Here is a 54,650-nt window from a genome sequence, read left to right as displayed (position 1 = left end):
TGCAGACGCTGTCGCGTCAGGTGATGCAGCTGAAGTTCCGCGACGCCGACGTGAGCGGGTGGCAGGTGGCGTACGCCTGGGACGTGCCCACGCTCGGCGGCGCCGCGGCGACCGCGGACGACTCCGCCAACCGCAAGGGCTTCCTCGCCTCGGCCTCGGCGCTGCGGCAGGAGCTCGCGGCGGTCGACACCGGCGCGCTGACCGGGGCCGAGCAGCAGCTGTTCGCCACGATCAAGACCAGCTTCGCGTCGTTCCTCGCCTACGACCAGCAGGTCGTGACGCTCTACCGCACCGGCACGGCGGCGTCGGTCACCCAGGCCAACGCGCTGATCGTCGGGGCGGGCTACGACGAGTACTACAAGATCCTGGAGAACACCGGCAAGCTCGTGGACTCGGTGACCGCCCGCGCCGAGGCCGCCGCCGCGCACAGCACCCAGGTCGCCCGCGACTCCCGCCGCACCATGGCGATCGCGATCTCCGTCGCCGTCACCCTCTGCGTCGCCGTCGCGGTGCTGCTCGCCCTCGTCATCACCGCGAGCGTGGTGCGCCCGGCCGACCGGGTCATCGGCGGCCTGCGCGAGCTCGCCGCGCGCAACCTCACCGTCGAGCTGCCCGAGGACGGCCGCGACGAGGCCGCCGACATGGCCCGCGAGTTCAACGCCGCCGTCGCCGGGGTCCGCGAGGCCGTCCGGCAGGTGGGCGAGCGGGCCGGCGCGCTCACCGCCGCCGGGCAGGAGCTCACGGCGCTGTCCGGGCGCCTCGACGGGCAGGCGTCGACCACCAGCGGGCAGACCGAGCAGGTGGCCCGGGCCGCCGGGGGCATCTCGGGACACGTCTCGACGCTCGCCTCGGCCGCGGAGCAGATGAACGCGGCCATCGACGCGATCGCCCGCAGCACCGGCGAGGCGGCGACCGTGGCGGGGGAGGCGGTCGCGGACGCCGCGGCGACCTCGGCGACGGTGGCGCAGCTGTCCGAGGCCGGGGCCGAGATCGGCGCGATCGTGCAGACCATCGCCGCCATCGCCGCGCAGACCAACCTGCTCGCGCTCAACGCGACGATCGAGGCGGCCCGCGCCGGGGAGTCCGGCAAGGGCTTCGCGGTCGTGGCGAGCGAGGTGAAGGACCTGGCCCGGGAGACCGCCGTGGCCTCGGAGGAAATCACCACGAAGATCGCCGCGATCATGCGGGAGTCCACCCGGGCCGCGGCCGCCATCGAGGGCATCTCCGCCGTGGTCACCCGCGTGGCCCAGGCGCAGACGACGATCGCGGCGGCGATGCAGGAGCAGTCCGTCACCACCGCCGCGATCAGCCGCAGCGTCGGCGACGTCGCCGACGGCTCGCAGGACATCGCGCACACGATCGCGGCGGCGTCGCAGAACGCGAGCGCCACCACGGTCGAGGCGGCCGCGGCGCAGCGGGCCGCGGCCGGCCTCGCCGAGATGGCCCGGGAGCTCAGCGGGATCGCGGGCTCGTTCCAGTACCGATGAGAAGCACCGATGAGACCGGCACACAGCGGGCTCTCAGTTTTCCGACGCACCCTTGCAGCACGCACCCATTCCGCTACGGAGGTCAACAGTGGGTCTCGTCCTCGGCATCGTGAGCCTGGCGCTGCTGGTGTTCCAGCTGCTGCTCATCGCCCGCGCCGTCCTCGACTGGAGCGTGGTGCTGGCCGGACCGTCGGCGCCGGGCGGTGTGCGCTCGAAGCTGATCGCCGCCGTCTGGCGCGTCACCGAGCCGGTGCTCGCCCCGGTCCGCCGCGCCCTGCCCCCGCTGCGCTTCGGCGGCGTGGGCATCGACCTCGCGTTCATCGTGGTCTTCCTCGGCGTCATCCTGCTCCGGGCGATCCTCGGCTGGCTCTCCTGAGGGTGATGCTGAGCGAGGTGCGTTCGGGTGGGGTGACCCGCCGCGGACCTGGCAGCGACGGCGCGCGGCGCCGAGCGGTTCGCCCCGGTCTCACGCCGGCTCGGGCACGCCTCCGTCCGGGGGCGGGTCGCCGTCGCCGGGCATCGGCTCGGCGGGCGCGGGCGGCAGCGTGTCCGGCGTGTCCGGCAGCAGCTCACCCGGGTCGTCGGGGACCGGCTCGCGCGGGTCGATCGGCGGGTACTGCTCGGGGTCGAGCTCCAGTTCCGTCATGAGCCCGAGTATGCCGCCCCGGGCGGTCCCCCGCCCGGTACGACACAACGGCCCGGGACCTCACGGTCCCGGGCCGCCGTCGTCGCGCCGCCGTCAGCAGGCGCCGTTGTCCGTCCAGACACCCTGGCCGTTGTTGCCGGGGATGTCGCCCTGGGTCCACCACTTGGCGGTCCACTTGTGGCCGTTGTAGGACACGACCGCGCCGCCGTTGTAGGCGGTGGCCGAGCTCCACGCCGCGACGCCGGTGCAGCCGGTGCCGCCGGTGGGCGTCGGCGAGGTCGTCGTGCCGCCGCAGGCGCCGTTGTCCGTCCACACGTCCTGGCTGTTGTTGCCGGGGATGTCGCCCTGGGTCCACCACTTGGCGGTCCAGGTGTGGCCGTTGTAGGACACGACCGCGCCGCCGGTGTAGGCGGTGGCCGAGTTCCACGCCGCGGCCGAGCATGTGCCGGTGGTCGGGCTCGGCGACGGGCTCTTCGACGGCGAGGCCGAGGCCGACGGGCTGGCCGAGGTGCTCTTCGACACCGACGGCGACGCCGTCGGGGACGAGGTCGAGCAGCCCGCGGTGGCCCCGTTGGTCGAGTTGACGACCGCGTTGAACAGGGTGGCGGCCGGGTCGAGGGCCTCCAGCGAGTACATCATCGCGCCGGCGAGCCCGTTGCAGTGCTGGTAGTCGGCGCGCAGCTGGATCGACGCCGGTGAGTCACCGGCCCAGAACGTGGTGCCGTCGTAGAAGTACGCGCCCTTGGTGACGGGGTCGAGATAGGTGTACGACGGGTTGTTCACGAAGCCCGTGAGCTCCTTGTAGAACGACACGCCCGCGACGTTGCCCGACAGGGCGTGGCCGGTCGCCGGGCCCGAGGCGGTCTGGTAGAGCCCGTGGTTCGAGCCGGCCGGGACGCCGGTCCAGCCGCGGTAGTAGAACGGATAGCCCAGCGTCAGCTTGCTCGCCGGGAATCCGCCGGGGATGCCGTAGGCCGAGTCGCCCGTCGTGTACGCCTTGACGGCGGCGTCGATCGAGTACTTCCCGTTGCCCGGCGGGACCGGGGTGCTCGGGTCGCTGGGCGAGCCGTAGAGCGGGTCCTGCAGGTTCGTCGGGCCCGTCGATTCCCAGCCGCCGTGCATGTCGTAGGTCATGGCGTTGGCGTAGTCGAGGTACTGCCCGACCTTGTTCGTCTCGATCTGCGCGATCTTGTCCTGGCCGGCCGGCACCGCGGCGGTGAGCCACTTCTTGCCGCCGCCGAGCGCGTCGAGCTGGGCCCGGAACTCGGCCATCAGCAGCGTGTAGTTCTGCTTGTCGGCCGCCTTGAAGTGGTTGCCGGTGTGCCCGGCCGCCCCCGGGTACTCCCAGTCGATGTCGATGCCGTCGAAGACCCCGGCCGCCGAGCCCGGGCCGCCGAAGCCGTTGCGGACCGGCAGGTTGCCCTTGATGAACATGTCGATGCAGGAGCTCACGAGCTGTTTGCGCGACGCGTCGCTCGAGGCGGCGTCGGAGAAGTACTTCGAGTAGGTCCACCCGCCGATCGAGACCAGGATCTTCAGGTTCGGGTACTTCGCCTTGAGCTTCTTGAGCTGGTTGAAGTTGCCGACGAGGGGCTGGTTCCAGGTGTCGGCGACCCCGTCGACGCTGATGTCGGCGCCGTAGGACTTGCCGTAGTCGGCGAACGAGTCGCCCGCGTTGTCCCCGGCGTTGGGGTTGTTCTCGTCGGGCGAGGCGGCGGAGTCGTTCTCGAAGCAGCTCAGCGTGGTGGGGTTGATGTTCTCGAACGCGTACACGAGGAAGTCGAGCTTGCCCGCCATGCCACTGGTGTCGAGGTTCTTGGGGTAGAAGCCGTTGGCGTAGATGCCCCACTGGGTGAAGTAGGCGAACTTGACGCCGCCACTGGTCGTGGCGGCCTGCGCCGTGGTGTTCAGCGTCGCGGTGGTCCACGCGGCGGCGGCCGTGAGCACGGTGGCTGCGATGGCGGCGATGAGCCGGCCGGGTCTGCGCATCTCGCTCCTCCTGTACCGAGAGCACTCCCAGATAAACAGTTAAGGTTGTTAACTGTTTTCCGGAATTTTATAGCGGTCGATGCCCGGGTACAAGGGCGTGATTGAACCGCCGCGCTGCGGGGCATCCAGTTCGTGACGGATCGAGTGACTACGGATCGAGTGACTACGGAGGAGCGATGGCCGAGAACACCAAGCAGACCAGTGAGCAGGCGGCCCACGCGGCCAGCGAGGTGCTGCGCGACCCGACGGCGACGAGCGCGGACAAGAAGGCCGCGGGCAGCGCGCTGTCGCAGAAGCCGTCGAAGCCGAAGTCCGGCAGCTGACCCGTCAGACGCGAAAGGCCCGGCGCTCGTCGCGCCGGGCCTTCGCCGGTTGATCAGCCCAGGTCCTGCACCGACCGGGACAGGATGCAGAACTCGTTGCCCTCCGGGTCCTCCAGCACCACCCAGGACACGTCCGGGCCCTGGCCGACGTCGGCGCGCCGGGCGCCGAGCGCGAGCACCCGCTCGACCTCCTGGGCCTGGGTGCTGCCGTCGGCGCGCAGGTCGAGGTGCAGACGGTTCTTGACGCTCTTGCGCTCGGGCACGCGGACCACGTCGATGCCGGGCATGGCCCCGGCCGCGGGCGCCAGGCTGATGATGTCCGGCTCCTGCTCGACGATCCGCCATCCGAGCACGGCACACCAGAAGTCGGCGACGGGGCGGGGCTCGATGGCGTCGATGACGATGACGGCGAGTCGGCTGGTCATGATCTACACCGTACGTGTGGGTCGCAGGCCGTCCAACATGATGTTGAGCAGGCGGCTTGCCCTGGCGCTGTGCTCGGGCGGGCGGGCCACGGTGAAGATGCCGATGAGGCCGGCGGCGATGTCCTCGGCGGTGACGTCGGCGCGCAGTTCGCCCGTCGCGCGGCCGGCATCGAGGATCTCGTCGATGGCCGCGAGCAGCTCGGTCTGGGTCTGGGCATGGGCGATCTCGCCGGATTCGATCATCGCGAGCAGCGTGTCGAGCATGCCGTTCTTCGTGGCGATCCAGCTGCCGAACAGCTCCGTCCAGCGCCGGAGCGCCGCGGGCGGGGGCAGCTCGGCGAGGAGCTCGCGGGCGCCCTCGGTGAGCCGCATGACCTGATCCCGGTACACCGCGTCGACGAGCGACTCGCGGGTGGGAAAGTGCCGGTAGAGCGTGGCGATGCCGACTCCGGCCTCGCGTGCGATCGCGCGCATCGACGGTTCGCTGTCGGCGGACTCGAACACGCGGGTCGCGACCTCGAGCAGCTGGTTGCGGTTGCGCGCCGCATCCGCCCGCGGCGCGCGGGGTTCGGCGTCGGTCAAAACGGATCACGCTCCGGTTGTGGTACGGTGCCTGTTGTAAACGGAGCATAGTCCGTTTCTCGTCGCCGTCGTGCGCCGCCCAGGGAGACACGTGAACATGCAGCAACCGAGCGCCAATACGCCGGAGACCATGAGCCGGGCGGTCCTGCTCGAGTCGTTCGGCGGCCCCGAGGTCCTGAACGTGCGCGCGGTGCCCGCACCGCAGGCCGGTCCGGGGCAGATCCGCGTGCGGGTCACCGCGGCCGGACTGAACCCGATGGACTGGTTCATGACCTCCGACCCGGAGACCGCCGCCCGATTCGGCTTGAGCCTGCCGTCCGGGTTCGGAACCGACTACGCCGGGTTCGTGGACCAGGTCGGTGACGGCGTGACCGGGTTCGCGGCCGGCGACCGGGTGTTCGGCGGTGTCCTCTCGCGCGCGGTCGCCGACCACGTGGTGATCGACGCGGCGGGGACCATCGCGGTGGGCGGCGACGCGCACCACACCCCCGACGGTGTCGACGACCGCACGGCCGCCGTCCTCGCCATTGGAGGGTGCACGGCCGCCGCCGCGCTCGCCGTCGTCAAGCTCGGCCCGGGCGACACTGTGCTCATCGGCGGCGCGGGAGGCGGGGTCGGCGTGTTCGCCGTGCAACTCGCCCGCCTCGCGGGCGCGCGGGTGATCGGGACGGGCTCGCCGACGTCGGCCGATGCCCTGCGCGCCCTCGGGGCCGAGCCGGTCGCCTATGGCGACGGTCTCGCCGACCGGGTCCGCGCCCTGGCTCCCGACGGCGTCACCGCGGCCGTCGACCTGTACGGGACGGACACGGCGCAGGCGGCACGGGCACTTGGCGTCCCGGACGAGCGCATCACCACCATCGCCGCACAGATCGACGGCATCACGCCCGCCAACGGCGCCAACGCCGCCCCCGGCGCCATCGAGGAGATTGCTCGCCTGATCGCGGCGGGCCGGCTCCGTGTGCCCATCGCGGCGGGCTTCCCGGTCGAGCGGATCCGCGCCGCGGTGGAGCTCCAGGCCGGCCGGCACGTGCACGGCAAGGTCGTCATCGACCTCTAGCCGCCCACGGGATGTCAGCTCGGCCGCAGGATCGGCAGCTTCTCCTGCGGTCCCGAGAAGTTGAACACCACGTTGGGACCGGCGATCAGAGGCGCCACCGCGGCGGCGGTCAGCGTCCGGACGGAGACGCCGTCGTCGAACCCGTTGTGGTCGCATCCGTCGTACCGCAGCAGGATCTCGGTCGGGCCGGCGGCGGACCGGACGAGCAGGACGATGGCCTCGTCGCCGTAGGAGACCTCCGGCAAGCAGGTCTGCGGGGCGTTGGGACCCGCGCCGACCGGCGCCTTCGCGATCTCGCGGACCGCCCCGGCAGCCGCGGAGCCGTCCAGTCGCAGCGAAGAGACCAGGCGCGGGCTCGAACTGCCGGATCCCCCGGCGACCTCGTACTTGCAGGCCGATACGCTCGCCACGTCCCGCAGCGACGCCACGTCCACCGGCTTGCGCGGCCGCTGCTGCGGGTGGAGGCCGATCGGGTGCTCGACCGGGCAGCCGTAGCTGTCGACGTCCACCCGGCGGATCGTGCCGACGATGCGTTGCCGCACCTCCTGGGGCGCGTTGACGGTGATCATGACACCGTCGCGGAGTACGACCGTCTGGTCGCCCTCCTGCCGCATGCCGGGCGGCTCGGTCGTGCGGTCGAAGGTCACCAGCTGACCCGTCTTGCGGACCAGCGTGATGGGGTCGGGTGAGCCCCCGACCCAGCAGCCGACCGTGGCCACCGCACCGGGGCGCCCGACCACCGGCCGCGCGAGCTCGTCCGCTCGTGTGATGCACCACGCGTGCAGTCGCTGGCTGCCGTTGGCCCAGCCCCAGCTCCCAGGCACGGCGATCTCGATCCCGCCGTAGGACTCCCATCGCCAGCCCTCCGGCGCCGCGGAGGCGCCCACCTCCGGCCCGGCGGAGGCGCTCACCTCCGGCCCGGCGGAGGCGCTCACCTCCCGCGGCGCCTGGTTGCGCGCCGCACAGGCGGACATCGTCAGGACCAGCAGCGTGAACGCGGCCGCGGCCGAGCGTCGCATGACTCCCCCATCTCCGGATGACTCGCCCGGTAGGACGCGGCCGGCGCCCCCGACGGTTCCCCGGCCGTCTATCTTCGTACGCGGCGGGCAGTTTGGAGCATCGGCCTCAGGCGTCAGGCTTCGTCGTTGCTGATTTCGCGGAGCGAGCCGTCGGGCATGTAGCGATAGCGGCGCGGTGGTCGCGTCATCTGGAGTAACCGTCGCATCCGCGCCTCGCGTTCGGCCTGTTCTCGACCGGTTGGGTCGGCGACCCGGAAGGCGTGCAGGTGCACGTCGAACGGGTCGATGTCGTCCGGGTCGGGGCGGCCCTCGAGGATGAAACCGAACAACGCGCGGAGGGCGTCTTCCCCCAGCTCCAGCGGGTGGAAGGGCAGCGGGTACGGGCCACTGCCGGGAAACGTCGGCTCGACCGGATGCGCACCCGCCCAGTAGGGCAGCTCAAACTCGAATGGCTCGCCGATGTTCTCCCCGATGCCGCCGTCCGGTGAGACGCTCAGCGAGCGGACGAGGTCGCCGTTGTCCCACACGGCGAAGCACAGCCAGTCGGAGGCTGAGTGCATCCCGTGCATGATGATCCGCCGGCCGGCACCGGCTTCGAGCAGGCGGTCCGGCACCTGCGACGGGCGGTCGCAGATGAGTCGCCGGTCGCAGAACAGCTCGGCGCCGGCCAGGACGGTCGCGTAACTCGCATCGTCTGGCGGATAGGCAAAGTCGCCGAGCGAGCCGTCGCCGATCGCCGTCACCTCGTAGCCGGGGTGCAGCCCGCGCACGAGGTCGATGACCTGCGCCGGGTCCGAGCAGACCGCGCCTCGCAGGGCGGGGCGAAGGTCACCATCGGTGAAAGCAAGCAGTGCTGTCTTCGCGCCCATCGAACCCTCGCCTCCCGCCGGGATGATCTCCACAGGCTACGGCCGGTCGCCGACGCCTCGACAAGGGGCGGCTACGCGCTACCAGCTCGACGCGCTCGCGGCCGTTCGCAAACGATTCGGCGCGGGCGTACACCGGTACCTCGGTGCGCGCCAGCCGGCTGACGTCGGGCGGCACCTCGATCGCGGCGCGGAAGCGTCGTCGGCGGACGCTTCCGCACGCTCGTTTCGGCGGCGACGATCTGTAGGTCGCGGAATGCCGGGGAGCGGAGGAGCGAGTGGTGGAACTCCGTTTCGCCTCCGCAGCCCAGCACGCCGAAATCGCCGCCGCGGACCTCGGCGCGGACACTGGTCAGCTCCGGAAACATCGTGACGCGGTGTAGTACGGCATCATCCGGCTCCAACGCAACTGCGCGGTCGCCGACCCGATCGCTGCTCGATCCAGACCCACAGTCGCGTGTCGCCGCGGTGCGCTACATGTGGGACACAGTGACGCGCTCCAACAGCGTCTGGCCGGCTGGAGTCGGCGCAGGCGGTGCTTGCCACGCGGCCGGAGTTCTACCACACCGTGGCGCTGCTGCTCGGCGACCCTGACGACGAGGTGCGAACGGCCGCGATCACGGCGTCGCCGAACTGCTGGACGCACCCGCAAGGGCGGGTTCGGGTGATTGCCGCGCGGAGCCGACAACGGGCGCACGACCCTTGAGCCGATCCACCAACCAGATGGCCGCCGCCGGGGCGACGAACACGGTGGTAAACACGGCGACCGACGCCGCGGCTAGGCCGATCCAGGCCATGGCGGAGATCCCCTCCACGTCGCCGATCTCTTCGGAGGAGACGCCGATGGCGGGCACCATCAGCAACGCCGCCCCGGCCACCGCGGCGAGCCACCGCCACCGCCCCGTTGTGAACGCGGCCGTCAGCGCCGCCGGCGCCACAGCGACGACATAGATGAGCACAATGAAGAACGTCCCTGACCAGCTGAACCCGGGCGCGCCGCCGGCCGCGAGCGTCAAGAGTCGCATGAACACCCGCGACAACGCACCCAGGACGGCACCGGCGACGACCGCACCGGCAACCGCGGTGGTCAGAACCTTCACTGCACGCATGAGCACGGAGCTTAGGCAGACGAACGAACTGGAGCCGCGGCTCGGTCGCCTTTTTGACCGGCGACCCGTTGCGGTACCAAGGCTGCGACCGCACTCGTCACGGACCTGCCGACCCGCGCCGGCCGAGGGTCGGCGGCCATGAGCGTGCGCCGTGCTCGGTTTGGCCCTGCCCGTGGCGAAGCACCATGGTGAACGGTCTCGCTGTGATGTGCGCCAGCTCTCCGAGCAGACCGAGCCGGCGCGCCGCGGGCGTTCGGTGTCCGACGCCGGAGCGGCGGTTGCGCTGCCGGAGCGGCGGGCCCGATGTGTTGCACGGTAGTCGGCGGATCGCGGTTCAATCTGGTCACTGCGACGACTTCCGCATGCGCTGGCACCACGAGTATCCATCGGCGTAGCCTTCCTCGCCTGTCCGCATCTGATTCCGGCTATGCCGGCGGGCCCGACGGCGTAGCGTCTGGAGGAGTACGTGTCGGCGCACCTTTGGTGCGGTGGTGACCGGCCCGCGGTCCGGCTCTGTGTATCTGGCGTTTCGGAGCCGGTCGGCGGCCCGGCACAGATGCCAGGAAGGTAGCCGCCACATGAGCACGCCGGAGTCCGGCACGGTAGCGGACCCACTGCGACACGCGAAGCCGGCACGCCGCCGGCGGCGATGGCCGTTGCGGTCCTATCTGATCGGGTTGCTGGTGCTGTTCGTCGTGACTGCCGGGGCAGGCATCTCCGCCGGCTGGGTGCAGGCCCGGCACGACGCCGTGTCCGCTGCCCGGGCGGACGCTTCGATGGCGGCCGGCCTGGCGGCGCGGCAGATCGACGAGAGCCTCGCGACCGTACGCAGCAGCGTCGATTCCGTCGCGTCCAGCCCGGGCGTAGCGCAGGTATTCGCCGACCCAGGCGACTGCCGGCTGGCGTTCTCCCTCGGCGGCGCCGATGACGGGCACCTGGACGTCCTACGCCCCGACGGGACCGTCGTGTGCTCGTCCACGCCACTCTCCGCCGGCAAACCGGCCAACGCCTACGCCGGGTCTTCATGGCTGTCCAATGCGGTGCGTACACCACAGGTCCTCGCCCCGGTCCGCGACGATCGCACCGGACGTCCCGCCTTTCTGATCACCGCCGTAATCCCCGCACTCGGACTGGTGGCGGCATTCGTCGACCTGCCCGCACTCGGCGCGGCGGCGGGCAGACTGTTCGGCGGAGCCCGCCACCTCGAGTTGCTGATCACCGCCGAGGGCCGCACCGCCGTGCTGACGCGCTGGCCCGACGGACTCCGGTGGGCCGGCACTCAGGTGCGCCACGCCCGGCTCACGACGACCGGCGCCGGCGTCGACGTGACGGGGCTGCCCCGGTTGTATGGGCAGGCGGCCGTCGAGGGCACCGGCTGGCAGGTCTTCGCCGGCGCAGACCGGTCCGCTGCGCTGGCGGACGCCGATCGGCTGGCACGGCGCCAAGCCTTGATCGTGGCGCTCGGCCTGTTCGCGGGGCTCCTGGCCACGATGGTCGTGCAGCGACGCGTCACCGCCCCGATCGCCAACCTCCGCAGCTCGGTGCGCACCGCCACCTCCGGCAACCTGGACACGACCGTCGCGGTCACCGGCCCACGGGAGGTCGCCGAACTCGGCGAAGAGTTCACCGCGCTGCTGGCCACTGTCGACCGGGAACTGCACGAACGCCGCCGCGCAGAGGACACCGCCCGGGAACACGAACGCAACTACCGGCAGATGTTCGACGCCAGCCCGAACCCGATCGTGCTGTTCGACGTCGACACCCTCGACATCGTCGCCGCGAACGCGGCCGCCCTGGCCTACTACGGCCGGTCCGGCGACGCCCTCCTCACGATGGCCTACACCGATCTGCTCGCACCGGACGATCTCGACGAGGCAAGCGCCGACGGGGCGGCAGCCGAGCCGGTCGAACGCGACCGTCCGCAACGCCACATCAAGCACGACGGCACGATCGCCGAGGTAAGCGTCACCACCTACCTGACGTCGTTCGCCGGGCGGAAGGTCCGCTGTGCCGTCATGACCGACGTCACCGAACGCGAGCACCTGCAACGGCGGCTGCGCCAGTCCGACCGGTTGGAGAGCCTCGGCCAGCTCGCCGCCGGTGTCGCGCACGACTTCAACAACCTCCTCGGCATCATCAACGGCTACGCCGGCATGGCCGCCGCGGACCTGGAACCGGTGGCCGCAGCAGACCCCGCCTGGCGCACGCTGCACGCCGACCTCACCGAGATCGTCGCCGCAGGCGACCGCGCGACTGCCCTCACCCGCCAACTGCTGGCCTTCGCGCGCGCCGACCCCGCGCCCGAGGCCCGCACCTTGGATCTCAACACCGTCGTCATCGACCTCGACACCCTGCTGCGCCGCGCCCTCGGCGAGGACATCACCCTCACCACGCACCTCACCGCGCAACCGTGGCCGATCAGAGCCGACCCTGGTCGCCTCGAGCAGGTCCTGGTCAACCTCGCGGTCAACGCCCGCGACGCCATGCCCGGCGGCGGCACCCTCAGCATCGAGACCGCACCGGTCACCGTCGACGAGCATTACGCCGCCCAGCACCCCGGCGTGCGAACCGGGCGGTACATGCAGCTGCGGGTGAGCGACACCGGTACCGGTATGAACAAAGCCACCCTGGAGCGGGCTTTCGAACCCTTCTTCACCACGAAACCCAAAGGCCACGGCACCGGTCTCGGCCTAGCCACCATCTACGGCATCATTACCCAGGCCGGTGGGCACGCCCAGATCTACTCCGAACCCGGCCGGGGCACCACCATCACAGCGCTGCTCCCCGCCACCGACGACCTCGCCGAACCGGACACCACACCCGCGGAACATCCGCGGTCAGGCGCCGGTGAAACGATCCTGCTCGTCGAGGACGACGACAGCCTCCGTGCGATCACCGAACGCATCCTGAACCAGGCCGGTTACACCGTCCTGTCTGCCGCCACGGGTACCGATGCCCAGCGCACGGCCGCGACACACCCCGGGATCGCGCTGCTGCTCACCGACGTGATCCTGCCCGACATGCACGGACCCGCCCTCGCCGCCGCCCTGCACAGCACGCATCCGGGATTGCCCGTCGTCTACCTGTCCGGATACACCGAGACGATCCTCGCCACCCGCAGCACCATCCCCACCGGCGCGACCCTGCTCACCAAACCGGTCAGCGCCCAGCAGCTCCTGCATACCGTCGCCCGCGTTCTGGACCACGCGGTCGCGGTAGGCGGATCGGCTCAGGGGGATGCGTGACCGGCGATTGTTTCCGGGTCCGCGCCGATCCTGCGGAGCAGGCCGGCGGCCGGGTCGTCGCCGTCGCGAAGCATGGTCGCCAAGAGGTGTGTTGTGCCGGCGAAGGGATCACCCGCCTGCCGAGCCCCCGTGCTGGCCGAGCGCAGCGCGCGCAATGCGCCCGCGTCCAGCGGCGGCGTGGGGCGGCGAGTCCTCCGCTCCCGCGGCCAGCCTTTTGCGGGTACCGCTGCCGGGTCGGGCACAGGTTGGGGTACGGGCGCCGACTGGGCCGCGGCCATGGTGGCGGCGAGCAGGGTGACGCCGTGCTCGCGCAGGATCTGACCGGCGGTGTTGTGGCGGGCGACCGGTTCCGGCAGCACCGCGCCCGCGGCGTGCAGCTGCTCGTGCAGGTCCAGCATGCTCAGGAGCAGGTCGACGGTCCCGGTGTGGGCGTGTCCGAGGCGGATGGCCTGTCTGCCGGCGTCGCGTTCAATGAGTTCCAGGATGGGGTGGCCGTAGCGGGCTCCGTGCCGAAGAAAGGGTCGCCGTAGCCTGACGTACAGGCCGGCCGCTACGGCGGCTCTCCAGGGCGGTTGCAGCGTGCGGGGCGCGTTCGACGGCAGGACGTGCAGCGCCTTGAGCGCCTGTGGTGCCCACTCCGGTGGGTCGTCGCCGGCGCGGTACCTGGCTGCCTGCCGGTCCAGAGCGAGGCGGTCGTGACCGACCACCCACATCTGCCCGGCGAGTTGGGCGGCGGCGTTGCCCGGCTCGGCGAAGATCGCGGCAAGCAGGTGACGTGCGCCGGCGGGCACGCCGTCACGGCGGCTCGCCTCGTGGACGGCCTCGTAGACCGCGTGACGGACCAGTGGGGAGAACACGGCGACGCCGGGACCGCCGAGGTGGGCCGCCTCTCGCAGCGCCCCGTCGGCGAACACGGCCACCTGCTGGTCGAAGGCGGGAAACAGTCGGGACCGCTGCCAAGGCCGGTCGTCGTCGATCAAATCCCGGCCCTGCCGCCAGTCGCGAGACCGCAGTGGCGGGAACCGGCCCAGTTCCGGCACCCGCGGCGCACCGTGCCGCAGCACTTCCGCCGAGCTGACCACGGCCTGCCCGTGACGGACCGCCTGCCGGTACGCACCCTCCAGTGTCCCGACAAGACCACGACCCGGCCGTACCCCCACGACGTCCATATCGTCGATTGTCGCTGCCGCGATCAACCGTGTCAGGAAGCGGTGAGCATGCCCTCTGCGGTGGCGTCGATCCGGACGTCGAATCGGGCGCTGACCACGTTGAGGACGGCCCGGAGATACTCGGTGTCCTCGGCGCAGGCGCGTTGCAGCCGCAGACGCCTGGCTTGCATCGGCGCCATGCGCAGGCCCAGGAGCGCGCCCGTGGGCGCGATGGACGCCAGGTACAGCAGCCGCAGGTCGTCGCGGTACCGCTCGTAGCCGCCGATGCCCTCGTAGTCGTTGATGAAGTCACCGCAGCCGTACAGGATGAGCCGGTCGCGGTACACCTCCATCGGCCGGGGATGGTGCGAGGAGTGCCCGTGCACGACGTCCGCGCCGTTGTCGATGAGCGCGTGGGCGAAGCGGATCTGCTCCGCCGGGATCTCGTACCCCCAGTTGGACCCCCAGTGGATGGAGACGACCGCGACGTCGCCGGGCCGCTTGTGTCGCCGGATGCGCTCGGCGAGCCGTTCGGCGCCGTCCACGGAGATCTCCGGCACGACGTCGAGACCGGCTCGATCCTCGGTCGCGGCCCAGTCCAGCGGAATGCCGCTGGACGTCGCCCCGCACGCGAACACCAGGACGCGGGCGTGGTCGACGCGCACCGTCGCGGGTCGCCGCGCCTGATGCGCATCCAGGCCGCCGCCGGCCACCTGGAGGCCCGCGCTGCTCAACGCGGCGAGCGTTTGTTCGAAGCCGCCGAGCCCGAAGTCCAGGGCGTGGTTGTTGGCCAGGACGCACACGTCCGGACGCGCCGCCGCGAGGCAGGGAAGGTTGGCGGGATTCATGCGGTAGTGCACCGCCTTGCCCGCCGCGAACCGGTCGGTGCCGGTGACGCTGGTCTCCAGGTTCACGATCCGGGCGTCCGGCGCGGCACCGGCCAGGACGTCCAGTGCGTCGCCCCACGGCCAGGAGAAGTCCACGGGCCGGGGGACGGGGCCGTTCGCCGCCTCCGCCAGCGCGACGTAGTCGCCCGCGCCGTGCACGTACCGTTCGCGCAGCGTCGGGTCGAGGGGATGCGGCAGGATCTGGTCGATGCCGCGGCCCAGCATCACGTCGCCGCACAGGAACAGCGTCAACGGACCGGCCGGCCTGCCGTTCACGGCCGCGCCGCCGCCGTTCGCTTGGCGTCGATGTAGGCGCGGAGGCGTTCGATCGGCCAGGTGTTGACCACGTCGTCGGCGGTGAGCCAGCCGCGCTGGGCGGTGCCGATGCCGTACCGCAGGTGGTCCAGGTGCACCGGTGCGTGCGCATCGGTGTCGACGGCGAAGCGGACACCGTGGCGCTTCGCGCGCAGGATGAGTTCGTCGGGCAGGTCCAGCCGGTCGGGAAAGCTGTTGACCTCCAGGATGGTGCCGGTGCGCGCGGCGGCCGCGAACACGGCGTCGAAGTCCGCGTCCAGCGGTGGCCGTTTGCCGATCAGGCGGGTGGTCGGGTGGCCCAGGACGGTGACGTAGGGGTTCTCGCACGCGCGCACCAGCCGCTGGGTCAGCTGGGCGGCCGGTTGGTTGAAGTGGGAATGCACCGACGCGACGCACAGGTCGAACCCGGACAGGAACGCTCCCGGCCAGTCCAGCTCGCCGTCCGGGCCGATGTTGAGCTCCGTGCCGTGCAGCAGCACCGGGCCGCCGCCGGTCTCCAGCTCCCGCAACGTGCGGCGCTGGGCGAGCATCTTGTCGTCGGTCATGCGCTGCATGGGCATGTTCTTGGCGTGGTCGGTGATCGCGTAGTACTCGTAGCCGCGGGCCCGGGCCGCGGCCACCATGTCGGCCGGCGGTGCCACGCCATCGGTGAGGTCGGTGTGGGTGTGCAGGTCGCCGCGGATGTCCGCCTCCGTCACCAGCGCCGGCAGCGCCCGGTCCCGGGCCGCCTCGACCTCGCCCCGGTCCTCGCGCAGCGGGGGCGGGACCCACTGCAGGCCGAGCCGCTCGTACACGGCCTCCTCGGTCTCGGACACCACGAGGCTGCCGTCGTTGACGCGGAACAGCCCGTACTCGGAGAGCTTGAACCCGGCTCGGACGGCGATCTCACGTACCCGCACGTTGTGCGGCTTGGAGCCGGTGAAGTACTGCAGCCCGGCGCCCCATGCCGCGGGCGGGATCACCCGCAGGTCCACCTGCAGGTCGCCGTGCAGCCGTACCGAGGACTTCGTCGCGCCCTTGGCCAGCACGTCGGCGACCATGGGCAGCCGCGTGAAGGCGTCCATCAGCGGACCCGGCCCGGTCGCCGCGGCGAGGATGTCGACGTCGCCGACGGTCTCGCGGAACCGGCGCAGGGAGCCGGCCCAGGTACACCGGATGCACCCCGGCACGCCGCGTAGCGCCTCCACGACCTGCTCCGCCGCCGCGGTGGCCACCGACAGCAGCACCCGGCCGTGGCTGCGCTGCAGCACCTCGATGCCGTGCAGGATGTTCCCGGCCGTCTTCGCGCCGAATCCCCGGTGGCCCGCCAGCTTGCCGGCGGCGATCGCGTCCCGCAGTTCGTCGATCGAGGCCACGCCGAGCTCGTCGTGCAGTTGCACGGCCCGCTTCGGCCCCAGGGTGGGAATCCGGATGAGGTCCAGCACGCCGCCGGGCACCCGCAGCCGCAGGTCGTCCACCACGGCCACCCGACCGGTGTGCAGGTACTCGACGATCTTCTCGGCGATCGAGGTGCCGACGCCCGGGATCTGCCGCAGGCCGCCGTCGTCCATGGTCGCGACGTCCAGCGGGTGACCGGCGACCGCGCGGGCCGCCTTCTCGTACACCCGGCTCTTGAACGGTGCTCCACCGGTGACGATCAGCAGGTCGGCGTATTCCTGCAGCAGCGCCGCGACGGCGTCGTTCGCCCGCGCCATACCGCCAAGTCTAGGCCGGCTGCCGGCGGCGGACACGGCGCCGGCCGGCCGCCCCGACGGGCCGTGGCAGACGGATCGGTGGCCGGGGGCGGCACCTACGGCCCGGCGATGACGTGCCGCCGCCCGGGCCATCGAACTTGACGCATCCCCGTATGGTGGCGTTGCCGCATCGCGGTTGCGTCGGCCCGCCCAGGGAAATCGCCCGGCCTACGGAGGTGCTGTGGTGTTCGACGACGTGTTCTGGTACATCGTCATATTCCTGTTGCTCTTCGGCGGCAGCACCGCCGGGTTCGTCCAGCACCTGCAGTCCCGCCGGCACCGGTTCAAACTGGCGATGGCCCAGGAGAAGGTCAAGCTGGAGCAGGCGAAGGCGAAGCTGGCTGAGGAGCAGAACCGGCAGACCGCGCTGGAGGTGCGCAAGGCCGAGCTGGAGATCGAACGCTACGACCGGCGGATTCCGGGTCTGCTGTCGGCTCCGCTCACCGACGGCGCAACCGGCGACGCCGTGGAAGAGGCGCCGTAGCCGATTTCCTGCCGCGGCGGGGACATGCCGCGAGCGCGGCACGGAGCTCGCCCTCGCCGCGCTCGCATCCGCCGTTGCGGCAGGATGGACCGATGACGGACGATGTACTGGCCGAGCAGGTGGGGTACTACCGCAGCCGCGCCGGGGAGTACGACGCCACGGCCTACGGTGACGTGGACACCGCCCGGGCCCGGATCGCGCGGCTCGTGCGCGCGATGGCGCCGCGCGGGCGGGTGCTCGAGCTCGCCTGCGGCACCGGGATGTGGACAGAGGCGCTCGCGCGGGAGGCCGGCTCGGTGCACGCCGTGGACGCCGCGCCCGAGACGATCGCCATCGCCCGGGGCCGCGTCCGGGAGGGCGCGGTCTCCTTCGAGGTCGCGGACGTCTTCGCGTGGCGGGCCACGGGGGCGTACGACGTCGTGTTCTTCTCGGCCTGGCTCTCCCACGTGCCGCAGGCGCGGTTCGACGAGTTCTGGGGCCTCGTCCGCGACCGGCTCGCCCCCGGCGGCCGCGTCCTGTTCGTCGACGAGCACGTGGACGAACAGGCCAAGGAGGCCTTCGTCGGCGACGAGGTGGTCGAGCGGCGGCTCGCCGACGGGCGCACGTTCCGCATCGTCAAGCACTTCGTCGACCCGGCGGCGCTGCGGGACCGGCTGGACGGGCTCGGGTGGGAGTGCCGCATCGAGCGGGACGGCGACGACTGGATCCTCGGCGAGGCGCGCATCGGCGACGGGCGCCTCGACTGACCGCGGCGGCCGTCCGGAAACGACGACGCACGGCGGCCGTGCCCGCGCCGCGCGGTGAGCTGATGTTGGCGCCTGATGCGCCCCAGATGCGCAAGCGGTTGCGTCAGGCGTCCACGCCGACGCGTTCGCGCAGGTCCTCGGCCCACAGGTCCGCGGTGTAGACCGGGGTGCCCGGCTGGTGTTTGCGACCGCCGTCGGCCAGGCCGCCCGCGTCGACCGGTTCGAAGCCGAGCTGCTCCACCAGGTCGAACACCTTCCACTTGGCTTCGGCGTCGTCCGCCGACACGGGGATGCCGTAGCGGCGGTTGGCGCCCGCCGAGTGGCCGTAAGAGCGCAGGTGGTCCCACCGCATCGCGTTGAAGGCCTTCACCACGTGCGCGCCCGGCAGTTCCCGCTGCACCAGCTCGCTGCTGGTCACGTGGCCGTCCTCGAGCTCGGCGAACCGGCCGTCGCGCTGCGGATAATAGTTGCTCGCGTCGATCACGGTCTTGCCGTTCAGCTCGGCGGCCGGCAAATCTCGGTACTGCCCGAACGGCACCGCGAGCACGACGATCTCGCCGAATCGGGCGGCCTCGCCGGGTGTCGCGGCGTGCACCCGGCGGCCGAGGCCGACTTCGAGCTCGTGCAGCGTGTCCGGGCCGTGGCGGTTGGCTATTGCCACGTCGTCGCCGGCCTCGGCACACAGGTACGCGAGCGTCGAGCCGATGTGGCCCGCCCCGATCAGTCCGATTCTCATGCGCCCCGGCTACCCCGGCCGGACCCCTTCACCCAACAACCGGCCCGTGCCGGACGCGTTCACCCGCGGGTAAGGGGAGTGGTCCGCGGTGGGCCTTTCATGGGCAACGTTCCAGGCGCTAGGCTCTCACCGTGCGTAACCTCGCCCCCGACCAGCACATCTGCTGGACGTATGACGACCCGGGGCAACTGTACGACTACGCACGGTCATACCTCGATGCCGGGCTCCAGGCCGGGGAGCGGGCCTGGTTCGCCGGCCTCGCCGACCCGGGCTGGCTGCCCGAGGGCGCCGAGTTCGTCTCGATCGAGTCCACCTACGCGGCCGGTGCCGCCGTCGACCCGAAGGCCCAGGTCGCCGCGTACGCCGTCGCCACCGAAGCGGCGCTCGCCGCCGGGCACACCGGGCTACGGGTGTTCGCCGACTGCGCCGCGCTCCTGCGCACCGACGCCGAGCTGGACGCCTTCGCGCGATACGAGGCCCTGGTCGATCGCTTCATCGCCGTCGCCCCGATGCAGGCCGTGTGCGCGCTGCACCGGGCCGAGGCCGGCGAGCGGGCCGTCGGCGAGCTCGCCTGCCTCCACCCGCGCACCAACGCCACCGAGGCCCGGTTCACGCTGCGCGGCGACCCCTACGCGCCCGGCACGGCGCTGCTCAGCGGCGAGCTGGACAGCGGCGCCGACCGGCTGTTTCCCGTCGCACTCGAGCGGGTAGCACCACATCCTGAGCACGGGGAGATCGTCTTCGACGCGCACGGCCTGCACTTCGTCGACCACCGGGCGCTGCTGCACCTGGAGCGCTACGCGGAGCGGCGGGACGTCACCGCGGTGCTGCGCACCTCGCTGACGACCGCGGCGCACCTGGTCGAGCTGCTTCGGCTGACGCGGATTCGGATAGAGGCGGCGGGATGAGGACGGGGGCCGGGGCCGGGCACACCGGCTACCTGCACGAGGCGGTGTGTTACGACTCCGACGAGCACCTGCTCGCCGTGGTCGTGCCCTTCCTGCTGGGCGGGGCCGAAGCCGGCGAGCCCACGCTGGTCTCGTTCGGGGCGCGCAACGCGGCCCTGGTCCGCGACGCCCTGCCGGCCGGCTGCCCGGTGACGTTCCTCCCCGGCGGCGACGTCTACGCGCGCCCGGCCGGGGCCATCCGCTCCTACCGCCACCTGCTCGCCGAGCAGGTGGCCGCCGGCGCCGGGCAGATCCGCATCGTCGGCGAGCTCGGCCGCGAGACGTTCGGCGACACCTGGGACTGGTGGGCCCGCTACGAGTCGGCGATCAACCACGCGTACGACGACTTCCCGCTGTGGAGCATGTGCGCGTACGACACCCGCAGCACCCCCGCCCACGTGCTCGCCGACGTGCTGCGCACCCACCCCCGCACCGCCGGGCCCGGCGGGCGGCACACGGCCAACGACGAGTACACCGACCCCGAGACGTTCCTGCTGGAGAACCGGCCCGAGGTCGCCGACCCGCTGCAGTGGCAGCCCCCGGCCGCCGACGTGCTCGACGCGCCGGCCGAGGAGGCCCGCCGGATCGTGCGCGCGGCCGGGGAGGGCCGGGTCGGCGGGGCGCGGCTGGACGACCTCACGCTCGCGGTGAGCGAGATCGTGGCGAACGCCGTCCGGTACGGCCGGCCGTCGACCCGCCTGCGCGTGTGGGCCGGGGACGGGCGCGTGGTCGTGTCCGTCACCGACGCCGGCACCGGTCCGAAGGACCCGTTCGCGGGGCTGCTGCCCGCGGCCAGCGAGCACTCCGCCGGCTTCGGGCTGTGGATCACCCACCAGGTCTGCGACCACGTCACCCTGCAGCGCGCACCCGAGGGGTTCACCGTCCGGATGACCGTGAGGGACTAGACCGGACGACCGGCGGGAGCTACACGGGCTGGGCCGCCGGCTCGAGCCGGGCCTCGAGCTCCTCCGGGGCGAGCGGGCGGGCGTAGAGGTACCCCTGCCCGAGCTCGTACCCCTGCCGCCGCAGCGACTCGGCCTGCGCCGGGGTCTCGATGCCCTCCGCGACCGCCGAGAGATCGAGCGTCTTCGCGATGTGGATGACCGCCTGGGCGACCGCCGCCGGCCGGCCCGCGGTCGTGATCTCCTCCACGAAGCTGCGGTCGAGCTTGAGCGTGGTGACGGGGCAGGTCAGCAGCAGCCCGAGCGAGGACGCGGCGGTGCCGAAGTCGTCCAGCGCGATGCGCACGCCGAGCGCCCGCAGCTCGTGCAGGGTCGCGATCGCCGGCCCGTCGTTGAGCACCGCGGTCTCGGTCACCTCGACCAGCAGCCGCTGCGCCGGCAGCCCGGTCGCGGCCAGGGCGGCCCGCACGTCGTCGACGAACCCGGGGTCCTGCAGCTGGCGCCCGGCCACGTTGACGGTGATCGAGCGCAGCGCGTCGTCGCCGTACTGCCGCAGCCACTGCGACGCCTGCCGGCACGCCTCGCGCAGGGCCCAGCGGCCCAGCGGCACGATCAGGCCGGACTGCTCGGCGACGGGGATGAACTCGGCCGGCGAGACCGGGCCCCGGGTCGGGTGCTCGAAGCGCATCAGCGCCTCGGCTCCGAACAGCGCACCGTCCTCGAGCCGGACGATCGGCTGGTACCGCAGGTAGAGCCGCTCGGTCCCGATGGCGTCGCGCAGGTCCGCGCCGAGCTCGGCGTGGGCCTGGATGCGGGCCGCCATGTCCGGCGTGTAGCCCACGGAGTTGCCCTTGCCGCGGTCCTTCGCGGCGTACATCGCGATGTCGGCCTTGCGCAGCAGGGTGCCCAGGTCGTCGCCGGGCCCGGCCGGCGCGACGCCGATGCTGGCGTGCACGAGCAGGTGGTGCCCGGCCGCGTTCACCGGCGGCACGAGCAGCGACAGCACCCGCTCCGCGGCCCGGTCGGCGTCCCCGCCCGGCGCGTGGCGCAGCAGGACCGCGAACTCGTCCCCGCCCAGGCGGGCCACGACGTCGCCGCCCCGCACCGCGGCCCGCAGCCGCTCGGCGACCGCCACGAGCACGGCGTCGCCGACGTCGTGCCCGAGCGTGTCGTTCACCTCTTTGAAGTCGTCGAGGTCGATGAGCAGCACGGCCGCGCTCGCGTCCTGGGTCAGGGCCTCGCCGACGAGCGCGCTGAACCCGGCCCGGTTGGCCAGGCCGGTGAGCGTGTCGTGGGTCGCCTGGTGCTGCAGCTGCTGCTCGTGCCGGCTGACCGAGTCGAGCAGGTGCGCGTTGTCCCGCAGGGCGAACAGCTGCCGCGCGACCACGATCCCGGTGATGAGGATGGCCCCGAGCGCCACCGGCGCGATGTCGACGACGCCCTGGTCCCGCCCCGCGCGGAAGCTCTGCACCGCGAGCAGCAGCGAGGTGGCCGCGACGGCGACGTAGGGCAGCGTCGAGAACCGTCGCTGCCGCCGCGCGCCGGCCCGGGGAGCGGCGGGCTCGTCGCTGCCGCGGCGCTGGACGTGCGCGGACCAGGTCACGATGAGCATGTTCACGATGATGCTGATCGGCTGCAGCCCGACCCAGCGCGGCTGGTTGGTGATCGGCGCCGCCGCGGAGGCGAACACGCCGATGAGAATGGTGAGCGCCAGCAGCCGCAGCGACGCCGAGGTCACCGGCCCGCTGCCGACCATCACCACCTTCATCACCGCGACCAGCGCCAGCAGGCAGACCAGGGAGATCAGCAGGATCCCGAGGAACTTGGGTACGTCGGTGTGGCTCTGCGCGAGCGGCCGGAGCACGAGGTGCCACAGGAACAGCGCCGCGCCGGCCATGACGGTCGCCCCGTCCAGCGTGAGCCGCACCCACTCGCTGCGGCTGCGCTCGCCCAAGGGGAGCCGCAGCAGCGCCCACATCACGATCAGCAGCGCGACGGCGAGCAGCGGCACGGCGGTGCCGACGAGGAGCAACGGGCGCGAGGACCACTGGGCGAACGTGGCCGCGGTCATGAAACTGGCCCCGGCGAGCACGAGCACCTCGACGACGCTGAGGGTCGCCCAGAACCGCCGCGCGGCCGGGTGCAGCCCCGGCGTGCGGGCCACCCGCAGCGTGGTGAGCATGGCGACCACGCTGGTCGCGGGCACCGTGAGCCACATCAGCACCTTCGGTGCCGGCAGCCCCGCGGCGAAGAACACGGTCCAGACGCAGCCGAGCCCGAAGATCGTGAGGCAGGCGATCAGCAGCGGCCGCGTGTCGGCGCGCTCGGCCCGCAGATGTTCGTCGCCCATGCCGTCGCGCCTCCCTCTGGTCCGTCCGATCGGCCGCCTGCAAGATCGGTCGCCGCGCCAGGATATGTAGGAAACGCCTGTAGCCCCATCGGTCAATCCGCCACCACGGGTCACGGCCCGGGCCGCCCGCCGCCGGCCGCCGCGCGCTCGCCGCCGCTGTCGAGCGGCGTCGCCCGTTTCGCGTTCGTCGCGGGGCGGGAGCGGGGTGGTTGCCGGGATCATGGTCGCGTCCGGGTGTGCCGATGCTCACGCCGACCGGGACTCCGACGGACGGGCAGGGATGGCATGGCGGCACGGCGCACGGTGGCAGGGATCGGGGCAGTGATCGCGGGGGTGGCGCTCGGGGCGCCCGGCGCGTACGCGGCGGACGCCGTGGTGTCCAAGGGCCGGCCCACGGCCGCGTCGGCGGGCAGCGCCGCGCGCGCGGTCGACGGGAAGACCTCGACGCGGTGGACGACCAGCGGGCGCGGCGCGCAGTGGCTGCGGGTCGACCTCGGGGCCGTGAGCGCCGTCAGCCGCGTCAAGCTGTCCTGGGGTTCCGCCTTCGCCAAGGTGTACCGCCTGGAGACCTCCGCCGACGGGAGCACCTGGACGCCGTTGTACTCCACCGGCTCGGGCGACGGCAGGACCGACGACCTCGGCGGCCTCGGCGGCACCGGGCGCTACGTGCGGCTGACGGCGACCCCGCGCGACGCGAAGGGACTCGCGCTCGGCGAGCTGCAGGTCTACGGGCACCGGGCCGAGGCGGCCCCGGCCCCCGCCCCGACCCCGACCCCGGCCCCGACCAGGGCGGACCTGAGCACGGACGTCGCCATGCGCCTGGTGTCCTCGGCGGAGAACTCCAGCCTCGACTGGCAGGCCCAGTACCAGTACATCGAGGACATCGGGGACGGCCGCGGGTACACCGGCGGCATCATCGGCTTCTGCTCCGGCACCGGCGACATGCTCGAGGTCGTCGAGGCCTACACCGCGGCCGCGCCCGGCAACGTCCTGGCGAAGTATCTGCCGGCCCTGCGCAGCGTCAACGGCACCGCCGCGCACACCGGCCTCGGCGCGGCCTTCGTCGCCGACTGGAAGCGCGCCGCGGCCGACCCGGCTTTGCGTAAAGCCCAGGACGACGAGCGCGACCGGGTCTACCTCAACCCGGCGATCGCCCAGGCCAAGGCCGACGGGCTGCGGGCGCTGGGCCAGTTCGCCTACTTCGACGCGCTCGTCATGCACGGCCCCGGCAACGACGCCGCCAGCTTCGGCGGCATCCGCAAGGCGGCCCTGGCCAAGGCGAAGAGCCCGGCCCAGGGCGGCGACGAGACCGCGTACCTCAACGCGTTCCTCGACGCCCGGGTCGCCGCGATGCGCACCGAGGAGGTGCACAGCGACACGAGCCGCGTCGACACCGCCCAGCGCGCGTTCCTGGCCGCGGGCAACCTCGACCTGCGGCTGCCGCTGGCGTGGAAGGTGTACGGCGACCCGTACACCATCACCGCCTGACCGTCACCCGCCTGCCCGAATCGGCGTCGCTCGACGATGCGGTGCGTGACGCTCGTCGTGCGTGACCTGCCGGCCGGGATCGCGGCGCTACCCAGGTGCCGGGTGCTGCCCCCGGCCGGCCCGGTCGCGGCCCGCGACGGCTCGTCGGGCCGCCTGGGCCGGGGGCGGCGGGAACAGCCGGCGCAGGGTGGGTGCGACGGCCGAGGCGAGTACCGGATCGTCGCCGGTCGTCATGAGCAGGTTGACCACGCCCATCGCGACGGGGGCCGGACATCGCGGCCGCCGCGGCGGCCGCGATGTCCGGCGCGGCGATGTCGGCGAGCAACTGCCGCACCAGTGCGGATGCAGCCCCGCGGCGTCAACCACCTCGAGGTCGTTCCGGAATCGCGACCGCTCCCAGCTGACCGAACCGTAAGCATGCAGGCTGGCGCAGGCCAGGGCCTCGCCCGCGGTGCCGCGCAGCACGACGGTCGTGTGGCCGTGACAGCGGCAGATGTCGCCGGTGAACCGGCCGGTCGTCGTCAGCGCCCGGAGCGCGCCGAGCGCCGGGGGCTCGCGCAGCTCGGCGAGCACCGCCCGCCCGGGCAGCGGACCGGCCGCCTCGCCGCCCTCGACGATCTGCACGAGATGCGTGCTCGCCCAGACACCGTCGAGCCAGCCGATCATTCCAGTCTGCTCCACGGGTGCGGGATCTTACGCGTCGCGGCCGGACAGTGCGTCCGCGGTGAGGGCCCGGACTGTCAGTCGCCGAGCGTGAGGTGGACCGGGCCGCCGGTCGGGTCGGCCGGCCGGACCAGCGCGTACGGCACCCGGAACACCCGCCCGGGGGCGGCCGGCCAGGGCAGGCGCCGCGAGCCGAGCCGGCGGCCGTCCTGCGTGGCGGTGACGCGGGGGAGGCGGCGGTGCTCGGTGGTCCACAGCAGCAGCCGGTCCCGGGCCGGCGGCGGGCCGCCCGGGTGGATGAGCTGCGGGGCCACCCACCGCAGCGGCGGCTCGGCGACCAGCTCGACGCCGGGGCTCCCGGGCCGCTCGACGCCGGCGCTGCCGGGCCGCCCGGCGCCGGCCAGGTGCCGCAGCACCGCGGCGGCGACGTGGCGGCCGTCGAGCGCGGCGACGTCGGCGGTGTCGACCGGGTGCAACAGGTTGCCGGCCGCGAAGACGCCGTGGCGGCTCGTGCGCAGGGCGGCGTCGACGCGGGGGCCGAGCGTCGCCGGGTCGATCGCGAGCCCGGCCGCGCGGGCCAGCTCGTGGTCGGGAATCCAGTCGCCGGTGAGCACGACGGTGTCGCACGCGACGTGCTCGCGGCGACCGGTGCGCAGGTCCTCCAGCTCCACAGTGGACACCCGGCCGTGCCCGTGGATGGCGGCCAAGCGGGTGCGGGTGCGCACGGGGCGCAGCGGCAGCCGCAGCTCGGGCCGGGCCAGCTCGGTGGTGAGCAGGACCGTCCGGCAGCCGGCCGCGCGCAGGGTGAGCACCGCCGACCAGCTCACGAGCTCGGCCCCGACGACGACCGCGCGGCGGCCGACGGCCCGGTGGTGCAGGTGGACGAGCTGCTGGAGCTGCCCGGTGGTGTAGACGCCGGCCGGCCGGTCGCCGGGGATTCCCCGCGCGGGCCGCGGCCGCTCGCGGGCGCCGGTGGCGAGCACGATCGCGTCGGCGGTCACCGTGCGCCGCCCGCGCGGCGAGGTCACCTCGAGCGCACGGTCGCCGGCCCAGCCGGTCACCATCGCCTCGGTCTCCAGCACCGCCCCGGCCGCCGCGGCCCGTCCCGCGAGACGGTCCGCATAGGACGGTCCACTGAGGACTCGGTGCAGATCCCGGATGCCGTACCCGCTGTGCGCACTGTGCCGCGCGATCCCCCCGGGCGCGGTCTCCCGCTCCAGCACGAGCACCGTGCCGTCCACGCGCCCGGCCAGGACCGCGGCCGCCGCGAGCCCGGCGGGCCCGCCCCCGACGATCGCGACGCGCACGTGCTCGCTCACCGCGGCCCCCCGTGCGACTCGGCCAGGGCAGCGACCTCGGCACCGCAGAAGAACCCCTGGCAGCGGCCGTTCATCGCGCGGGTCCGGCGCCGCAGGCCGTCCACGGTGGACGGCGGGATCGGCGCGGCGAAGGCGTCGCGGATCTCGCCCCGTGTCACCCGCTCGCAGAAGCACACGATCCGGCCGTACTCCGGGTCGGCCGCGATCGCCGCGGCGTCCTGGTAGGGCCGCGGGCCCGCCTCGCCCAGGTTCGGCATCCGGGGCGGGGGCGGCAGGCCGGGGCGCTCGGCCACGTCCAGCACCCCGTCCACGAGGGACGCGACGTGCTCGGCGATGGCCAGGCACGCGGTGAGGCCGGTCGAGCGGATGCCGCCGGCGAGCACGTACCGGCGGGGCTCGTCCACGTCGATCAGGTAGTCCTCGGCGTCGATCGCGGCGCGCAGGCCCGCGTAGGCGGCCGTGACCTCCTCGTCCAGCAGCGACGGCATGAGCGCGGCGCCCTTCTCGCGCAGGAACGCGAACCCGGCCTCGGAGGTGCCGGTGGCGGCCCGGTCCTCGAGGTCCTCGGCGGTCGGGCCGAGCATCACGTTGCCGTAGATCGTCGGGCTGATGAGCACGCCCTTGCCCACCCTGGACGGCACGGGCAGGACGATCCGCGGCGCCTTGGCCCGGGCGAGCTTGTCGAACACGAGCAGCTCGCCGCGGCGGGGCGTGACGGTGAACCGTTCGTGGCCGAAGAGCCGGTCGACGACGTCGGAGCCGAGCCCGGCCGCGTTGACGACCCAGCGCGCCCCGATGTCGCCGTGCTCGGTGCTCAGCCAGGTGCGCGTGCCGTCGTCGCGCACGGCGGTGACGCGGTGGCCGCGCAGCAGGGTGACACCGCGCAGCACCGCCTCGGTCGCGAGGGCCAGGTTCGTCGTCCACGTGCAGGTGATCGACTCACCCGGCACCGTGAGGCCGCCGAGAGCGCCGGGGGCCAGGTCGGGCACCTCGTGGTACACCTGCCGGGAATCGACGATCGAGCACTCGGCGTAGCCGTTGCGCCGGGCCTTGTCCCGCAGGCCGGGCAGGGCCGCGAGCTGCTCGTCGTCCCATGCGACCAGCAGCGCGCCGGTGCGCTCCACGGGGATGCCGGTCGCCGCGGCGTAGTCGCCGAGCAGATGGTAGCCGCGGGCGACCAGGCGCGCCTCGAGCGTGCCCGGCTTCGCGTCGAAGCCGGTGTGCAGGATCGCGGTGTTGGCCTTGCTCGTGCCGTCGCCGACGTCGTCGCGGGCCTCGAGCAGGACCGTCGACAGGCGCGTGGCCCCGAAGCGCCGGGCGATCGCGGAGCCGACGAGGCCCGCCCCGATGACGGCGACGTCGAAGGTGCGGGCGGTCATGCCGCGGCCCTCGCGGCCTCAGCGTGCCAGCGGGCCAGGTGCTCGGCGGCCCGCTCCGGGGGCCACGCGGGTTCGAACGTGGCCGCGGGGCGCCAGCCGCCGGTCACGTCCACGATGGACAGTCCGGGGTCCAGGGCGAGGCGGGCGCAGGCGGCGGCGCCCAGGGCGGTCGCGTGCGGGGACGGGTACACCTCGATCGGCAGCTGCGCAAGGTCGGCCTGGGCCTGCATGAGCACGCGGGACCGGGTGAGCCCGCCGTCCACGCGCAGCCGGGTCAGCGGGGTGCCGAGGTCGTCGCCGGTGAGCGCGACGAGCGCGGCGACCTGGGCGGCGACGCCCTCCAGCACCGCGCGCACCAGGTGGCCCCGGCCGGTGCTCAGCGTCATGCCGGTCAGCGATGCCGTCGCCGACGCGCTCCACCACGGCGCGGCCAGCCCGGCGAGCGCGGGCACGCAGAGCACGCCCCCGCCGTCGGGGGACGCGACCGCGTCGAGCTCGGCGGCACCGCTGATCAGGCCGAGGTCGGCGAGCCAGCGCACGGCGGAGGCGGCGGTGTAGACCTGGCCGTCGGCGCAGTACGCGGTGGTGTCCCGCAGCCGCCAGGCGACCGACGTGGCCAGGCCCTGCCGCGAGCGCGCGGCGCTCGCCCCGAGCTGGGTCAGCAGGAACGCGCCGGTGCCGTAGGTGCACTTGGCGGTGCCCGGCTCCAGGCACGCCTCGGCCAGCAGCGCCGCCTGCTGGTCGACGACGAGCCCGGTGACGGGGACCTCGCCGCCGAACGCCGCGGTGGTGCCGACGGTCCGGTCGCTCGGCACGATCTCGGGCAGCTCCTCGCCGCCGAGGCCGAAGAGGTCGAGCAGCTCGTCGCTCCACGCGACCCGATCGAGGTCGAGCAGCAGGGAGCGGCTCGCCGTGGACGCGTCGGTGACGAACGCGCCGCAGAGCCGGTGGACGAGCCAGGTGTCGGTGGTGGTGACGACGCCCCCGGCGGTGCGGTGCTCGCGCAGCCAGCGCATCTTCGGGGCCGAGAAGTACGGGTCGAGCACGAGGCCGGTCAGCTCGGCGACGCGCGGCGCGGCGCCGGCGCGGGCGGCGCAGATCGCCTCGGCGCGGCGGTCCTGCCAGACGACGGCGGGGCCGAGCGGCTCGCCGGTGGCCCGGTTCCAGGGGAGCACGGTCTCGCCCTGGTTGGCCAGCGCCACCGCGTCGAGGGGGACGCCGGCCTCGGCCGCGGCCCTCCGCCCGGCGTCGAGCACGGAGCGCAGCAGCGCGTGCGGGTCGACCTCGACGCCGCCGCCGTCGAGGTAGACCGGCCGCAGCTCCTCCTCGGCGGTCGCGAGCACCCGCCCGGCGGCGTCCGTCACCACCGCCTTGGTGGCGGACGTGCCCTGGTCGATCGCGAGGACGTGCACGGCTTACCGCCCGGCCGCGGCGAAGAGCTGGACCAGGTCGAGGGCGGCCTCGCCGGTCCAGACGAGGGACGAGAGGCCGACCAGGACCGGGATCACGGCCAGGACCCGCGGCAGGGCGGCGGGCCGGGGGCGCAGCAGATGGCTCACCCGGCGGGGCACGATGCCGCCGACGCTCGCCGCGTGCAGGCCCGCCGGGTGCGGCGCGGTGCCGGCGAGCGCGGCGGTGCCGATGGCGTGGGCGACGGTACGGCGATCGCCCAGCGCGGCCGCGGCCCGCTCGTCCGCGGCCCGCTCGTCGAGGTAGTCGACGTGGCGGCCGGCCCACCACAGCGCCGGCCGCGCGGCGACGGCGAGCTCCGTCACGCGCACCAGGCGGTGGTGGCGCTCGGCGAGGTGGGCGCGCTCGTGGGCGAGGAGGGCCTCGAACCGCCGATCGGTGAGCAGGTCCCGCATCCCGGTCGTGACCACGACGCGGCCCGGGCGGCCGGGGACCGCGAACGCGCCCGCGGTCGCGTCGGGGACCGGGACCACGGGCCCGGCCGGGCCGGACGGCAGCAGGCGCAGGAGGTGGCGCTGGCGCATCCAGCGGTACGACACCGACCCGACGGCGGCCGCGAGCAGCCCGATGCTGAGCCACGGCACCCAGGGCTGCGACGCCGTGTCGTGCGCGACGATCCGCGTGGACCAGCCCAGCGCCCGGCCGGCGAACGGCACCTCGGCCGCGGCGTGCGCCGCGAACAGGGCCAGGCTGACCGTGCTGCCGATCGCGGCCACGGCGGCCGACCAGGCCACGGCCCGCGCCGCGGCGCCCGGGGCGAGGCGGTCGGCGAGCAGCCGGACGGCGATGACGGACCAGACGACATGGCCGAACATGATTGCGGCGCACCCTTCCCGCTACAGTCGTGCCCGTGACCCCGGACGAGGCGCGACCGAGGCGGCGGCCCGGCCAGCTCGAGGCCGAGATCCTGACGGTACTCGGCTCGACCGGTGCTCCACTCGCCCCGGGGGAGGCCCGGGGCCGGGTCGATCCCGCGGCGGCCTGTCCTGCCGCGCGGTCGTCACGACGCTGAGCCGGGCGCACGAGCGGGTGACCCCGGGCGGGCGTACCGGTACGGCGCGCTCAGCGACCCGGCCGGGCTCGTCGCGAACCGCATCAGCCGCCTGCTCTCGGCCGAGTCCGGCCGCGCCTCGGTGCTGCCCCGCTTCGTGAGCGGCCTGTCGGAGCGGGACGAGCGCCTGCTGACTTCTCCACGACTGTAGAAGTTCTGCGCGGAGGTCCTCATGACGGTGGTCCTGGACGACGTCAGCCTGACCGCGACCCGCGCGCGCATCCGCCGGCTGGCCGCCGGCGAGGACGGCGACCCGGCGGGCCGGGCGCGGACCGCCTTCGACCAGGAGGGGGCGCGGGCCGTGGCCCTGTGGCTCAACCAGCTCCCCGAACACCGCCGCCCCGCCTGACGCCGGCCGGCCGGATTCGAGCGGTGGCGGTGCGGTGAGGGTCAAGCCCGTACCGTCGCCAGGAACGACATCATCGCGGCGACGACCTGCTCGGGGAACTGCACGTGCGGGTAGTGGCCGGCGCCGGCGATCATGTCCAGCCGCCCCAGGCCCGCCGGGAGCGCCGCGACGATCGCCTCGCCCTCCGCCCGCGGGTCCACCCAGTCCGGGTCCTGGTCGCCCTCGATGATCAGCACCGGGCAGCGCACGTTGCCGAGCTGGGCGGCGGCGTCCGCCGGTGTCGAGCGCCCCATCAGCTGGAAGGACTTCATGCGGCCCGGCTCGCGCAGCTTCGACTCGATGCGCGCCAGGCTCGCGTCCCAGTCCGCGGGGCGGGGCTGCGGGTAGGCGATCTCCAGGTAGCGCCGCCAGCGGGCGATGCTGCCGAACAGGCCGGCGCCGAGCAGGTTCAGAACGCCCCGGCGGTAGCGGGCGACGCGGAAGTCGCCCAGGGAGTAGCTCAGCTTGCGCGTGAACGGCGCCAGCTCCACCACCGCGGTGATGAGCGAGGGGGCCTTCGCGGCGGCGATCGTGGCCGCGCCGCCCGAGATCGAGTGCCCGACCAGCACGGCCGGGCCGCCGAGGTGGGTGATCAGGGCGATCAGGTCGCCGGCGATGTCGGTCCTGGTGCAGGACTTCCAGCCCACGCTCGACTCGCCGCAGCCGCGCAGGTCCAGGGCGGCGACCCGGTGGCCGGCCGCGACCAGCAGAGGCGTCACGAAGCGGTACGCCTCCCGGTCGTTGCCGATGCCGTGGGCCAGCACGACGAGCGGGCCCGAGCCGGTCACCTCGTAGGCCAGGGTCCCGCCGTCCACGTTCAGGTACTCGGTCATCGCGCTCTCCAAGGGGCTCTGGCTAATGGCGTTAGCTAAAAGCTAATGGCATTAGCCAGACGTGTCAAGCGCGCGTTGCGCATGAGTCCTCGGCGGCGGCTGATGGTCGCGGTGCTCGGGGCGATCGCGGTGCCAGTGCGGCGACCGCCAACGTTGCCTGGGTTGGCGGCCGCCGTGAGCGCTCGTCCGGCTGTGTCGCGGACCCGGCAACGGTTGGTGGACAGCACACTGGCCGTCGGGGGACTCGCGCTGCGCGCCTTGCTGCGGCAGGAGCCGGTGCGCGTCCCGGACCGGCCGGTCCCCGGCGCGGTGCTGCTCGTGTCCGGCTACGGGGGGTGGGACGGCGGGCGTCGACCGGTTCGCCGCGGCCATCCGGGCCGCGAGGGCGGACGGCCACCGTGGACCAGGCGGTCCCCGGCGCGGTGCTGCTCGTGTCCGGCTATGGGGGGTGGGACGGCGGGCGTCGACCGGTTCGCCGCGGCCATCCGGGCCGCGAGGGCGGACGGCCACCGTGGCCCGGATGACCGCGGCGGCACTGGGGACCTCGCCGCCCAGGCCGACGTGCTCGACGATGCCGCGACGCGGGCCGTGCGCGCGGCGCCCCCGTCGACGTGATCGAGTGCTCCGCCGGGGGAGTCGCCCGGCACTGGGTGCGCGACCACGACGGCGTGCACAAGGCGCGGCGCGTCGTCACGCTCGGCTCACCGCACCCGTCGACGCCGAGCCCGACCCGCTCCAGCGCCTCCTCGACGCGCCGGCGACGGGTGGCGCGCACCGAGCGGCCGGCCGCGTCGAGCAGGCGCAGGTCCGCGCGGCCGGACAGGTGCCCGTAGGCGGCCGGTCCCTCCATCAGCGCGCCGAGGTCGCCGTACACCGCCAGCGCGCTCAACGTCCCCGGCACCCGGGCACGAGCCCGGCAGGCAAGTTCAGCGCCGAGGCGATCTTCGGCTGGGCGACCGGGGCGAATCCGCCCGACGCGGCGGCACGGGGCCGGGCGACATCGTCGGCGGGCGGCGCAACGCGCGCGCGGAGGAACCGCGTCGTGAGCGCCCCGCCCACGTCGACCTCGAGGGTCAGCCCCGTGCGCGGATCGGCCCACACGTCGACGGCGCCGACGCTGGTCTGCGGATCCCCAGGCGTCACCCGGACGCCGGCCGCCGCGACGCCCGCGATGCGCCGATCCGCCAGCACGGTGATCCCGGCCCCGGCCCCGGCGTCGCGCAGCAGGCGGAGCGCGAGCTCGGGCGGCACCCGGTCGGATGCCTGCGGCGGGCGGACCGCCGGCTCACCCGCGGTCCCGATCCACGTCGGCCGCCGCCCGCCCCCAGGACGATTGCCGCGGCTCGCCCGTCGTCCAAGGGCATTCGTCACGACGGTTGCGGCCCCGGCGGGATCGGCGGCTCCATCGGCCGCGCGGGGTTGCGGTGTCCATGGCCGGCGGTGTGCTGCGGTGCGCGGCGCTCGACGAGCGCAGCGGGAGCGGCACCCGCGCAGCGTGTTCTTGAACGCGGGCAGGCCGTCCTGGGCGTCGCGGACGAGATCGGTGTCGACCAAGCTTGAGTGGGCGGTGCCGTGGTGGGCCACGTCCAGCCACACCGCGTCGCCGAAGTGCTCGCCGTGAACGAGGTGACCGAGGCGGCGATGAGCCAGGCAGCCGTGGGGGTGTGGCGGGCGCGTGGTGGTCGTGCGGGCGTGATGTGGTGTGGCGGGCGCGTGGTGGTCGTGCGGGCGTGATGTGGTGTGGCGGGCGCGTGGTGGTCGTGCGGGCGTGATGTGGTGTGGCGGGCACGGGGCGGCCGTGCGGGCGTGATGTGGTGTGGCGGGCGCGCGGCGGTCGTGCGCATGACGCCGGCCAGGTTGACCTCGACGGTGTGCACGAGGGCCTCGATGTCGCCGGTGGCCACCGTGCCGCGGCTGGCGACGCCCGCCTTGGCCACCACGGCGTCGATGCGGCCGTAGGCGCCCATCACCCCGTCGACCGCGGCCGCCACACTGGCCTGGTCGGTGACGTCGGCGGCGAACCAGACCCCGCCGAGCTGTCCGGCGAGCGTCTCCAGCCGGTGGGGCCCGAGCCCGACCAGCGCCACGCGGGCGGCGGCCTCACGCGCGGTATGTTCGCCGATGCCGCGGGCGGCACCGGTCGTGAGCGTCACCCGACGGACGGGCTCCTGCGAGAAATCCGAACAGGGCGACCATCGGTTGGACCGGGTCGGGCCGGCCGCACGCGGGGTGGCGGCGGTGGAACATTGGCGCATTGTCGCGCAGGATTGTTGCGTCCGGGGAACCGTGTCGCTGGGTGCGGTGCAGGCGTGGGTGCGGATTTTATCGGCGGACCGAATGGGCGGCGTCACGGTATTCTCGGTGGAGTCGGACGAGGCTTGCTCCGGGGCGTTTGTCTCTGCGGGCTCGTGAATTCGGCGCAACTTCTCCGCATGCCGCCTCACCAGCCCCCAGTCGCGCCGTCGCTGCGCTTCCTTCCGGAATTCGTCCTTCCCGGGCCACCAATGTTTGGCCTTAGTGCGATCCCGCATAGCAGCCAATTCCCGAGCGCTGAAAAGCTGCATCTGCCCCATACCAAGAATTATCCCAGAATGCGGCCACGACCACGATCCCGGACCGCGCCCCAGCGCAAATGGCGAACATCTCGGCGACGGCGCTGCCGGAAAAGGCCTCGCCGTCGCTGCCAACTGGGTGTTCGTCCGGGCCGCGGGCATCATCATTCGGGCGGGCTATGGACAGCCGCGGTCGAGAATAACTGGGCGTATACCCCGTCAGGCGAAAAATCCGACAAGTCGCGGCGCGGAGCGCCCGACTTGTCGCGTCGCGTCCAGCACGTCAGCGGACGCGCCGCCGAACTCCTCACCCCGGATCGGCCAGCGCGGGGCGACGAGGCGGGCGGTGGAGACCTTGCGGGCCGCGTCGTCAGCCGCCTGTCCACAGAGAAGTCGGCGCGCGCAGGCCCCGGGTGCCCGTGTCGACCCGGCAGCCGCGCGGTGAACGGCTCGGCCGGCAAAGAGGTGAACGGCTCGGCCGGCAAAGAGGTCGCGACTTGGAACGGGAGCGCCGCGCGTCACAGCGAGCGCGTAGCGTGAAAGCCCAGGAGCCGCTCGATGGCCCCGGTGTCGATCGGAGTCGCGGTGCCCGGGATCGGGGCGCGCAGCTCGGTCTCCGGGTGGTACCGCGCGATCAACTCCGTTGTGGACAGCTTGGACATGGTGTGCGGGGCGGCCAGGAGCAACGGGTGGAAGCCGGTCACCGGGCGCGTCAGGGCCAGCCACACCGCCTCGGCCGCGTCGTCCACGTGCAGATACGACCAGGAGTCCGCGGCCATCGTCGACGGGTCGCGTTCGCACGCCGAAGCCGTGGTGCGCAGCCGGGCCCAGTCTGCCGTGAACGGGAAGCGCAGGGCCACGATGTCCAGGCCGTGGCGGCGGTGCATCATCGCGGCCGTCGCCTCGTCGGCCTGCTTCGACAACGAGTACGCGTCCTCGATCTGCAGCGGGGTCCGCTCGTCGATCGGATAGTACGCCGGGTGCAGCTCGCGCTCGGCGAAGCGCAGGCCCATGATCGAGTAGCTGGACGCGATGACGGCGCGGTGCACGCCCGCCCGTGCGCACTCCTCCAGGACGTTGAACGTGGCGCGGGTGTTGCCGGCGAAGACGTCGAGCGGGGGGTCGTTCAGCGGGCTCGGAATGGCGGCCAGGTGTACCACCGCGTCGACGCCGGTGCCGATGGCCGCCCGGACCGTGGCGGGGTCGCCGGCGTCGCCCGTGACCGAGTGCTCCACTGTGGACGGTGCGCGATCGTGCAGTACCAAGGCATGGACCGGCACCTGCTCGGCCGCGAGGCGGGCGCAGACGGCGCGGCCGATGTTGCCGCCCGCGCCGGTCACGAGAACCCTCACGGGGCCTCCAGCGCGCCGTCGGGGCGGCGGACCACGGCCGCCCAGCGGTCGAACAGGAACTTGGTCGGCGGGAACTGCGCCGCCTTGCGCTCGTCGAGGTCGACGCCCCAGCCGGGCTCGTCCGACGGCTGCATGTAGCCGCTCACGACGTCCGGGCAGCCGGGGAAGACCTCGTGGGTGGCCTCGTTGTACTCGTGCGACTCCTGGAACCCGAACGCCGGGCTGGAGATGTCGACCGCGAGGTTGGCCGCGACCCCGACCGGCGAGACGTCGGCGGGGGAGTGGAACGCGGTTCGCACGCCGCACAGCTCGGCGAGCGCGGCGAGCTTGCGGGTGGGGGTGAGGCCGCCGATCGCCGACGTGTGCAGGCGGATCAGGTCGACGCCGCCGTCGCGGATCAGCCGTGCCGCGTCCGGCACCGAGCCGACCTGCTCGCCGACGGCCAGCGGCACCGGGGACGCCGCCCGCACCTCCGGCAGCCGGTCGTAGTGCTCCGGCGGGATCACGTCCTCCAGGAACGACAGCCCGAAGGGCTCCAGCGCCCGCGCGAGCACGACCGCCTGCTTCGGGGTGAGCCGGCTGTGCACGTCGTGCATGAGGTTGATCTGGGAGCCGAGGCGCTCGCGGGCGGCCGCGAACAGCGCCGGGGTCCCGCGCAGATACCGCTCCGGGTCCCAGCCGTCCGGGTTCGGCGAGCCCGGGTAGTGCCCGCCGGTGCCGGGCGCCCCGTAGCTGCCGAGGCCGGGCTCGGCGCGCTGGATGCGGATGCAGCGGTAGCCCTGGGCGATCAGCCGTTCGGCCTCGTCGAGGACCTCCCCGGTCGTGTCGCCCGACGCGTGCGTGTAGACCTCCACGCCGCCGCGGACCCGGCCGCCGAGCAGCTCGTAGACCGGCACCCCGGCGCGCTTGCCGGCGATGTCCCACAACGCCTGGTCCAGTCCGGAGAGGGCGTTGTTCAGCACCGGGCCGTTGCGCCAGTACGACGAGAAGTGCACCGTCCGCGTGATGTCCTCGATGTCGGCCGGGTGCCGCCCGATCACAAGGGGCCCCACGTGCTCGGACACGGCCGCGGCGACGGCGGCGTAGCGCTGGGTGAAGGTGGCGCAGCCGAGCCCGTGGAGCCCGGGCTCGCTGGTCTCCACCTTCACCACCACGAGCGGCAGCCCCTCGGGCGCCGTGACGATCGGGCGGACGGCGGTGATGCGCAGCCGGTCGCGGGCCGGCCACGGCGGGCGCGCCTCGGGCAGTCCACCGTGCTCGTCGAGCAGGGCGTTGGGATCGTGTGCGGCACTCACCCGCCCAGTCTAGGAGGGCCGCTCCTGCACCAGGTATGCGACGGGTTACCGTTGCCGCCGTGGAGATCGAGAGGTTCTGGGCGCTGATCGAGGGCGGGGCGGACCTCACCGAGCTGCCGCCCGACGAGATCGTGGCCTTCGCGCGGCGATACTCGCAGGTGCTCGACGCCGCCTACCTCGCGCCGCTCTGGGCGGCCGCGTACCTCATCGAGGGCGGCTGCGGCGACGACGGCTTCCGCGACTTCCGCGCCGGGCTGATGCTGCAGGGCCGGGCCGCCTTCGAGGCCGCGTGCGCCGATCCCGACTCGCTGGCCGACCTGCCGATCGTGCGGGAGATGGCGGCGGGCTCCGGCTGGCTCGGCTACGAGGCGCTGCACTACGCCGCCCGCAACGCCTACCGCGCCCGCACCGGCGACGTGGCCGCGTTCGACGCCGCGCTCGCCGCCGGGCGGCCGACCGGGCCGGCGGGGCCGGCCCGGGGCGAGCGCTGGGACGTCGAGGACGAGGCCGAGAACGAGCGGCGCCTGCCCCGCCTCGCGGCCCTGTTCCAGTAGGCCCGCGGCCTCAGCGGCCGCGAGCGCCGATCACGCCCCGGGCGCGCAGGGCCGCCTGGAGCTTGCCCACGTCCACCGCGTGCGCGTCGAAGCCGCCGAGCGCGGCCAGGGCCGCCGCCGTCCCGGCCGCCTCGCCCGTCGTGAAGCAGGTGGCGGTGATGCGGGCCGATCCGTTGGCCTCGTGGGTGGTCGAGATGCAGCGGCCGCCGGCCAGGAGGTTGGTCAGGTCCTGGGCGACGAGGGTGCCGAAGGGGATGTCGTACGCGGCGGGCAGCCCGTCGGTGTGCGACAGCCCGGGCGCGTCGGCGTCGTGCACGTCGATCGGGAACGCGGCCAGGCCGACGGCGGTGTCGTCGCGGCGGGCGCCGAGCACGTCGTCCTGGGTGAGCGTGCGCCGGCCGAGGATGCGCCGGGACTCGCGCACCCCGACGCGGTCGGCGACGGCGGCGAGGTACGCGTTGGTGCCCCCGGGCACGTAGCGGCGGAACCAGTCCACGGTCTCGAGGACCTGCCGGGCCAGGACGGTGTACCCCGACACCGTGCGGGTCACGTTGAGCAGCGCCTCGCCCCGGGTCGGCCAGCCCGCCAGGTGCAGCTCGGTGCGCCGCCACGACAGCCGGCCGTCGGCGTGGCCGGCCGCGAGCAGCGCCCCGAGGCCCCACAGGTTGACGTGGTCGTCGCCGGCCGCCCCGATCCGGCTGCCGGCGCGGAAGTCCTCCGGGTGGGCGCGTGCGTAGTCCAGCAGCGGGCCGAAGTCGACGCCGCCGAGCTTCAGCAGCAGCGAGACCGGCTGGGTGCGGCCCGGGCGGTCGGTCTGCATCGCGGCTCCGGCGAGCGCGAAGACGACGGCGTCACCGGAGCAGTCCACGACGAGGGCCGGGCGGATGACGCTGCCGCCGACGCCGGCCGTCTCGACGCGGACCTCGGTCACCGCCGAGCCCTCCGTGGACACCGCGGTGACGGCCGTGTTGAGCATCAGGCGCGCGCCGGACTCGTGCAGCAGTACCGCCTCGGCCATCGCCAGCTCGGCGTGGTTCACCGGGGTGCGGGTCGCGGTGTAGCCGACGTCGTCGGGGATGTGCCCGGGCGAGCCGCCGTAGCGCTGCAGCAGCGCGACGATCCGTTGCCCGACGCCGCCGGTGACCTGGTTGCCGGCGGCGTCGTGGAAGCCGGCGCTGTGCTCGAGCAGCTGCCACGCGAGCGTCCCGCCGACGTGGCCGGTCGCCTCGACGAGCAGGGTGTCGGCGCCCGACTCGGCGGCCGCGACCGCCGCGGCGACGCCGGCCGATCCGGCGCCGACGACGAGCACCTGCGCAGTGAGGACGGTTGGGGTGGGGCTCACGGGGAGGCTCAGCCTTTCACGCTGCCGGCCGTCAGGCCCTTCTCGTAGTAGCGCTGCAGTACGAAGAAGAGGACGACGACGGGGATGGTCACGAGGGTGCTCAGCGCCATGATGGCGCCCCAGCGGATGTCGAAGGAGGTCACGAGCCCGGCCATGCCGACCGGCGCGGTGACGGTGTCGCCCTGGGCGATGACGCTGGCGAGCAGGAACTCGTCCCAGGACAGGATGAAGGCGAACATGGCGGTCGTGGCCAGGCCGGTGCGCAGCAGCGGCAGCGTGACGCGCACGAAGCCGCCGAAGTAGCCCAGGCCGTCGACCCACGCGGCCTCCTCGAGCTCGCGCGGTACCGCCTCCACGAAGCTCTTCATGAGCCAGGTCGTCAGCGGCAGCGTGATCGTCAGGTGCGCGATCACGATGCCGGCCAGCGAGCCGGCCAGGCCGAGCGAGGCGAGCACCAGGTAGAGCGGTACGAGCAGCAGGATCGCCGGGAAGAGGTACGAGATGCCCAGGCAGGCCAGCAGCACCCGCCGCCCCGGGAAGGTGAAGCGAGTGACCGAGTATCCGGCCGCCGTGCCGAGCGCGAGCGAGACGAGGGTCGTCACGACCGCGACCACGAAGCTGTTGGCGAACCAGCGCAGCGCGCCGGAGCCGAAGACCTCCTCGTACCAGGCGCCGGTGACCGCGGTCGGCACGACCGACGGGTGGCTCTGGAAGAGCTGGTCGGCCGGGCGTACCGAGCTCACGACCATCCAGAGGATCGGCCCGACGGCGAAGAAGACGATGAGGGCGAGCGCGACGACCCGGCCGGCGATCCCGGCGACGGCCGCCTTCGAGTGCCGCCGCTCAGGCCGTGCGCCGGACCCGGGCCCGGTGGAGGATCCAGCCGACGAGGCCGACGAAGCCGAGGAAGAGCCCGGCAAGGGATGCGATCGCTGCTGCGTAACCGACGCGGAACTCACCCATGACCACCTTGTAGATGTATGTCGACAGGACTTCGGAGGACCCGGCCGGGCCGCCGCGGGTCAGCAGCCACACCAGCTCGAAGTACATGAGGGTCCAGATGCCGCGCAGCGCGAGCAGCGACAGCGCGGCGGAGCGCAGGTTGGGCAGGGTCACGTGCACGAACTCGCGCCACGGTCCGGCGCCGTCGACCCGCGCCGCCTCGTACTGCGCCTTGTCGATGCCCTGCATGCGCGCCCAGAACACGAGCATCGCGAACGGGAAGCCGCGCCAGATGTTGACCAGCACGACCATGGCCAGCGAGGTGCTCTCCTGCCCCAGCGGGTTGGCGCCCGGGTCGAGCGCGCCCCAGGTCTGCAGGCTGGTGCTGATGATGCCGTAGTGCCCGTCGAGCATCCACTGCCACACCAGGGCGCTGGCGATGACCGGCACCACGTACGGGATGAGCAGCAGCTGGCGGATCCAGCGCATGCCGGGCCAGTCGGCGTCGATGAGCAGCGCGGCGGCGAGCCCGAGCCCTAGCTGGCCGGCGAGCGACAGCACCGTCCACACCAGGGTGTGGCCGACGGTCGACCAGAGGGTGCGGTCGGCGAACACGTCGCCGAAGTTGCCCAGGCCCACGAACGACGCGTCGCCGGTGAGCAGGTCGATCGAGAACAGCGAGGTACGGAAGCTCTCGAAGATGGGGTACGCCAGGATGACCGCGAACAGCAGCGCAGCGGGCAGGGCGAAGGCGATGCCTGCCCGCTGCTGCCGCCCGGTCAGCCCGCGCGTGAGGATCGCGGGAGTGGAGGCCATGGTTCCGCCGTTCAGTTCACTTTGGCGAGACGCTTCATCTCGGTGTTGATCTTGTCGAAGGCCTGTTCGGCGGTCAGGCTCCCGGCCGCCGCGGCCTGCAGGTTGTCGCCGACGAAGGTGGTCGCCTCGATCTGGCCCGCCAGCGGGTTCAGGCCGGCCTCCATGCCGTAGCGGTACCACTCCGGCAGCGAGTCGTCGCGGATCGTCTGGATCTGCGACGCCAGCTTCTGCACCGTCGGGTTGCCGGTGAAGACCGGCGAGGCCGCGGCGCTGGTGGTCGCCGGCAGGGCGAACACGGGCCGGGTGTTGACCCGGGCGGCCTGCAGGTCGGCCGCCATCATGCAGGTGACCAGCTTCTTGGCGGCCTGCTGGCGGCGCTCGTTGCTCTTGCCGACCATGTAGAAGTAGCCGCCGCCGATCGAGCCCTGGGGCTTCACGCCGGCCGCCGGGCCGGGTAGCTGGAACACGCCGATGTTGTCGAGCATCGCCGGGTTCTGCTCGGTGGCCATGCCCACCACGGCGCCGAAGTCGAGCGTCATCGCGGTCTTGCCCTGCACGAACGCGGTGCGGAAGTCGGTCCAGGTCCAGGTCCGTGACTCCGGCGGGGACGCGGCCTTGTAGAGGTCGAGCATGAACTGGGTGGCGGCGACGGCCTTGGGCTTGTCGCGATCCAGCGCGTACTCGCCGGTCTTGGGGTCGAACGTGTGCACGCCGTTGGCGTAGAGGAACTGGTAGTACGTCTGCGGCGCCACGAGCGCGGAGGCCATCGGCACCGAGAAGCCGCGCACGCCGCCGGCCGGGTTGTCGAGCTGCTTCGCGGCGGCGAGCAGCTCGGGCCAGCTCTTGGGCACCGCGATGCCCTTGGCGGCGAAGAGGTCCTTGCGGTAGTACACCTCCTGGTGCAGCGCCCAGTCGGGCACCGCCCAGGTCTTGCCGTCCTTGCTCACCGCGTGCAGGAACGAGCCGACGAAGTCGCCGCGGCCGTGCTCGTCCACCACGTCGTCGACCGGCACGATGTAGTCACCGGCCTGGGCCGCGGCCACGCCGCCCTCGATGGTGTTCATGACGTCGGGCCCGTTGCCGGCCCGGAACGCCGTGACCATCTTCGGGTACATGCTGTCGAACGGCACCGCCTCGAACGCGACGGAGACGTCCTGCTGCTTGGCGACGCACTGGTCGGCCTGCTGCTTGATGACGTCCGCCTGCGCCTTGACGGTCAGGTTGGTCCAGAAGGTGAGCTTGATCGGGCCGCCGTTGTCGGCCGCCGCGCCGCCCGGGCTCTTGGCCGCCGGCGGAGCGCAGGCCGAGGTCAGTGCGAGAGCGCCGGCGACGGCGGCGGCCGTCAGGGTGTGCCGCGCTCTCGGAGGGCGTCGAAACATGTCATGTCCTCGCTGTTGCCGGTTGATTGCCACCCCGTGTTATCGGTTACACCGTGACGCCAGGCACTCTTCATGTCAAGGCCCTCAACCGAAACATTGCTGCTCACGACTTCGAAACCTGCCGTTGACACAGCGGTCCGGATCGGCAACAGTGATCGCAGATGTAACCGGTGACATGTTCGTCGAGGCACGGAAAGGCTGCCATCACATGACCCTGGCAACGAAGACCACCTTCAAGGGCGTCATCCCGCCGCTCGTGACCCCGTTCGATGCCGACGAGAACATCGACGTCGAGGCGCTGCGCGCGGAGGTCCGCCACCACCTCGCCGCCGGCGTGCAGGGCATCTGCGTCACCGGCTCGACCGGCGACGGGCAGATGCTCTCCCTCGAGCAGTCCGTGACCATCGCCAAGGTCGCCGTGGAGGAGGTCAACGGGGCGATCCCGGTCATCGCGGGCATCATCCGCGACTCCACCGCCGAGGTGATCCGCTACGGCAAGGCGATCGCCGCGACGGGCGTCGACGCGCTGCAGGTGACGCCGGTGCACTACCTCTTCCAGCCGGACGAGGAGACCACGATCGAGTACTACCGGCGCATCACCGAGGCGACCGGCACGCCCGTCATCGTCTACAACGTCATCCCGTACGCGCTGATCCCCGCCACGACCGTCTACCGCATCCTGCAGGAGGTCGAGCTCGTCGTCGGCGTCAAGCAGTCGGGCGGCAACATCCACCAGCTCGCCGACCTGCTCAAGGCCGCCCCGACGGAGGGCGTCGTCCTGACGGCCGTCGACGACCTGCTGTACCCTGCCTACCTGCTCGGCGCCCAGGGCGCGGTCAGCGCCACGCTCACCGTGGTGCCCGAGCTGTGCGTGGCCCAGTGGGACGCGGTCCAGGCCGGCGACCACAAGACCGCCCTGGACATCCACAACAAGCTCCTGCCGGTGTGGCGCTCGATCGACGGGCCGAACATGACGGTCCGGATCAAGGCCGCGCTCGCCCTGCAGGGCCGCAACGGCGGCCTGGGAGCGCACCCGCTGACGCCGGTCAGCGACGGCGAACGGGCGGCGATCCGCGCCGCTCTGGTGGAGGCGGGCGTTCTTCCGGTTTGATGGAAGCGCTCTCCCCGGCGAGTTGAGGAGTAGGTGTGGCAGGCATTCGCGACGTGGCCCGGCTGGCCGGAGTGTCGACCGCAACCGTGACGCGCGCCCTGCGTGACGAGTCGTCGGTGACCGCGGAGACCAAGGCGAAAGTCCTGGCCGCCGCGGCCCGGCTCGACTACGTGCCGAGCGCGGCGGCCCGGGCGCTGTCCCAGGGCCGCTCCAACGTGCTCGGCCTGTTCGTCCCGGACGTCGTGAACCCGTTCTACGCCTCCGTCGCGCAGGGCATGGCCGACCGCGCCGCGGAAGCCCGCTACCAGCTCGTGATCGCCGGGTCCCACCTCAACCCGGAGCGCGAGCGGCAGATGGTGACGTCGCTGCACGACGGCACCTTCGCGGGCCTCGCCGCCACCACGGTGGGCACCGACGAGAGCTTCACGTCGGCGCTCACCGGGCAGCGTGGCCCGCTGGTGCTCGTCGACCGCCGCCCGCGCGGGCTGCGCGCTCCGCTGGTGCGCACCGACAACCGGAAGGTCACCCGCGATGCGGTCGGCCAGTTCTTCCGGCTCGGCCACCGCAAGGTCTCGATGATCTCCGGACCGCGCGACTTCGACACCGCGTGCCAGCGGCTCTCGGGCTTCCGGCTGGCCTACCGCGACGCCGGGATGGCCGTTCGTGAGGACTACATCAGCCACGGCCACCTCGGCGAGGAGGGCGGCTACCGGGCCATGAACGAGCTGCTCGCGATGCCCGAGCCGCCCACCGCGGTGTTCTGCTTCAACAACCTCGTCACCGTCGGCGCGCTCAAGGCCATCCGGGCGGCCGGGCTGAAGATCCCGACCGACATCAGCCTGCTCGCCTTCGACGACATGAGCCTCTTCCCGCTCGTCGAGCCGCCGATCACGGCCATCGCCCAGCCCGCCTACGAGATGGGCCGGGCCGCCGCGGACCTGCTGCTGCGCCGGATCGCCGGCGAGACGGACCTCGCCGACATCGTCCTGCCCGCGACGCTCGTCACCCGCGAGTCGCTGGGCCCGCCCCTGAGCTAGGAAAGCCGACCCTCACATGGCAGCACCGTTCCTCGCGTCCGCGAGCGACTACGTCGACCGGGCGCTGGGCGGCTTCGCGCGCGCCAACGCCGACGTCGTCGCCCTGCACTCCGACCCCGTCTACATCCGGGCCGTCGCGCCCGACCCGGGCCGCCGCACCGGGCTCGTCTCCGGCGGCGGCTCCGGCCACGAGCCCATGCACGCCGGGCTCGTCGGCCGCGGCATGCTCGACGCCGCGGTGCCGGGCAAGGTCTTCGCCTCCCCGCACAACCGGCAGGTGTACCAGGCCAGCCGCGCCGTCGCCGGGCCCGAGGGCGTCCTGCACATCGTCAAGAACTACACCGGCGACCGGATCAACTTCGGCATCGCGGCCGAGCGGCTGCGCCACGACGGCGTCCGCGTGCAGCGGGTGCTCGTGGACGACGACATCGCGACCGACAGCGCCGACACGGCGACCGGGCGGCGCGGTACCGGCGCCACCATCCTGGTCGAGAAGCTCCTCGGGGCGGCCGCGGACACCGGGCTGGGCCTGTCCGAGCTCGCCACGCTCGGCACCCGGGTCGCGGCCCGCTCGCGCAGCATCGCCGTCGCCGCCCAGGCGCACACCTCGCCCGCCACCGGCCGGCTCGCGTTCGAGCTCGACGAGGCGGAGGTCGAGTACGGCGTCGGCATCCACGGCGAGCGTGCCGCCCGCAGCGTCCCCCGCCCGCCGCTGGAGGAGCTCGTCGGGCGCATGGTCGAGGACCTGCTCACCAGGACCCCGGCCGGCGACCGGGCGCTGCTGCTCGTCAACGGCCTCGGCGCGACGACCGCGATCGAGCTGCACAACGTGTTCGCCATCGCGGCCGACGTCCTGGCCGAGCGCGGGGTGGGCCTCGGCGGCAGCCTGGTCGGCACCTGGACCCCCGCGCTGGACATGAAGGGGTTCTCGCTGACCCTGACGATGCTCGAGGACGACTGGCAGTCCCTGTGGGACGCGCCGGTCTGGACCGCCACGCTACGGAAGTGACTGCCCGATGCTGATGGATACCTTTCTGCGCCTGGCCGAGCGCGAGCACGCGGCGCTGACCGCGATGGACCAGACCGCCGGCGACGGCGACTTCGGCGACAACCTGTGCGGCGCCCTGCGGCTCGTGGTCGAGCGGGTGCCCGCCGGGGCGACGCCGAGCACCGAGCTGGCGGTCGCCGCCACCTGCTTCCTGGACGAGGTCGGCGGCACCAGCGGCCCCCTGATCGGCCTGCTGCTGCAGGAGATGGCGGCCGCGCCGACCCTCGTGCAGGGCCTGACCGACGGGATCGCGGCGATCCAGCGGGTGGGGGAGGCGAAGCTCGGCGACCGCACGATGCTCGACAGCCTCATCCCCGCCCGCGACCACCTCGCCGCCCACCCGGACGACCTGGCCGGCGCGGCCGCGGCGGCCGAGCGCGCCGCGGAGTCCACAAAGGACCTGCGGGCCCGGGCCGGCCGCGCCAGCTACGTCGGCGACCGCGCGCTGGGCACGCCCGACGCGGGCGCGACCGGCATGGCGCTGTTCCTCGCCGCGCTCGCCGAGGCGGGTGCCCGATGACGGAGCTGACCGGAGCGATGTTCATCGGGTTCAAACGCGTCCACGGTACCGCCGGCAGCGAGCACTCCCGCGACGCGTCCACGGGCGCGCCGATCGGCCCCGCCTACGGGATGGACGACGGCAGCGCGACGGACGCGGCCACCCGGCTCGCCGCGGACGCGTTCGACGCCTACCGCTCCCGGCCCGCCGCCGACCGCGCCGCGTTCCTGCGCGCCATCGCCGACCGGCTGGCCGCGCAGGAGGACGCCTTCGCCGCGCTGGTCGTGGCCGAGACGGCGCTGCCCGAGGCCCGGGCCCGCGGCGAGCTCGCCCGCACCACCGGCCAGCTGCGCCTCTTCGCCGCGCTGCTGGACGAGCCGGGCTGGGAGGACCGCCGGCACGTCCCCGGCTCGCCGGACCTGCACGCCCGGCGCATCCCGCTCGGTCCCGTCGCGGTCTTCGGCGCGTCGAACTTCCCGCTGGCGTTCTCCGTCGCCGGCGGCGACACGGCGTCCGCGCTCGCGGCCGGGTGCCCGGTCGTGGTGAAGGCCCACCCGGCGCACCTGCAGACCGGCGAGCTCGCCGCCGCCTGCGTGGCCGCGGCCGCCGCCGAGACCGGCATGCCCGACGGCACCTTCTCGCTCGTCTACGGCGCCGGCAACGAGATCGGCACGCGGCTGGTCGCCGCCCCGCCCATCGCCGCCGTGGGCTTCACCGGCTCCCGGGCGGGCGGCCTCGCCCTCATGGCCGTGGCGCAGGCGCGGCCGGTGCCGATTCCGGTGTACGCGGAGATGTCCAGCGTCAACCCGGTGTTCCTGCTGCCCGAGCGCCTGGCCGCGGGCCCCGCGCAGCTCGCCGAGGCGTTCGTCGCCTCGCTCACCGCGGGCGCCGGCCAGTTCTGCACGAACCCGGGCCTGCTGCTCGCCGTCGACGGACCCGGCCTGGCCGAGTTCCGCACCGCGCTGGCCGCCCTGCTGGACGAGCGGCCCCCGGCGACGATGCTCACCCCGGCCATCGGCGCGGCCTACAGCCGCGCGCTGCGGGCCCGGGCCGACCGCCTGATCGCCGGCGCCGCGGACGCCTGCACGCCGGCGGTGTTCGCCGCGACGGCCGCGCAGTTCGGCCGCGACCCCCTGCTGCGCGAGGAGGTCTTCGGCGCCGCGTCCCTGCTCGTGACGTGCGCCGACGCCGACGAGCTGGTCGCCCTGGCCGAGTCGCTGGAGGGCCAGCTGACCGCGACCCTGCACGCGGAGCCGGCCGACCACCCGCTGGCCCGGCGGCTGCTGCCGGTGCTGGAGCGCCGGGCGGGCCGCATCATCTACAACGGCTGGCCGACGGGCGTGGAGGTCAACGCCGCGATGGTCCACGGCGGCCCGTTCCCGGCGACGTCGGACGGCCGCTCGACGTCGGTGGGCACGATGGCGATCGAGCGCTTCCTGCGCCCGGTCGCCTACCAGGACCTCCCGCCGGACCTGCTGCCCTGACCGGCCGCGGTCGTGACGAGGTAGCGCTCGTCGGCGACGGGGCCGCCCCAGAGGGCCGGGTCGGTCAGACGGATCGGCTCGGCCTCCCGGCCCAGGCGGCGCAGCAGCTCGACGCAGGCGGCGGCGGTCAGGCCCGCGCCGGTGGACCAGCGCCCCTCCACGAGGACGAGCCGGTCGGCCAGGCCGAGCCAGCGGGCCAGCGTGGCCGACGGGTCCGGGACCGACCACAGCACGTGGCGGACCAGCACCACGTCGAACGAGCCGCGGGCGAACGGCGGCCGGGTCGCGTCGCCGCGGACCAGCGGCAGCGCGGGGGCCTTCGCGCGGGCGAGCCGCAGCATCTGCGCGGACTCGTCGAGGCCGCAGACGCGGTGCCCCTGCTCCGCGGCGAGGAGGGCGAGGCTGCCGGTGCCGCAGCCGAGGTCCACGACGGACGACGGCTCCGGGGGCAGCACCGAGGCCAGCAGCGCCGACCAGGCCGCGCGCACGGCCGGGTCGCGCAGGCCGTGGTCGGGCTCGTCGTCGAACGCCGCGGCGTAGGCGTCCCAGGCCGCGCTCACGGCGAAAGGATAACCGGACGTTCGGCCCGCGAGGGTGGACCGGCGGTCACAGGGGGCGGCGGTAGCGCAGCTCCCGCAGCGGTACCCCGTCGAAGTCCTCGGTCTGGGTCGCGCCGTCCGGGTGCCAGCCGGCGGCCTCGTAGAAGCGGCGCGCGCGCTCGTTCGTGGCCAGGACCCACAGCACCGCCTCGGTGCAGCCCGCGGCGCGCAGATGGTCCAGCCCCGCCGCCATCAGGGCGCGGCCGATGCCCCGGCCCCAGGCGCCCGGGCGCACGTAGATGGCGGTGATCTGGCCCGTCGCCGGGTCGGGGTGCGCGAGGGTGGAGACGAAGCCGGCCAGCCCGCCGGCCTCGTCGTCCACCACGCAGACGGCGGCGGCCGGCGGGAGGTTGCTCAGCCGGTTGTGCCATTCCCGGGCGCGTTCGGCCGGGTCGAGGGCGTCGAGGTGGGCCTGGGGGATCTGGCCGCGGTACGCCGCCTGCCAGGTGTGCACGTGCAGCGCGCCGAGCGCTTCGGCGTCGGCCGGGGCCGCGGGTCTGACGGTCACGGCGTCCTATCATACGGACCCGATAATCTGACTGGATGAGCATGATCGGCAACTACCTGCGCATCACGCCGCTGGAGTTCGATCGCGCGCGCCGGGATCCCGACTGGGCGATGGAGTACGCCGACGAGCTCGAGGACGCCGAGATCGACCAGCCGGAGAGCCCCGCCGGGCGGCTCGCCAAGGACCGCCTGCACCGCACCGACAAGTCGTGGGACGCGCTGCGGTGGCTCCTCGAGCGCGCCGCCTGCCCGATCGACGTGGTCCACGGCGAGGACGAGTTCACCGAGGACGACTGGGGCTACGGCCCGGCCTTCCTGCTCACCCCGGACCGCGTCGCGGAGGCCTCGGCGTTCCTGTCCGCCCTGCCCTACGACCGGCTCATCGACGGCGTGACGGGCGCCGACCTGGACGCGGCCGACGTCTACCCGAAGGCGTGGAGCGAGCCCTACGCCCTCGACCACCTGCGCAAGTACTACGACGACCTGGTGCGCTACTTCGCCGCCGCCACGGCCACCGGCGACGCGATGGTGGTCTGGCTGAGCTGAGCGGCTACGGCGCGAGGCGCCCGGTGCGGCAGGCGTACCCGGCCGGCGCCGCCCGGTCCCGGCACCCGGTCTTCGCCGGCAGGTGGTTCACGTGCGTCTTCACCCGGGCGAGCCGGCCGCGCCCGGCGAGCACCGCGGCCTCCTCGCGGGCCGCGCGGGTCGCCGCCTCCGGGTCGAGCAGGGCCCGGGAGTGGTCGTGGGCCTCGCGGGAGACGCCCGCGGCCCCGGCCGCGAGGGAGAGGAACCCGGCCCCGGCCGCGAGGCTCAGCACCGCGGCGGCCCCGTCGGCGGAGGTGCGCGCCTCCGCCCGGCCGGCCGCGGCGACGGCGAGCGCGGCCGCGGCGACGGCGAGCGCGGCCGCGGCGAGCCACGGGTGCAGCGCGTCGAGCGACGGGTGGCGGGGGACGCCGAAGCCGAGGCCGGTCATCGCCGTGTGGACCGGCACGATCCCGGGCCCGGACGGGTGCAGCGCGTCGAGGGCCGCCCCGGCGAGGCGGCGCGGTGGCCACGTGACTTCAAGGTGCAAGTGATTCGCGGCGTGCGTCACTTCAAACGTGAAGTCATATGCGGTACCGTGGAGGCATGGAGGACCAGCAGGAGCCCCGCTGGCTCGACGATGACGAGCGGGAGACCTGGTTCGCGTTGGTCAGTCTCATGATCCGGCTCCCCGCGGCGCTGGATCATCAGCTGCAGCGCGACGCCGGGATCACGCACTTCGAGTACCAGGTGCTGGCCGGCCTGTCGATGGCGCCCGAGCGGACGCTGCGCATGAGCGTGCTCGCCCAGTTCGCCGAGGGCACCCTGCCGCGGCTCTCGCAGGTCGTGGCCCGGCTGGAGAAGCGGGGCCTGGTCACCCGCCGGCCCGATCCGGCCGACGGGCGGTACACCCTGGCCACCCTCACCGACGAGGGCTCGGCGGTCGTCGTGGCCACCGCGCCCGGCCATGTCGCCGAGGTCCGCCGGCTCGTCTTCGACCCGCTCACCAAGGCCCAGCTTCGCCAGCTGCGCGCGGCCGGCGAGCGCATCGCCCGCGCCGCCGACCCCGGCGCCCCGTGTCCCGGCAGCATCTTCAGCGAGAGGTCTCCGTCATGATCCCGGCCGGTGCCTACGACCAGTTCCTCGTCGACGCGCTGGAGCAGTCCCGCGCCCATCGCGGGTGGGAGCCCGCCGACGGGCCGCTGCCCGCGCTCTACCTCAGCCACGGCGCCCCGCCGCTGTTCGACGACGCCGAGTGGCTGCGGCAGCTGTTCGACTGGGCGCGGGCGCTGCCCAAGCCGCGCGGCATCGTGATCGTCTCCGCGCACTGGGAGACCGCCCCGCTCGCGCTGTCCGCGACCGGGGCCGCCACGCCGCTCGTCTACGACTTCGGGGGTTTCCATCCGCGGTACTACGAGCTGACCTACCCCACCCCCGACGCGGCCGCGCTGGCCGATCGGGTCGCGGCCGCGATGCCAGCCTCCGAGCCGGTGTTCCGCCACCCGCGCCGCGGCCTCGACCACGGCGCCTGGGTGCCGCTCATGGCCATGTACCCGCTCGCCGACGTCCCGGTGCTGCAGGTCAGCCTGCCCAGCCACGACCCCGCCCGGCTCCTGGCCATCGGCGCCCGGCTGCGGGAGCTGCGCGGCGAGGGCGTGCTCGTCATCGGCTCCGGCTTCATGACCCACGGGCTGCCGTTCGTCACCCCGGCGATGTTCCGCGGCGAGGTGCCCGCCTGGTCCTCGGACTTCGACGCCTGGATCGCCGACGCGCTCGCCCGCGGCGACGTCGACACGCTCGCGCAGTTCGGCCGCGCGCCGGGCATGCCGTTCGCCCACCCGACGCCGGACCACTTCATCCCGCTGTTCGTGACCCTCGGCGCCGCGGCCGACCCGGCGGCCCCGGTGACCACGACCGTCGACGGCTACATGTTCGGCTTCTCCAAGCGCTCGTTCCAGACCGCCGGCTGACGCGCACCCCGGCCGCGGCCGAAGTACCCGCGCGCGGCCGGGGTGTTCAGCGGCACCAGCGGCGTCACCGGCCAGGTCGCGTCGGACAGCGCCCGCCCGAGGCCGACGTCGGGGTCGAGCGAGCGGACCGCGAAGTGCGCGATGGCGAGGGTGTGCACGGATGCGCTCACCGGGAATCCAGCCGCTTGACCCAGCGCCGCCACTGCGGCTCCGACGCGTAGCCCGCGGCCGCCCAGGCGTGGTGGGCCAGCTCGTTGTCCCGCAGCACCATCGCGTCGGCCCGGTGCCCGCCGAAGGCCCGGAAGCGCTCCTCGGCGGCGTCGAGCAGCAGGCGCCCGATGCCCTGGCGGCGCCGCGCGGGGTGGACGGCGAAGCGGTACAGGTGGCAGCGCCAGCCGTCGAAGCCCGCGATGAGCGAGCCGACGATCGCGTCGCCGTCCACCGCGAGCCGCAGGGCCTCGGGGTCGCGGGCGATGAGCGCGGCGACCGCGGCGCTGTCGTCGCCGACGCGGTTGGTGTCCTCGGCGGCGACCTTCCAGAACGCGAGGACGGCGGGGATGTCGGCGGCCTCGGCCGAGCGCAGTGTGACCGTCATGCCGCGGCGCGATCCATCGTCAGCCTCGCCACGGGGCGCCCCGGGTCTCGCGCCGCGCGGACCGGCCCGCCTCCAGGTGCAGCACGTCGAGCAGCGTCGGATCCTCGTCCACGACGTGGTGCAGGTGCAGCCGCCGGGGGTTCGCCGAATCGGCGCCGTGCAGCTGCCACGTGCCGTCGTCGGCGCCGTGGCTCACGGTGAGCACCGGGTCCGGGCCGGCCTTGATGCACGCGGTGCCCAGCAGCCAGTGCCGCATCCACCAGGCCCGGCGGTCGCGCTCCATCACCTGCTCGGCGACCCACCACACGAACGGCAGGTCCTCGTGGGCCCGCGCCTGCGCGGCGGTGAGGTCCGGCCCGCCCTGCGGGACGTCCGCGAACGGCTCGTCGACCAGCGAGAAACCGGTGCCGCCGTCTTGCTCGGTCACCGCGGCGTGGAAGGTGCCGCCGCCCGGGTTGCCGGCGCCGATGCCGATGCTCAGGCGGCCCACGCGCGGGTCCGCGTCCGTGGCCCAGCCGAACGCGTAGGACGCCAGCTCGCCCTGCGGCCCGACGAACTCGCCGGAGGCGCGGCGCTCGACGGCCCCCGGCACCTCGGTGAGCTCGTCCTCCAGGACCTGCACGTCGGTGCGCCCGATCGCGTCGACGGTGACGTCGACGACGGCCGGGCGGTGCGGGTCGACCGGGTTGATCGCGGCCGACTCCAGGCGCTGTTCGAGCGCCTCGAGGCCGCGGGAGTGCCGGAACGTCTTCTCCTGCGCGGTGATGGGCAGCAGCCACAGCAGGCGCGCGTGGCCGCCGGGCAGCGGGCACGTCTCCAGCGCCGGCCCCCACGGGTAGGGCAGGCTGACGAGCAGATGGTCGCACGCGGACTCGCCGAGCCAGGGCCGCCCGATCGAGACGGTGTGGCCGTGGTCGAGGGCGTAGTCGCCGCCGCTCGCGTGGTAGTACGCGACCATGGTCAGCGTCTCGACGTGCAGCTCGTCGTCGGCGTCGGGGGCGTACAGCAGGAACTCGAGCCCGTGCCCGTGGTGCTGGGTGGCGTCCCAGAGGCCGCTGGTGACGTAGAGCCGGCCGCCCTCCTGCGGCGCCACGCTCAGGATGTGCAGGCCCGCAACCAGGTGGTGGACCGGCCCGGGCGCGGCCGGCAGGACGGCGACGTCGCGGCCGGGGAACCGGGCGCGCACGTGCTCCAGCAGCGCCGACGCGGCCGGGGTCAGCTCGTGATCCACACCGGCAGTCTGCCACGGCGGGCTCCCGGCCGGGACCCGGACCGGCTCCACGCGGGCCGGTGACCGGGGGACCGGGGTGGGGGAGCGGCCGGGCGGCCTTTGTCGATCAGGTGGCCGCCGCGGGCCGCACCTCGCCGCGGTGGTGACCCAGGGCTGATCGCCGCCGCGTCGTGGATGGTGCTGCGGACCGTGGGTGCCCAGCTCCTCGCGGCCCGGCTGCACCACGCCAACCGGCTCTACGGCACGTTCGGGCTCGTGCTCACCGCGTTCGCCCGGATCTCCCTGCCGGGCACCCGCCGCGCTGAACCCGGGCCTCGCCGTGCGACGGTCACGAACGCGTGGCCGCCGGTGCCGGTGCCGAGCAGTCGAGGTTGCCGAGATTCTTGCTCGCCATCTGCAGATGCTGGCGCAGGACCGGCAGCTGGGCGGCGGCGAACTGGCGGACCTGGGCGTTGTCGGCGTGCGCCGCCTCCTGCTCGAACGCGTGCACGTCCGTCACGTGCAGCGCGTAGATGGCCGGGGCGTACGAGCAGTCGAACGCACCCCCGCGCACGCTCGTCCAGGTGGTGGTGAGGTTGCGCTGGTCGGGGTTCGGCGCGGACGACAGGCTGACGCCGAGCGACTGGTCGAGCGCCTGCAGCTGCTGCAGCTCCTTGCCGTGGTCGGTGACCATCCGCCGGCCGAACGACTGCACCGCCGCGCTCGCGGCCCGGTCGGCGGCGAGCCGCCCGGTGGCCACCTCGAACTGGGCTCCCTGCGCGGCCTGGGTCAGGAACGCCCGGTCCGCGGTGCTGACCTGGGTGCCGGTCGGCGCCTGCCCGCCGGGCGTGGCCTGCCCGGTCGGTGACGGAGCCGGTGGTGGTGGACCGCCGCCCTGCGCCGGAGCGGCCGCGCCGCAGGCCGTGAGGGGCAAGGCGGTCGCCGTCGCGCACGCGGCCGCGGCGACGCTGATGGCGAATCGTGCTCGCATGACTTCCTCCGGGGCAGTGCAGTGCCGCTGAAGGCCCACGACTACCCGCTCGGCGGGTTCCTCACCGGGTTTCCCGGCCGCGATGCCGCCGACGCCCGGGCGCGGCCGGCGGCCTCGCACCCGCCAGGGGCAGGGCCGCGCCGCCGATCACGTGCCAGACTTGAGCCGTACCGACACCGCGGCACAAGGAGGTGCCATGGCCGCCCATGAGCCGGTGACCTCGCCGGACCAGCGCAAGCCGGGACATCCACGCGCCGCCCGGCTCGGCGCGGTCCTCGTCGCGGCGATGCTGGTCGCCCTGGTGTTCGGCAGCGACCAGGAGGACAACATCTCCACGATCTGGGTGACGGCCGGCGCGGGTCTGCTGCTGGTCGTCATGATCCTCGACTGGGTGCTGCGCCACCACGGGCTGCGCTGACCCGGGGCCGGCGCGGCGACCGGCACCGGGCGATGTGCGATGCGTCGCCGGGACGCCTGAGAACCTGCCACTTCCGGGCCCGCATCCCGGCCGTGAGAGCCCCGTATCCCTGCCACTTCCGGGCCCGCATCCCGGCCGTGAGAGCCCCGTATCCCGGCCGCGGGAAAGTGGTCGATCGGGCCGGCATTGGGTAGGCGGGATCAGGTAGGCGAACGAACAGAGGAAGGCAGCAACGAACCAAGGAGGTGTGTCGTGGTCCAGACTTCGCAATATCAGGACCTCGCCGGACACCCGGACATCGCCGAGATGCAACAGCGCTATGAGCGGATCGGCTCCAGCGGGCAGGCGGTCGTCATCGATGGCCTGGTGTTGCTTGCCGGTGCCTGGCTGGCGATCTCGCCGTGGGTGGTGGGCTTCAGCGCCAGCGCGCCGAACCTGACCGTCAACGACCTGATTCTCGGCATCGCGATCGGCGTGATCGCCCTGGGGCTGGCGATGGCACCGGGCCGGATGTTCCGGTTGAGCTGGGCTATGACGGCGATCGGCGTGTGGGTCGTCATTTCGCCGTGGATCGTGCAGCGAGGGACCACGGGGCCGACCATCGGCACCATCGTGTCGAACGTGGTGGCCGGAGCCGTGACCGTGCTGCTTGGCCTCGGCGCCGTCGGGATGCTGATGTCGGCCCACCGCCAGACCGGATTCAACCGGGGCATCGGGCGGCGCGGCCAGCAGGAGCGTGGCGGCTATGAGCGGGGCGGCTACGACCGCGGGGGCTATGACCGCGGCGGTTACGACCGTGGCGGTGACCGGCCCGCCGGTGACCGGCCCGGGTACGACCGG

General features: G+C 73.6%; 57 protein-coding genes (2 of these 57 cut by a window edge). 24 read left to right on the top strand and 33 right to left on the bottom strand.

Annotation, left to right across the window (positions count from 1 at the left end):
* Window positions 1–1,487, top strand: partial view of a methyl-accepting chemotaxis protein gene (locus tag ACQP2P_RS30000; protein ID WP_433606427.1) — the 3' portion only. 145 nt of this gene lie to the left of the window's left edge; the window shows 1,487 of its 1,632 coding nt (coding positions 146–1,632); its start codon lies beyond the left edge, outside the window; its stop codon occupies window positions 1,485–1,487.
* 88 nt (window positions 1,488–1,575) lie between these two features.
* Entirely contained in the window at window positions 1,576–1,863 is a 288-nt protein-coding gene (locus tag ACQP2P_RS29995; RefSeq protein WP_433606425.1) for a YggT family protein, read from the top strand.
* A gap of 90 nt (window positions 1,864–1,953) precedes the next feature.
* On the opposite strand, the gene ACQP2P_RS29990 is transcribed toward ACQP2P_RS29995, so the two are convergent.
* Both ACQP2P_RS29990 and ACQP2P_RS29985 read right to left on the bottom strand, forming a co-directional pair.
* On the bottom strand, window positions 1,954–2,133 hold the full coding sequence (locus tag ACQP2P_RS29990; RefSeq protein ID WP_433606424.1) for a hypothetical protein: 180 nt from the start codon (window positions 2,131–2,133) through the stop codon (window positions 1,954–1,956).
* Window positions 2,134–2,226: 93 nt separating this feature from the next.
* A complete protein-coding gene (locus ACQP2P_RS29985; protein ID WP_433606422.1) occupies window positions 2,227–4,122 on the bottom strand; it encodes a glycosyl hydrolase family 18 protein in 1,896 nt (631 codons plus the stop codon).
* A 176-nt stretch (window positions 4,123–4,298) separates the two neighbouring features.
* Here ACQP2P_RS29985 and ACQP2P_RS29980 point away from each other — a divergent pair, with 176 nt between their 5' ends.
* Window positions 4,299–4,445 carry a hypothetical protein gene (locus tag ACQP2P_RS29980; protein WP_433606420.1) on the top strand — a complete coding sequence of 49 codons (147 nt, stop codon included), beginning with the start codon at window positions 4,299–4,301 and terminating at the stop codon, window positions 4,443–4,445.
* A 53-nt stretch (window positions 4,446–4,498) separates the two neighbouring features.
* On the opposite strand, the gene ACQP2P_RS29975 is transcribed toward ACQP2P_RS29980, so the two are convergent.
* Both ACQP2P_RS29975 and ACQP2P_RS29970 read right to left on the bottom strand, forming a co-directional pair.
* Window positions 4,499–4,870, bottom strand: coding sequence for a VOC family protein (locus tag ACQP2P_RS29975; RefSeq protein ID WP_433606418.1), 372 nt, complete (start codon window positions 4,868–4,870; stop codon window positions 4,499–4,501).
* Between the two features lie 3 nt (window positions 4,871–4,873).
* Window positions 4,874–5,452, bottom strand: a complete 579-nt coding sequence (locus ACQP2P_RS29970; protein WP_433606415.1) for a TetR/AcrR family transcriptional regulator — start codon at window positions 5,450–5,452, stop codon at window positions 4,874–4,876.
* Window positions 5,453–5,549: 97 nt separating this feature from the next.
* Between ACQP2P_RS29970 and ACQP2P_RS29965 the strand changes: the two genes are divergently transcribed.
* The gene (locus tag ACQP2P_RS29965) at window positions 5,550–6,509 is read left to right on the top strand and encodes an NADP-dependent oxidoreductase (RefSeq protein ID WP_433606413.1); all 960 of its coding nucleotides are present in this window, start codon (window positions 5,550–5,552) and stop codon (window positions 6,507–6,509) included.
* Window positions 6,510–6,523: 14 nt separating this feature from the next.
* Here ACQP2P_RS29965 and ACQP2P_RS29960 read toward each other — a convergent pair whose 3' ends face one another.
* The 3 genes from ACQP2P_RS29960 to ACQP2P_RS29950 all read right to left on the bottom strand — a co-directional run bounded on the left by ACQP2P_RS29960 (window position 6,524) and on the right by ACQP2P_RS29950 (window position 9,503).
* Window positions 6,524–7,528 (bottom strand): hypothetical protein, encoded by a 1,005-nt coding sequence (locus ACQP2P_RS29960; protein ID WP_433606411.1) that lies wholly within the window; start codon window positions 7,526–7,528, stop codon window positions 6,524–6,526.
* Between the two features lie 113 nt (window positions 7,529–7,641).
* On the bottom strand, window positions 7,642–8,397 hold the full coding sequence (locus ACQP2P_RS29955; RefSeq protein ID WP_433606409.1) for a DUF6928 family protein: 756 nt from the start codon (window positions 8,395–8,397) through the stop codon (window positions 7,642–7,644).
* Between the two features lie 614 nt (window positions 8,398–9,011).
* Complete coding sequence (locus ACQP2P_RS29950; RefSeq protein ID WP_433606407.1) at window positions 9,012–9,503, bottom strand: hypothetical protein; 492 nt, start codon at window positions 9,501–9,503, stop codon at window positions 9,012–9,014.
* 578 nt (window positions 9,504–10,081) lie between these two features.
* On the opposite strand from ACQP2P_RS29950, the gene ACQP2P_RS29945 reads away from it, so the two are divergent.
* The gene (locus tag ACQP2P_RS29945; protein ID WP_433606405.1) at window positions 10,082–12,748 is read left to right on the top strand and encodes an ATP-binding protein; all 2,667 of its coding nucleotides are present in this window, start codon (window positions 10,082–10,084) and stop codon (window positions 12,746–12,748) included.
* Here ACQP2P_RS29945 and ACQP2P_RS29940 read toward each other — a convergent pair.
* The 3 genes from ACQP2P_RS29940 to polX are packed head-to-tail and all read right to left on the bottom strand — an operon-like array spanning window position 12,733 to window position 16,792.
* The gene (locus ACQP2P_RS29940) at window positions 12,733–13,917 is read right to left on the bottom strand and encodes a Clp protease N-terminal domain-containing protein (protein WP_433606403.1); all 1,185 of its coding nucleotides are present in this window, start codon (window positions 13,915–13,917) and stop codon (window positions 12,733–12,735) included. The genes ACQP2P_RS29945 and ACQP2P_RS29940 overlap by 16 nt on opposite strands.
* Window positions 13,918–13,949: 32 nt before the next feature.
* Window positions 13,950–15,059: a CapA family protein gene (locus ACQP2P_RS29935; RefSeq protein ID WP_433606401.1), complete on the bottom strand. Its 1,110-nt coding sequence runs from the start codon at window positions 15,057–15,059 to the stop codon at window positions 13,950–13,952.
* A complete protein-coding gene (gene polX, locus ACQP2P_RS29930) occupies window positions 15,056–16,792 on the bottom strand; it encodes a DNA polymerase/3'-5' exonuclease PolX (RefSeq protein WP_433606399.1) in 1,737 nt (578 codons plus the stop codon). The genes ACQP2P_RS29935 and polX overlap by 4 nt, the downstream gene beginning before the upstream one ends.
* A 220-nt stretch (window positions 16,793–17,012) precedes the next feature.
* Between polX and ACQP2P_RS29925 the strand changes: the two genes are divergently transcribed.
* Both ACQP2P_RS29925 and ACQP2P_RS29920 read left to right on the top strand, forming a co-directional pair.
* On the top strand, window positions 17,013–17,315 hold the full coding sequence (locus ACQP2P_RS29925) for a hypothetical protein (protein WP_433606397.1): 303 nt from the start codon (window positions 17,013–17,015) through the stop codon (window positions 17,313–17,315).
* A 92-nt stretch (window positions 17,316–17,407) separates the two neighbouring features.
* A complete protein-coding gene (locus ACQP2P_RS29920) occupies window positions 17,408–18,061 on the top strand; it encodes a class I SAM-dependent methyltransferase (RefSeq protein ID WP_433606395.1) in 654 nt (217 codons plus the stop codon).
* Between the two features lie 103 nt (window positions 18,062–18,164).
* Here the strand turns inward: ACQP2P_RS29920 and ACQP2P_RS29915 are convergent, their stop codons facing one another.
* Complete coding sequence (locus tag ACQP2P_RS29915; protein ID WP_433606393.1) at window positions 18,165–18,797, bottom strand: NADPH-dependent F420 reductase; 633 nt, start codon at window positions 18,795–18,797, stop codon at window positions 18,165–18,167.
* 131 nt (window positions 18,798–18,928) lie between these two features.
* Between ACQP2P_RS29915 and ACQP2P_RS29910 the strand changes: the two genes are divergently transcribed.
* Both ACQP2P_RS29910 and ACQP2P_RS29905 read left to right on the top strand, forming a co-directional pair.
* Entirely contained in the window at window positions 18,929–19,705 is a 777-nt protein-coding gene (locus tag ACQP2P_RS29910; protein WP_433606391.1) for an MEDS domain-containing protein, read from the top strand.
* Complete coding sequence (locus ACQP2P_RS29905) at window positions 19,702–20,649, top strand: anti-sigma factor RsbA family regulatory protein (protein WP_433606389.1); 948 nt, start codon at window positions 19,702–19,704, stop codon at window positions 20,647–20,649. Before ACQP2P_RS29910 ends, ACQP2P_RS29905 begins: the two co-directional genes overlap by 4 nt.
* A 19-nt stretch (window positions 20,650–20,668) precedes the next feature.
* Here ACQP2P_RS29905 and ACQP2P_RS29900 read toward each other — a convergent pair whose 3' ends face one another.
* Window positions 20,669–22,996, bottom strand: coding sequence for a putative bifunctional diguanylate cyclase/phosphodiesterase (locus ACQP2P_RS29900; protein ID WP_433606387.1), 2,328 nt, complete (start codon window positions 22,994–22,996; stop codon window positions 20,669–20,671).
* Between the two features lie 321 nt (window positions 22,997–23,317).
* Here ACQP2P_RS29900 and ACQP2P_RS29895 point away from each other — a divergent pair, with 321 nt between their 5' ends.
* A complete protein-coding gene (locus tag ACQP2P_RS29895) occupies window positions 23,318–24,484 on the top strand; it encodes a chitosanase (RefSeq protein ID WP_433606385.1) in 1,167 nt (388 codons plus the stop codon).
* Between the two features lie 87 nt (window positions 24,485–24,571).
* Here the strand turns inward: ACQP2P_RS29895 and ACQP2P_RS29890 are convergent, their stop codons facing one another.
* The 5 genes from ACQP2P_RS29890 to ACQP2P_RS29870 are packed head-to-tail and all read right to left on the bottom strand — an operon-like array spanning window position 24,572 to window position 30,130.
* Window positions 24,572–25,165, bottom strand: a complete 594-nt coding sequence (locus ACQP2P_RS29890; protein WP_433606384.1) for a hypothetical protein — start codon at window positions 25,163–25,165, stop codon at window positions 24,572–24,574.
* A 59-nt stretch (window positions 25,166–25,224) separates the two neighbouring features.
* On the bottom strand, window positions 25,225–26,466 hold the full coding sequence (locus ACQP2P_RS29885; protein WP_433606382.1) for an NAD(P)/FAD-dependent oxidoreductase: 1,242 nt from the start codon (window positions 26,464–26,466) through the stop codon (window positions 25,225–25,227).
* Window positions 26,463–27,845 carry an NAD(P)/FAD-dependent oxidoreductase gene (locus ACQP2P_RS29880; RefSeq protein WP_433606380.1) on the bottom strand — a complete coding sequence of 461 codons (1,383 nt, stop codon included), beginning with the start codon at window positions 27,843–27,845 and terminating at the stop codon, window positions 26,463–26,465. Before ACQP2P_RS29880 ends, ACQP2P_RS29885 begins: the two co-directional genes overlap by 4 nt.
* On the bottom strand, window positions 27,842–29,257 hold the full coding sequence (locus ACQP2P_RS29875; RefSeq protein ID WP_433606378.1) for an FGGY family carbohydrate kinase: 1,416 nt from the start codon (window positions 29,255–29,257) through the stop codon (window positions 27,842–27,844). Before ACQP2P_RS29875 ends, ACQP2P_RS29880 begins: the two co-directional genes overlap by 4 nt.
* Before the next feature lie 3 nt (window positions 29,258–29,260).
* Window positions 29,261–30,130 carry a M48 family metalloprotease gene (locus ACQP2P_RS29870; protein ID WP_433606376.1) on the bottom strand — a complete coding sequence of 290 codons (870 nt, stop codon included), beginning with the start codon at window positions 30,128–30,130 and terminating at the stop codon, window positions 29,261–29,263.
* A gap of 114 nt (window positions 30,131–30,244) precedes the next feature.
* Between ACQP2P_RS29870 and ACQP2P_RS29865 the strand changes: the two genes are divergently transcribed.
* Window positions 30,245–30,517 carry a hypothetical protein gene (locus ACQP2P_RS29865; RefSeq protein ID WP_433606374.1) on the top strand — a complete coding sequence of 91 codons (273 nt, stop codon included), beginning with the start codon at window positions 30,245–30,247 and terminating at the stop codon, window positions 30,515–30,517.
* A gap of 21 nt (window positions 30,518–30,538) precedes the next feature.
* A complete protein-coding gene (locus ACQP2P_RS29860; protein ID WP_433606372.1) occupies window positions 30,539–30,715 on the top strand; it encodes a hypothetical protein in 177 nt (58 codons plus the stop codon).
* Between the two features lie 41 nt (window positions 30,716–30,756).
* On the opposite strand, the gene ACQP2P_RS29855 is transcribed toward ACQP2P_RS29860, so the two are convergent.
* Window positions 30,757–31,587, bottom strand: a complete 831-nt coding sequence (locus tag ACQP2P_RS29855) for an alpha/beta fold hydrolase (RefSeq protein ID WP_433606370.1) — start codon at window positions 31,585–31,587, stop codon at window positions 30,757–30,759.
* Window positions 31,588–32,028: 441 nt separating this feature from the next.
* Between ACQP2P_RS29855 and ACQP2P_RS29850 the strand changes: the two genes are divergently transcribed.
* Window positions 32,029–32,202: a hypothetical protein gene (locus ACQP2P_RS29850; RefSeq protein ID WP_433606368.1), complete on the top strand. Its 174-nt coding sequence runs from the start codon at window positions 32,029–32,031 to the stop codon at window positions 32,200–32,202.
* A 270-nt stretch (window positions 32,203–32,472) separates the two neighbouring features.
* Here the strand turns inward: ACQP2P_RS29850 and ACQP2P_RS29845 are convergent, their stop codons facing one another.
* From ACQP2P_RS29845 to ACQP2P_RS29830, 4 genes are all read right to left on the bottom strand, one after another.
* On the bottom strand, window positions 32,473–32,838 hold the full coding sequence (locus tag ACQP2P_RS29845) for a hypothetical protein (RefSeq protein ID WP_433606366.1): 366 nt from the start codon (window positions 32,836–32,838) through the stop codon (window positions 32,473–32,475).
* Between the two features lie 116 nt (window positions 32,839–32,954).
* A complete protein-coding gene (locus ACQP2P_RS29840) occupies window positions 32,955–34,160 on the bottom strand; it encodes an SDR family NAD(P)-dependent oxidoreductase (RefSeq protein WP_433606364.1) in 1,206 nt (401 codons plus the stop codon).
* Between the two features lie 497 nt (window positions 34,161–34,657).
* The gene (locus tag ACQP2P_RS29835) at window positions 34,658–35,491 is read right to left on the bottom strand and encodes an NAD-dependent epimerase/dehydratase family protein (RefSeq protein WP_433606362.1); all 834 of its coding nucleotides are present in this window, start codon (window positions 35,489–35,491) and stop codon (window positions 34,658–34,660) included.
* Window positions 35,488–36,786 (bottom strand): enolase C-terminal domain-like protein, encoded by a 1,299-nt coding sequence (locus tag ACQP2P_RS29830; protein WP_433606360.1) that lies wholly within the window; start codon window positions 36,784–36,786, stop codon window positions 35,488–35,490. The genes ACQP2P_RS29835 and ACQP2P_RS29830 overlap by 4 nt, the downstream gene beginning before the upstream one ends.
* 59 nt (window positions 36,787–36,845) lie before the next feature.
* On the opposite strand from ACQP2P_RS29830, the gene ACQP2P_RS29825 reads away from it, so the two are divergent.
* A complete protein-coding gene (locus ACQP2P_RS29825) occupies window positions 36,846–37,340 on the top strand; it encodes a DUF4240 domain-containing protein (RefSeq protein ID WP_433606358.1) in 495 nt (164 codons plus the stop codon).
* A gap of 10 nt (window positions 37,341–37,350) precedes the next feature.
* On the opposite strand, the gene ACQP2P_RS29820 is transcribed toward ACQP2P_RS29825, so the two are convergent.
* From ACQP2P_RS29820 to ACQP2P_RS29805, 4 genes are all read right to left on the bottom strand, one after another.
* The gene (locus ACQP2P_RS29820) at window positions 37,351–38,682 is read right to left on the bottom strand and encodes an FAD-dependent oxidoreductase (protein WP_433606357.1); all 1,332 of its coding nucleotides are present in this window, start codon (window positions 38,680–38,682) and stop codon (window positions 37,351–37,353) included.
* An 8-nt stretch (window positions 38,683–38,690) separates the two neighbouring features.
* Window positions 38,691–39,425, bottom strand: a complete 735-nt coding sequence (locus ACQP2P_RS29815) for a carbohydrate ABC transporter permease (RefSeq protein WP_433606355.1) — start codon at window positions 39,423–39,425, stop codon at window positions 38,691–38,693.
* Between the two features lie 100 nt (window positions 39,426–39,525).
* Window positions 39,526–40,440, bottom strand: a complete 915-nt coding sequence (locus ACQP2P_RS29810; RefSeq protein WP_433606353.1) for a carbohydrate ABC transporter permease — start codon at window positions 40,438–40,440, stop codon at window positions 39,526–39,528.
* An 11-nt stretch (window positions 40,441–40,451) separates the two neighbouring features.
* Window positions 40,452–41,819, bottom strand: a complete 1,368-nt coding sequence (locus ACQP2P_RS29805; protein WP_433606351.1) for an ABC transporter substrate-binding protein — start codon at window positions 41,817–41,819, stop codon at window positions 40,452–40,454.
* Window positions 41,820–42,027: 208 nt separating this feature from the next.
* Here ACQP2P_RS29805 and ACQP2P_RS29800 point away from each other — a divergent pair, with 208 nt between their 5' ends.
* From ACQP2P_RS29800 to ACQP2P_RS29780, 5 genes are read left to right on the top strand one after another with little or no spacing between them, the layout of a single operon-like run.
* Window positions 42,028–42,930: a dihydrodipicolinate synthase family protein gene (locus ACQP2P_RS29800; RefSeq protein ID WP_433606349.1), complete on the top strand. Its 903-nt coding sequence runs from the start codon at window positions 42,028–42,030 to the stop codon at window positions 42,928–42,930.
* Window positions 42,931–42,965: 35 nt separating this feature from the next.
* On the top strand, window positions 42,966–43,967 hold the full coding sequence (locus tag ACQP2P_RS29795; RefSeq protein WP_433606347.1) for a LacI family DNA-binding transcriptional regulator: 1,002 nt from the start codon (window positions 42,966–42,968) through the stop codon (window positions 43,965–43,967).
* Window positions 43,968–43,983: 16 nt separating this feature from the next.
* Window positions 43,984–44,976 carry a dihydroxyacetone kinase subunit DhaK gene (locus ACQP2P_RS29790; protein ID WP_433606345.1) on the top strand — a complete coding sequence of 331 codons (993 nt, stop codon included), beginning with the start codon at window positions 43,984–43,986 and terminating at the stop codon, window positions 44,974–44,976.
* Window positions 44,977–44,983: 7 nt separating this feature from the next.
* Window positions 44,984–45,535 carry a DAK2 domain-containing protein gene (locus tag ACQP2P_RS29785; protein WP_433606343.1) on the top strand — a complete coding sequence of 184 codons (552 nt, stop codon included), beginning with the start codon at window positions 44,984–44,986 and terminating at the stop codon, window positions 45,533–45,535.
* Window positions 45,532–46,998, top strand: a complete 1,467-nt coding sequence (locus tag ACQP2P_RS29780; protein ID WP_433606341.1) for an aldehyde dehydrogenase (NADP(+)) — start codon at window positions 45,532–45,534, stop codon at window positions 46,996–46,998. Before ACQP2P_RS29785 ends, ACQP2P_RS29780 begins: the two co-directional genes overlap by 4 nt.
* Here the strand turns inward: ACQP2P_RS29780 and ACQP2P_RS29775 are convergent.
* Together ACQP2P_RS29775 and ACQP2P_RS29770 are read right to left on the bottom strand one after the other, a co-directional pair.
* The gene (locus ACQP2P_RS29775; protein WP_433606339.1) at window positions 46,965–47,558 is read right to left on the bottom strand and encodes a class I SAM-dependent methyltransferase; all 594 of its coding nucleotides are present in this window, start codon (window positions 47,556–47,558) and stop codon (window positions 46,965–46,967) included. The genes ACQP2P_RS29780 and ACQP2P_RS29775 overlap by 34 nt on opposite strands.
* A gap of 46 nt (window positions 47,559–47,604) precedes the next feature.
* Window positions 47,605–48,105: an N-acetyltransferase family protein gene (locus tag ACQP2P_RS29770; protein WP_433606337.1), complete on the bottom strand. Its 501-nt coding sequence runs from the start codon at window positions 48,103–48,105 to the stop codon at window positions 47,605–47,607.
* Between the two features lie 35 nt (window positions 48,106–48,140).
* Between ACQP2P_RS29770 and ACQP2P_RS29765 the strand changes: the two genes are divergently transcribed.
* Window positions 48,141–48,650: a YfbM family protein gene (locus ACQP2P_RS29765; RefSeq protein WP_433606335.1), complete on the top strand. Its 510-nt coding sequence runs from the start codon at window positions 48,141–48,143 to the stop codon at window positions 48,648–48,650.
* Between the two features lie 4 nt (window positions 48,651–48,654).
* On the opposite strand, the gene ACQP2P_RS29760 is transcribed toward ACQP2P_RS29765, so the two are convergent.
* On the bottom strand, window positions 48,655–49,176 hold the full coding sequence (locus tag ACQP2P_RS29760) for a hypothetical protein (protein WP_433606333.1): 522 nt from the start codon (window positions 49,174–49,176) through the stop codon (window positions 48,655–48,657).
* Between the two features lie 56 nt (window positions 49,177–49,232).
* On the opposite strand from ACQP2P_RS29760, the gene ACQP2P_RS29755 reads away from it, so the two are divergent.
* Window positions 49,233–49,742 carry a MarR family winged helix-turn-helix transcriptional regulator gene (locus ACQP2P_RS29755; RefSeq protein WP_433606331.1) on the top strand — a complete coding sequence of 170 codons (510 nt, stop codon included), beginning with the start codon at window positions 49,233–49,235 and terminating at the stop codon, window positions 49,740–49,742.
* Complete coding sequence (locus tag ACQP2P_RS29750) at window positions 49,739–50,596, top strand: dioxygenase family protein (RefSeq protein ID WP_433606329.1); 858 nt, start codon at window positions 49,739–49,741, stop codon at window positions 50,594–50,596. The genes ACQP2P_RS29755 and ACQP2P_RS29750 overlap by 4 nt, the downstream gene beginning before the upstream one ends.
* Here ACQP2P_RS29750 and ACQP2P_RS29745 read toward each other — a convergent pair.
* The 4 genes from ACQP2P_RS29745 to ACQP2P_RS29730 all read right to left on the bottom strand — a co-directional run bounded on the left by ACQP2P_RS29745 (window position 50,551) and on the right by ACQP2P_RS29730 (window position 53,392).
* Complete coding sequence (locus ACQP2P_RS29745) at window positions 50,551–50,766, bottom strand: hypothetical protein (protein ID WP_433606327.1); 216 nt, start codon at window positions 50,764–50,766, stop codon at window positions 50,551–50,553. The genes ACQP2P_RS29750 and ACQP2P_RS29745 overlap by 46 nt on opposite strands.
* Window positions 50,763–51,191 (bottom strand): GNAT family N-acetyltransferase, encoded by a 429-nt coding sequence (locus ACQP2P_RS29740; RefSeq protein WP_433606325.1) that lies wholly within the window; start codon window positions 51,189–51,191, stop codon window positions 50,763–50,765. Before ACQP2P_RS29740 ends, ACQP2P_RS29745 begins: the two co-directional genes overlap by 4 nt.
* Window positions 51,192–51,210: 19 nt before the next feature.
* Complete coding sequence (locus ACQP2P_RS29735) at window positions 51,211–52,422, bottom strand: suppressor of fused domain protein (RefSeq protein WP_433606323.1); 1,212 nt, start codon at window positions 52,420–52,422, stop codon at window positions 51,211–51,213.
* A gap of 328 nt (window positions 52,423–52,750) precedes the next feature.
* Window positions 52,751–53,392, bottom strand: coding sequence for a DUF4142 domain-containing protein (locus ACQP2P_RS29730; RefSeq protein WP_433606321.1), 642 nt, complete (start codon window positions 53,390–53,392; stop codon window positions 52,751–52,753).
* A 196-nt stretch (window positions 53,393–53,588) separates the two neighbouring features.
* Here ACQP2P_RS29730 and ACQP2P_RS29725 point away from each other — a divergent pair, with 196 nt between their 5' ends.
* Entirely contained in the window at window positions 53,589–53,810 is a 222-nt protein-coding gene (locus ACQP2P_RS29725; RefSeq protein ID WP_433606320.1) for a hypothetical protein, read from the top strand.
* 252 nt (window positions 53,811–54,062) lie between these two features.
* A protein-coding gene (locus ACQP2P_RS29720; RefSeq protein ID WP_433606318.1) for an SPW repeat domain-containing protein crosses the window boundary here: on the top strand, window positions 54,063–54,650 show its 5' portion. 141 nt of this gene lie beyond the right edge of the window; the window shows 588 of its 729 coding nt (coding positions 1–588); the start codon lies at window positions 54,063–54,065; its stop codon lies off the right edge, out of view.

The sequence above is a fragment of the Dactylosporangium sp. CA-139114 genome (assembly GCF_050955725.1).
GTDB lineage: Bacteria > Actinomycetota > Actinomycetes > Mycobacteriales > Micromonosporaceae > Dactylosporangium.
This window is presented reverse-complemented; position numbering and strand designations above follow the sequence as displayed.

Coding starts and splice junctions, on each gene's coding strand:
- ACQP2P_RS29800 (WP_433606349.1), top strand. CDS start 42,028: ATGACCCTGGCAACGAAGACCACCTTCAAGGGCGTCATCCCGCCGCTC.
- ACQP2P_RS29945 (WP_433606405.1), top strand. CDS start 10,082: ATGAGCACGCCGGAGTCCGGCACGGTAGCGGACCCACTGCGACACGCG.
- ACQP2P_RS29790 (WP_433606345.1), top strand. CDS start 43,984: ATGGCAGCACCGTTCCTCGCGTCCGCGAGCGACTACGTCGACCGGGCG.
- ACQP2P_RS29965 (WP_433606413.1), top strand. CDS start 5,550: ATGCAGCAACCGAGCGCCAATACGCCGGAGACCATGAGCCGGGCGGTC.
- ACQP2P_RS29810 (WP_433606353.1), bottom strand. CDS start 40,440: ATGGCCTCCACTCCCGCGATCCTCACGCGCGGGCTGACCGGGCGGCAG.
- ACQP2P_RS29940 (WP_433606403.1), bottom strand. CDS start 13,917: ATGGACGTCGTGGGGGTACGGCCGGGTCGTGGTCTTGTCGGGACACTG.
- ACQP2P_RS29960 (WP_433606411.1), bottom strand. CDS start 7,528: ATGCGACGCTCGGCCGCGGCCGCGTTCACGCTGCTGGTCCTGACGATG.
- ACQP2P_RS29955 (WP_433606409.1), bottom strand. CDS start 8,397: ATGGGCGCGAAGACAGCACTGCTTGCTTTCACCGATGGTGACCTTCGC.
- ACQP2P_RS29905 (WP_433606389.1), top strand. CDS start 19,702: ATGAGGACGGGGGCCGGGGCCGGGCACACCGGCTACCTGCACGAGGCG.
- ACQP2P_RS29750 (WP_433606329.1), top strand. CDS start 49,739: ATGATCCCGGCCGGTGCCTACGACCAGTTCCTCGTCGACGCGCTGGAG.
- ACQP2P_RS29915 (WP_433606393.1), bottom strand. CDS start 18,797: ATGAGAATCGGACTGATCGGGGCGGGCCACATCGGCTCGACGCTCGCG.
- ACQP2P_RS29725 (WP_433606320.1), top strand. CDS start 53,589: ATGGCCGCCCATGAGCCGGTGACCTCGCCGGACCAGCGCAAGCCGGGA.
- ACQP2P_RS29740 (WP_433606325.1), bottom strand. CDS start 51,191: ATGACGGTCACACTGCGCTCGGCCGAGGCCGCCGACATCCCCGCCGTC.
- ACQP2P_RS29990 (WP_433606424.1), bottom strand. CDS start 2,133: ATGACGGAACTGGAGCTCGACCCCGAGCAGTACCCGCCGATCGACCCG.
- ACQP2P_RS29855 (WP_433606370.1), bottom strand. CDS start 31,587: ATGACCGAGTACCTGAACGTGGACGGCGGGACCCTGGCCTACGAGGTG.
- ACQP2P_RS29860 (WP_433606372.1), top strand. CDS start 30,539: ATGACGGTGGTCCTGGACGACGTCAGCCTGACCGCGACCCGCGCGCGC.
- ACQP2P_RS29755 (WP_433606331.1), top strand. CDS start 49,233: ATGGAGGACCAGCAGGAGCCCCGCTGGCTCGACGATGACGAGCGGGAG.
- ACQP2P_RS29730 (WP_433606321.1), bottom strand. CDS start 53,392: ATGCGAGCACGATTCGCCATCAGCGTCGCCGCGGCCGCGTGCGCGACG.
- ACQP2P_RS29900 (WP_433606387.1), bottom strand. CDS start 22,996: ATGGGCGACGAACATCTGCGGGCCGAGCGCGCCGACACGCGGCCGCTG.
- ACQP2P_RS29765 (WP_433606335.1), top strand. CDS start 48,141: ATGAGCATGATCGGCAACTACCTGCGCATCACGCCGCTGGAGTTCGAT.
- ACQP2P_RS29805 (WP_433606351.1), bottom strand. CDS start 41,819: ATGTTTCGACGCCCTCCGAGAGCGCGGCACACCCTGACGGCCGCCGCC.
- ACQP2P_RS29950 (WP_433606407.1), bottom strand. CDS start 9,503: ATGCGTGCAGTGAAGGTTCTGACCACCGCGGTTGCCGGTGCGGTCGTC.
- ACQP2P_RS29870 (WP_433606376.1), bottom strand. CDS start 30,130: ATGTTCGGCCATGTCGTCTGGTCCGTCATCGCCGTCCGGCTGCTCGCC.
- ACQP2P_RS29785 (WP_433606343.1), top strand. CDS start 44,984: ATGCTGATGGATACCTTTCTGCGCCTGGCCGAGCGCGAGCACGCGGCG.
- ACQP2P_RS29780 (WP_433606341.1), top strand. CDS start 45,532: ATGACGGAGCTGACCGGAGCGATGTTCATCGGGTTCAAACGCGTCCAC.
- ACQP2P_RS29840 (WP_433606364.1), bottom strand. CDS start 34,160: ATGGGGCAGATGCAGCTTTTCAGCGCTCGGGAATTGGCTGCTATGCGG.
- ACQP2P_RS29920 (WP_433606395.1), top strand. CDS start 17,408: ATGACGGACGATGTACTGGCCGAGCAGGTGGGGTACTACCGCAGCCGC.
- ACQP2P_RS29880 (WP_433606380.1), bottom strand. CDS start 27,845: ATGACCGCCCGCACCTTCGACGTCGCCGTCATCGGGGCGGGCCTCGTC.
- ACQP2P_RS29850 (WP_433606368.1), top strand. CDS start 32,029: ATGGGGGGTGGGACGGCGGGCGTCGACCGGTTCGCCGCGGCCATCCGG.
- ACQP2P_RS29975 (WP_433606418.1), bottom strand. CDS start 4,870: ATGACCAGCCGACTCGCCGTCATCGTCATCGACGCCATCGAGCCCCGC.
- polX (WP_433606399.1), bottom strand. CDS start 16,792: ATGGCGCGGGCGAACGACGCCGTCGCGGCGCTGCTGCAGGAATACGCC.
- ACQP2P_RS29980 (WP_433606420.1), top strand. CDS start 4,299: ATGGCCGAGAACACCAAGCAGACCAGTGAGCAGGCGGCCCACGCGGCC.
- ACQP2P_RS29985 (WP_433606422.1), bottom strand. CDS start 4,122: ATGCGCAGACCCGGCCGGCTCATCGCCGCCATCGCAGCCACCGTGCTC.